The sequence below is a fragment of the Streptomyces sp. T39 genome, from assembly GCF_008042045.1.
Classification (GTDB): domain Bacteria; phylum Actinomycetota; class Actinomycetes; order Streptomycetales; family Streptomycetaceae; genus Streptomyces.
In genome coordinates, this window is record NZ_RDBP01000012.1 from 3,503,122 (window position 1) to 3,559,805 (window position 56,684).

A 56,684-nucleotide genomic window follows, 5' to 3' on the forward strand; every position below is an offset into this window, starting at 1 on the left:
GGCGCAGCACGAGGGACACGACGACCAGCGTGACGAGCCCGAAGGGCACGTTGAAGTAGAAGCACCAGCGCCAGGAGGCATGGTCGGTGAAGAAGCCGCCGAGCAGCGGTCCCGCGACGGAGGCGAGCCCGAACGCGGCGCCGATCAGGCCCATGAACCGGCCGCGTTCCCGGGCCGGGACGATGTCGGCGATGATCGCCTGCACGCCGATCATCAGTCCGCCCGCGCCGATGCCCTGGACGGCCCGGAAGGCGATCAGCTCGTTCATCCGCAAGACGATCAGTTACATGGTGCTCTCGCATCTGCTGACCACCAGCCCCGAGGCCGGCGCCGCGCTCGCCGCGCCCGCCGGCCCCGCTCAGCCCCCGCCGTGTACGGCTGGTCTTCCTCGGCCTGATGCTCGCGCTGCTGCTCGCCGCGCTGGAGCAGATGATCGTCGCCACCGCGCTGCCGGGCATCGTCGGCGACCTCCAGGGCCTCGACCGGATGTCCTGGGCGATCACCGCCTATCTGCTCACCGCCACCATCGGCCTGCCGGTCTACGGCAAACTCGGCGATCTCTTCGGCCGCAAGGGCGTGTTCCAGTTCGCCATCGTCGTCTTCGTCGTCGGCTCCGCCCTCGCGGGCTGGTCGCGCACGATGAACGAGCTGATCGCCTTCCGGGCCGTCCAGGGCATCGGCGCGGGCGGACTGATGATCGGCGTGCAGGCGATCATCGCCGACATCGTCCCGGCCCGGGAACGCGGCCGGTTCATGGGCCTGATCGGCGCCGCGTTCGGGCTCGCCTCCGTCGCGGGACCGCTGCTCGGCGGCTTCTTCACCGACCATGCCTCCTGGCGCTGGTGCTTCTACTTCAACGTGCCCTTCGGGCTCGTCACGCTGGTCGTCGTGTCCCTCGTGCTGCGCCTGCCGAAGCCCGCCGCACGCGGCCGGATCGACGTCCTCGGCACGGTCTTCCTCGCCGCCGCCTCCACCTGCCTCGTCCTGCTGACGAGCTGGGGCGGCACCGAGTACGCGTGGGGATCGCGCACGATCCTCGCGCTCGGCGCGGGAGCGCTGGTGAGCACCGTGCTCTTCCTCGTCGTCGAACGCCGCGCCCCCGAACCCCTCATCCCCCTGCGGCTGTTCCGCGACCCGGTCTTCACGGTCACCTCCCTGGTCGGCGCCGTCATCGGCATCGCCCTCTTCGGCGCGGCCAGTTACCTGCCGACCTACCTCCAGATGGTCGACGGGGCCAGCGCCACCGAGTCGGGTCTGCTGATGCTGCCGATGATGGGCGGCATCGTGGTGGCCTCCGTCGTCTCCGGCCAGCTCATCAGCCGCACCGGCCGCTACCGCCTCTACCCCGTGCTCGGCGGCGCGGTCTCGGCCGCCGGGATGTGGCTGCTCTCGCGCCTGGAGACGGACACACCGCGGCTGGAGTACAGCATCTGGCAGGCGGTGCTCGGCCTCGGCATCGGCCTGGTCATGCCCGTGCTCATCCTCGCCGTGCAGAACGCCGTGCCGCCCGCCGACCTCGGGACCGCCACCAGCGCGCACAACTACTTCCGCCAGATCGGCGGCAGTGTGGGCGCGGCCGTCTTCGGCACCCTCTTCGCCGACCGGCTCGCCGACGCGCTCGCCGCCCGGCTGCCCGCGGGCGCCGGCCTGCCCGACCCCGAGTCGATCACCCCGCAGGCCGTGCACGCCATGCCGCCCGCCCTGCGCGACGGTTACATCCAGGCGTACGCCGACGCGATGCCGCGCATCTTCCTCTTCCTCGTGCCGGTGCTCGTCCTCGGCCTGATCCTCGCCTTCTTCCTCAAGGAGAAACCGCTGGTGTCCCACCACACGCCCGCCGCCGAGCCCACCACCGTCCCGCACGCCCGCGCCGCCGCGGCGGGCGCCGTGCCGGAACCCGTGCCGGCCCCCGCGCCCCTCCCGGCCGGCGTCCCCGTCTGCGGCACCGTGCAGCATCACGACGGCACCAGCGTGCCCCGCGCCGCACTCACCCTGATCGACGTCCAGGGGCGCCAGATCGGACGCGGCGCGAGCGGCGAGGACGGGCGGTACGCCCTGAGCGTGCCCGGCCCCGGCCCCTACGTGATGATCGCCGCCGCCGGCGGCCACCAGCCGCAGGCCGTCACCGTGACCGTGGGCGAGCGCCCCGTCGACCTCGACGTCGTCCTCGGCGGCGCGGGCCGGCTGGCCGGATCCGTCCTCACCGCCGACGGCTCCCCGGTCCGCGACGCGGCCGTCACCCTCACCGACGTGCGCGGCGACGTGGTCGCCTCCACCCGCAGCGGCCGGGAGGGCGGATACGTCATCACCGACCTGGTCGCGGGGGAGTACACCCTGGCCGCCAGCGCTCCCGCGTTCCGGCCCGCCGCCCACCCCGTGAGCGTCCAGTCCTCGCGCGAGACCCGCCAGGACATCGAACTGGCCGGAGGAGCGGTGCTGCGCGGCACCGTGCGCGCCGGTGACGGGCGTCCGGTCGAGGACGCCCGGGTGACCCTGCTGGACGCGGCCGGCAACGTCGTCGACACGCTCACCACGCGGGCGGACGGCACCTTCCGCTTCGTCGACCTGTCGTCCGGCGAGTACACCGTCATCGCCGCCGGCTACCCGCCGGTCGCCACCGTCCTCCAGGTCGCCGGCGGCGGCCGCACCGAACGCGACCTCCAACTCGGCCACGCGGACTGAGCTTTCCGGGCCGGCCCGCCGGGGAAGGGGGGTGCGGGGCGCCCCTCCCCGCACCCCCCTTCCCGCAGACGCGCCCCCTGCCGCCGGAGGCGTGCTGGCCGTGCCGGGGGCGGGCGTGGTCCGATATGGGCGGCCGAGGGCCGCCCCCCACCGTCCGGAGGAAACCCCGACATGACCACCAGAACCGCCCCGTTCGACGAGCTCGACCGCAAGATCGTCGCCGCTCTCGTGGAGAACGCCCGGACGTCCTTCACCGAGATCGGCGCGGCCATCGGGCTGTCGGCGACGGCGGTCAAGCGCCGTGTGGACCGGCTGCGGGAGGAAGGGGTCATCACCGGCTTCACCACCACCGTGCGCCCCTCCGCCCTGGGCTGGCGCACGGAGGCGTACGTCGAGGTCTACTGCGACAGCGCCGCCCCGCCGCGGCGGCTGGCCGAGGTGGTGCGCGACTATCCGGAGATCATGGCGGCGATGACGGTCACCGGCGGCGCCGACGCGCTGCTGCACGTCCGGGCGCGCGACGTCGAGCACTTCGAGGAGGTGCTGGAGCGCATCAGGACCGAGCCGTTCATCCGCAAGACGATCAGTTACATGGTGCTCTCGCATCTGCTGACCACCAGCCCCGAGGCCGGCGCCGCGCTCGCCGCGCCCGCCGGCCCCGCACCGGCCCCGGGGCCCGCGGCGGCCCTCCCGGGGGAGCCGCTGCCCCCGCCCACCGGGGTGTTTCCCGACGCGTGAGGGAAACCGGCGCCGAAGGGCCCGACGACGCAGCATTCCTGCGCGTACACGCAGGGGACGCCTCTTGTCCCCGGCCCGTCCCGATTCCTACCGTTGGCTTGTCAGCGGACATGCGTCACCGGATATCGCGACACAACGGCAGGAGGACCCCTTCGGTGTCAGCACAGCGTGTGCCTCGCGCCAGGCGCTACCTGGTCTGTGAACCCCGCTTCTTCGACGTGAGTTACGCGATCAACCCCTGGATGAGCACGGACACCCCGGTCGACCGCGACCTGGCCCGCTCCCAGTGGCAGCACCTCGTCGACACCTATCTCGGACTCGGTCACACCGTGGACCACGTCGGCCCCGAACCGGGCCTGCCGGACATGGTGTTCGCCGCCAACTCGGCCCTCGTGCTCGGCGGCCGGGTCTTCGGCTCACGGTTCCACGCACTCGAACGCCGCGGCGAGGAGGCCGCCTACGAGACCTGGTTCAAGTCCGCCGGGTTCAGCGTCCAGCAGTCCGTCGCCGTCTGCGAGGGCGAGGGCGACCTGGTGCCCGTCGGCGGGTTCGTCCTCGCCGGCACGGGCTTCCGCACGACGACCGACGCCCACCGCGAGGTGCAGGAGTACTTCGGCACCCCGGTCGTCTCCCTGACGCTGGTCGATCCGTACTTCTACCACCTGGACACCGCGCTGTTCGTCCTCGACGACGGTGCGGACGGCGGCACGGCGAACGTCTGCTACTACCCGGAGGCGTTCTCCCCGGGCAGCCGCGAGGTCCTGGAGCGCATGTTCCCCGACGCCGTGACCGCGACCCGCGAGGACGCCGTCGCCTGGGGGCTCAACTCGGTCTCCGACGGCGTGCACGTGCTCGTCGCCCCGCAGGCCGACGCCCTCGCCGGCCGGCTCGCCGCCCACGGCTACGTCCCCGTCCCCGTCGACCTGTCGGAGTTCCACAAGGCCGGCGGCGGCATCAAGTGCTGCACCCAGGAGATCCGCGCATGACGCTCACGCCCGAACGCTCCGGCGCGACCGGAGCCACCGCCCGTCCCGAGACCGAGGGCACGCGCCCCGCGCGGTCGTCCGCCGAGCTGATCCGCGCCGAGCAGGACACCCTGGCGCACAACTACCACCCGCTGCCGGTGGTCGTGGCCCGCGCCGAGGGCGTCTGGGTCGAGGACGTCGAGGGCCGGCGCTACCTCGACCTGCTGGCCGGCTACTCCGCCCTCAACTTCGGCCACCGCCACCCCGGCCTGATCGCCGCCGCCCACCGCCAGCTCGACACGCTCACCCTCACCTCGCGCGCCTTCCACAACGACCGGCTGGCGGGCTTCGCCGAGGGCCTCGCCGCACTGACCGGCCTCGACATGACGCTGCCGATGAACACCGGCGCCGAGGCCGTCGAGAGCGCCGTCAAGATCGCCCGCAAATGGGCCTACGAGGTCAAGGGCGTCGCCCCCGGAGCGGCCACCGTCGTCGTCGCCGACGGCAACTTCCACGGCCGCACCACCACCATCGTCAGCTTCTCCACCGACGAGAGCGCCCGCGCCGGCTTCGGCCCCTTCACCCCCGGCTTCCGGATCGTCCCCTACAACGACCTCGCGGCGCTCGAAGCCGCCATCGACGACACCACGGCGGCCGTCCTGGTCGAGCCCATCCAGGGCGAGGCCGGCGTGGTCATCCCCGACGACGGCTACCTCGCCGGCGTACGCGAGGCGACCCGCCGGGCCGGCTGCCTCTTCGTCGCCGACGAGATCCAGTCCGGCCTCGGCCGCACCGGCACCACGCTCGCCGTCGACCACGAGTCCGTCCGCCCCGACCTGCTGCTCCTCGGCAAGGCGCTCGGCGGCGGCATCGTCCCCGTCTCGGCGGTCGTCGGCCGACGGGACGTCATGTCGGTGCTCCGCCCGGGCGAACACGGCTCCACCTTCGGCGGCAACCCGCTCGCCGCGGCCGTCGGCTCCGCGGTCGTGGACCTCCTCGCCACCGGCGAGTACCAGCGCCGGGCCACCGAGCTCGGCGAGGTGCTGCGCGAGGGCCTCACCGCGCTGCTCGGCAGGGGTGTCACCGGCTTCCGCGCCCGCGGGCTGTGGGCCGGTGTCGACATCGAGCCGTCCGTGGGCAGCGGCCGCGCGATCAGCGAACGGCTGATGGCCGAAGGGGTGCTCGTCAAGGACACGCACGGCTCCACGATCCGCATCGCACCGCCGCTGACCATCACGGCGGACGAACTGCGCGGCGCGCTCGGCGCGCTGGAGAAGGTCCTCGGCTGACCGCCGGCGGGGCGCCCGGCACSGTGCCGGGCGCCCCGCCGCACCCGGCCCCCGCACTCTCCCCGCACGAACCCCCCGCACCGTGCCCGCACACCCCGCACGAACGCCCCGCGCACCGGTCCGGCATGATCCAAAGGAAAGACCCTAGACTCGCGTCCTCGGACATGCGAACGGGGAGCGAGTCGTGAAAATCCTGATCAGCGCCGACATGGAGGGCGCCACCGGCGTGACCTGGCCGGCCGACGTGCTGCCGGGCACCCCCCAGTGGGAACGCTGCCGGTCCCTGTTCACGTCCGACGTCAACGCGGCCGTCCTCGGCTTCCTCGACGGCGGCGCCGACCGGGTCCTGATCAACGAGGCGCACTGGACCATGCGCAACCTCCTCATCGAACAGCTCGACGAGCGGGCCGAGATGCTCACCGGCCGCCACAAGTCGCTGTCCATGGTGGAGGGCGTCCAGCACGGCGACGTCGACGGCATCGCGTTCGTCGGCTACCACACCGGCGCCGGCACCGAAGGCGTCCTCGCCCACACCTACCTCGCCAACTCCATCACCGGCGTCTGGCTGAACGGTGTCCGCGCGAGCGAGGGCATGCTCAACGCGCAGGTCGTCGCCGAATACGGTGTGCCCGTCGTCCTCGTCACCGGCGACGACCTGACCTGCGAGGACGCCCTCGACTACGCGCCCGGCGCGCTGAAGGTCGCCGTCAAGGACCACGTCTCGCGCTACGCCGCCGTCTGCCGCACCCCCGCCCGCACCGCGGCCGACATCCGCGCCGCCGCGAAGGAGGCCGCCGCCCTCGCCGTCCGCCACGAGCCGGTGCGCGGCGGACCGTTCACCGTCGAGGTGGAGTTCGACGCCGAGCATCTGGCGGCTGCGGCCACCGTCGTCCCCGGCGTGGCGCGCGCCCGGGGCGAACGGCGCGTCGCCTACACCAGCGACACCATGTACGAAGGCATTCGCACGTTCAAGGCGGTCACCACGATCGTCTCCGCGGCCGTGGAGGAGCAGTATGGCTGAGATGACGACACCCCCGACCGCCGTGGACACCACCGCGCTGGACGAGGTGGTCGCGTTCACCTCGGACCTGATCCGCATCGACACCACGAACCGGGGCGGCGGCGACTGCAAGGAGCGCCCCGCCGCGGAGTACGTCGCCGAACGGCTCACGGACGCCGGGCTCGACCCCGTCCTGCTGGAACGCACCCCCGGCCGCGCCAACGTCGTCGCCCGCATCCCCGGCACCGATCCGTCCGCCGGAGGGCTGCTCGTCCACGGCCACCTCGACGTCGTCCCCGCCGAACCGTCGGACTGGAGCGTCCACCCCTTCTCCGGGGAGGTCCGCGACGGCGTCGTCTGGGGCCGGGGCGCGGTCGACATGAAGAACATGGACGCCATGGTCCTGTCCGTGGTCCGGGCGTGGGCCCGCCACGGGGTGCGCCCCCGGCGGGACATCGTGATCGCGTACACCGCCGACGAGGAGGACAGCGCGATCGACGGCTCCCGCTTCCTCGCGGACGGCCATCCCGAGCTCTTCGAGGGCTGCACCGAGGGCATCAGCGAGTCCGGGGCCTACACCCTGCACGCGAACGGCATGTCCCTCTACCCGATCGGTGCGGGCGAGCGGGGCACCGCCTGGCTGCGGCTCACCGCGGCCGGCCGCGCGGGCCACGGCTCCAAGGTCAACCGGGCCAACGCCGTCACCCGGATCGCCGCCGCCGTGCACCGCATCGGCGAGCACCGCTGGCCGGTCCGCCTCAGCCCCACCGTCCGCGCCGCACTCACCGAACTCGCCGCCCTGCACGGCCTCGACGCCGACCTGGACGACCCCGCCTTCGACGTGGACGCCCTCCTCGAACGCCTCGGCCCGGCCGCGCGGATCGTCGAGAACACCGTGCGCAACAGCTCCAACCCGACGATGCTGGGAGCCGGTTACAAGGTGAACGTCATCCCGGGGCACGCGAGCGCCCACGTGGACGGGCGGGTGGTCCCCGGCGGCGAGGACGAGTTCGTCGCCACCCTGGACGAGCTGACCGGCCCGGACGTCGACTGGGACTACTACCACCAGGAGATCCCCCTCCAGGCCCCCGTCGACGGCCCGACCTTCGCCCGCCTCCGCGCCGCCGTCGAGCACTTCGACCCCGACGCGCGCACCGTCCCGTTCTGCATGGGCGGCGGCACCGACGCCAAGGCGTTCTCCCGGCTCGGCATCGACGGCTACGGCTTCTCCCCGCTCAAGCTGCCGCCCGGCTTCGACTACAACGCCCTCTTCCACGGCGTGGACGAACGCGTCCCCGTCGACGCCCTCCACTTCGGCGTCCGCGTCCTCGACCACTTCCTGAAGTCCGCCTAGGAGGATCCGCGATGCTCCCCACGGGCCCGTACGGGACCTGGCCGTCGCCGATCGGCGCCGGCCTCGCCGCCACCCACGACGGCCGGCCCGACCACCTCGGCGCCGTCGGCGACGAGGTGTGGTGGACCGCGCCGCGCCCCGCCGAGGGCGGCCGCCGCACACTCGTCCGGCTGCGCGCCGACGGGCGCGAGGAGTCCGCGCTCCCCGCGCCGTGGAACGTCCGCAGCCGGGTCGTGGAATACGGCGGACTGCCCTGGGCCGGCACCGCCCGCCCCGACGGCGGGCCGCTGATCGTCTTCGTCCACTTCGACGACCAGCGGCTGTACGCCTACGAGCCGGACGTCCCCGGAGCCGTCCCCCGCCCCCTCACCCCGCTCTCCGCCACCGGCGGCGGCCTGCGCTGGGCCGATCCGCGGCTGCGGGCCGCCGCCGGCGAGGTGTGGTGCGTGCTGGAGGAGTTCACGGGCCCGGCGCCCACCGACGTGCGCCGGGTGATCGCCGCCGTCCCCCTGGACGGCTCCGCCGCGGGCGACCGCGGCGCCGTCCGCGAACTCTCCGACGGACGGCACCGGTTCGTCACGGGCCCGGAGGTCTCGCCGGACGGACGCAGCGCCGCCTGGATCGCCTGGGACCACCCGCGGATGCCCTGGGACGGCACCGAGGTGATCGTCGCCGGCATCGCCGACGACGGCGCCTTCACCTCCGCGCGCCCGGTCGCCGGCGGCGAGCAGGAGGCGGTCTGCCAGGTCGCCTGGGCCCCCGACGGAGCCCTGCTGTACTCCTCCGACGCCGGCGGCTGGTGGGAGGTGCTGCGCGCGGCGCCCGGCGGCGACGGCGGCTTCGGCCCGCCGACGCCGCTCTGCCCCGGCCGTGCCGAGGAGTTCGGCGGAGCCCTGTGGACGCTCGGCTCCCGGTGGTTCCGGCCGATGCCCGCCGGGCCCGTCGCCGTCGTCCACGGCACCGGCGGCACCGCTCTCGGGATACTCGACGCCGAGACCGGCGAGGTCGTCGACGCGCCCGGCCCCTGGACCGAACGGGCCCCCACCCTCGCGGTCTGCGAGGACCGTGTCTTCGGCGTCGCCGCCAGCCCGCGCAGCGGCTACGAGGTCGTCGAACTCGACACCCGTACCGGACGCGCCCGGGTCGTCGCGGGCGCCCACGACGACCCGGTGGACCCCGCCTACTACCCCGAGCCGCTGATCCGCACCTTCACCGGTCCCGGCGGCCGCGAGATCCACGCCCACGTCTACCCGCCGCACAGCCCGGACCGCACCGCCCCCGACGACGAACTGCCGCCCTACGTCATCCGGGCGCACGGCGGCCCCACCGGCCGGGTCCCGCTCGTCCTCGACCTCGAGATCGCCTACTTCACCTCCCGGGGCATCGGCGTCGCCGAGGTCGCCTACGGAGGCTCCACCGGCTACGGCCGCGCCTACCGCGAACGACTGCGCGAGCAGTGGGGCGTGGTCGACGTCGAGGACTGCGCGGCCGTCGCCGAGGCCCTCGCCGACGAGGGCACCGCCGACCCGGCACGCCTCGCCGTCCGCGGCGGCAGCGCCGGCGGCTGGACCGCGGCCGTCTCCCTGACGACCACCGACGTCTACGCCTGCGGCACGATCGTCTACCCCATCCTCGACCTCCACGCCTGGGCCACCGGAGAGACCCACGACTTCGAGTCCCGCTACCTGGAGTCGCTCGTCGGCCCGCTCGCCGACGTCCCCGGCCGCTACCGGGACCGCTCGCCCATCAACCACGTCGACCGGATCACCGCCCCGTTCCTGCTCCTCCAGGGCCTCGACGACGTGATCTGCCCGCCCGCGCAGTGCGAGCGCTTCCTGGAGAGGATCGCGGGGCGGGGCGTCCCGCACGCCTACATCGCCTTCCCCGGGGAGGGACACGGCTTCCGCAGGGCCGAGACCATGGAGCGCGCCCTGGAGGCCGAACTCGCCCTCTACACCCGCACCTTCGGCATCGACCGGCCCGACGTACCCGATCTGGAGCTCCGTACATGAGCGTGCCCCCGCTGACCCGCCCCCCGCGTCTGACCCCGGGCGCACGGGTCGCCGTCGTCGCCCCCAGCGGCCCGGTCGCCGGGGAACGCCTCGACGCCGGTCTCGACATCCTGCGCGGCTGGGGCCTCGACCCGCTCGTCATGCCCCATGTCCGCGAGACCCACCCGTCGCTGCCCTACCTCGCGGGCACCGACGAGGCACGTGCGCGCGACCTGACGGACGCCTGGTGCGACCCCACCGTCGCGGCCGTGCTCTGCGCCCGCGGCGGTTACGGGGTCCAGCGGGTGACCGACCTCGTCGACTGGGCGGCGATCCGTGCGGCCGCGCCGAAGGTCCTGGTCGGATACAGCGACATCACCGCTCTCCACGAGGCGTTCGCCGTACGGGCGGGCATCGCCACCCTCCACGGCCCGATGCCGGGAGCGGTGACGTTCCTCAAGGACGCCCGCACCCAGGAGCATCTGCGGGCCACCCTCTTCGACCCGGAGTCCGTGCGCGTCCTCGAAGCCCTGCCGGACGCCCGGACCATGGTCCCGGGCCGGGCCACCGGGGTCACCCTCGGCGGCTGCCTCGCCCTGCTCGCGGGCGACCTCGCCGTGCCGCACACCCGGCCGTCGGCGCGCGGCGGGATCCTGCTGCTGGAGGACGTGGGGGAGGAGGACTACCGCATCGACCGGATGCTCACCCAGCTCCTGCGCGCCGACTGGCTGACCGGCGTCGCCGGCGTGGTGCTCGGCTCCTGGGCGGAGTGCGGCGACTACGCGTCGGTCCGCGCGGTCCTGCTGGACCGGCTGGGCTCCCTGGGCGTCCCCGTCCTGGAGGAATTCGGCTTCGGCCACGGCGAGTCGGCGCTGACGATGCCGCTCGGCGTCCGCGCCACGCTCGACACGCAGGAGCGGACGCTGACGCTGCACGACCCGGCACTCGACGCCGCCGCGCGGTGACGGACCGGCCCCGCCACCCGCACCACGACCCCGAGGACCACGCGCATGTCCCACCCGCCGTCCGCGCCCGTCACCCCCGGCGGCGCCCCGTACACCGCCGTCGGCGACCGCACCACCCTGCGGCCCGTCACCCTCGGCGACGGGCCGGAGTTCACCGCGCAGGCCCGCCGGAGCACCGGGCTCCACCGCCCCTGGCTCTTCCCGCCGCTGACCGACGAGGCGTACACGGCCTGGGCGGGCCGTCTGATCGAGGACCCCGCCCGGGCCGGCTACCTCGTCCACGAACGCGCCACCGGAGCCCTCGCCGGCTTCCTCAACATCAACAACATCGTGGGCGGCGCCTTCCGGTGCGGCTCCCTCGGCTACGGCGCCTTCACCGGCGCCGCGGGACGCGGCCTGATGGGCGAGGCCCTCGGCCTCCTCGTCGCCCACGCCTTCGGACCGCTGCGCCTGCACCGCCTGGAGGCCAACATCCAGCCGGGCAACGCCGCATCCGTCGGCCTGGTCCGCGCGGCGGGCTTCCGGCTGGAAGGCTTCTCACCCGACTTCCTGTGCATCGACGGGGAGTGGCGCGACCACCAGCGCTGGGCGCTCACCAGCGAGATGACCGCCCCGCCGGCCGTCAGCGCCGGCGGCGGCCCCTGTCGTTGACCTTCATGGTGTCCATGTCCGTCGCCGAGCACCTCAGCTCACCGTGGCCGTGGCCGAGCGCGGCCAGCGCCGTCCGCGCCCGGTCCTCCGCGATCATCTCGGCCATCTCCTCGCCGTCGGCGGCGTCCGACACGACGACGAACCGGTACGAGAAACGCTTCAGCGCCCGGTCGTAGGAGAGAGACCCCTCCTCCGTGAAGCGGATCGCCCCCAGCCCGTCGTGCCGCTCGACCTCGGAGAGCAGCGCTGCGCGCCCCTCGTCCGTCAGCCCCTCCCACGCACCCCGGACGATCACCCGGTACGTGTGCTGCGTGCCCATCGTGACGCCGCCTTCTGTCGTGCCTCCGCCGTGCTTCCCCGTCGCCGCCGGACGCAGCGGGCCCCGTGGACCGTGCCCGTCCGGCCCGGCAAGCCTAGGACGGCGGCGGCGCCGCGCAACCGAAATATCGCGCCCGCCCCTGGCCGCGCCGCCCCGCCGGGATGTTCCATGGTCATCGGGAAGACCATGGGGACGGCCGGAGGAGGCGCACCCCGGACGAATGCGAGGTTGCCGTGCCCACCACCGTGCGCCGTGCCGAACTGACCCTGCCCGCCGCACCCCTCGGCCCACCGAACCCGCTTGCGGCCCTGCGCCCCGTCGAGCGGACGCACACGGTCGACGAGGACACCAGGCGCCGCCTGCCCCGCGACATGGCGCGTCAGATCGGCTACGAACCCCTGCGCACCGTCCTGCCCGTCCGCGTCCTCGACGGCTACGGCCGAGCGCGCACGCCCACCGCCCTCGACACCCTCGTCCTGGAGAACGAACGCCTGCGCGTCACCGTCCTCCCCGGCCTCGGCGGCCGCGTCCACTCCCTGCACCACAAGCCCACCGGCCGCGAACTGCTCCACCGCAACCCGGTCCTCCAGCCCGCCGCCTTCGGCCTGGCGGGGGCCTGGTTCTCCGGCGGCATCGAGTGGAACATCGGGGCCACCGGCCACACCGCCCTCGCTTGCGCCCCGCTGCACGCCGCCGTCGTCACCGCCCCCGACGGCGGGCCGATGCTGCGCCTGTGGGAGTGGGAACGCCTGCGCGATCTGCCCTTCCAGGTCGACCTGTGGCTCCCGGCCGAATCCGACTTCCTCCATGTCGGCGTGCGGGTGCGCAACCCGCACGAGCGCGCCGCCGCCCTCTCCTGGTGGTCCAACATCGCCGTCGACGAGGACGAGGGCACCCGGATCCTCGCCCCCGCCGACGAGGCCTGGCACTTCGGCTGCACCCGCAGCCTGCGCCGCGTCCCCGTCCCCGTCTCCGGCGACCGGGCCGCCGACCGCACCTACCCGCTGCGCAGCACCCGCTCCGCCGACTGGTTCTACGAGATCCCGGGCGACGCCCGCAGGTGGATCGCCGCACTCGACGCCGGCGGCAGCGGCCTGGTGCAGACGTCCACCGACACCCTGCGCGGACGCAAGCTGTTCGTCTGGGGTTCCGGTCGCGGCGGACGCCGCTGGCAGCGCTGGCTGACCGCACCGGGCACGGGCGGCTACGCCGAGATCCAGGCGGGGATCGCCCGCACCCAGCTGGAACACGTACGCCTCGAACCGGAGGCGGAGATCAGCTGGCTGGAGGCGTACGGCCCGCTCGACGCCGATCCGGCACTCGTGCACGGCGACGACTGGGCGGCTGCCCGCGCGGAGACGGAGGCGCGGCTGGCGGCCGCCCTGCCCCGCGCGGCCGTCGACGCCGCCTACCGGGCGTGGCTGACCTGCGCCGACGCCGAGCCGGGCGAGCGTCTCGCCATCGGCTCCGGGTGGGGCGCCCTCGAAGTGCTGCGGGCCGGCCACGAGCTGCCCGGCACCCCGTTCGACGCCGCGACGCTCGGCCCGGAACAGGCCCCCTGGCAGGCGCTTCTGGAGACCGGGGCGCTGCCCGCCCCGCGGGGCGCCGAGCCGCCCGGGCCGACGCTGGTGGCCCGCCACTGGCGGGACATGCTGGAGACCGCTCCGGCCGAGCCGCTGACCGAGTACCACCTCGGCGTCGCCCAGTGGCACGCCGGCGACCTCGCCCAGGCGGTGCGCAGCTGGGAACGCGGACTGCGGCTCGCCGCCCCGCGCTGGCCGCTGCTGCGTGCCCTGGCCGTCGCCGACCTCACCGGCGGACATCCCGAACGGGCCGCCGACCGGTACGCCGAATCCTTCGACGACCTGTGCGGGGGGCGCCACGACGACGGTGGGGCGGGGGCCGCCGCCCTGGCCGCCCTCGGCCGGGAGGCCGTCGAGGCGCTCCTCGCGGCGGGCCGCACCACCGGCGCCCGCGCGGTGTGGGACCGGCTGCCGCCGGACGTCCGCGCCCGCGGCCGATTCCGCCTCCTGCACGTCATGATCCTGGTGGCCGAGGACCGCCCGGAGGAGGCGCGCGCGGTGCTCGACGACGGCATCGAGGTCGCGGACCTGCGCGAAGGCGCGGCGGTCCTGGGGGAGCTGTGGGCCGAGATCACCGACGACCCCCTGCCGGAGATGTACGACTTCCGTATGCAGGGCGGCAGTTGACGGGACGCCGTCCCGCACGGGGCGTCCCGCGGCCGGGGTGTCAGCCGACGGCCGACCCGTGCCGGCCGTTCCGGGCGATGCCCGCCGACGGGCCGAACCGTGCCGGCCCGTTCCGGGCGATGCCCGCCGATCAGCGTGTCCGGCATGCCGTACGGAGGACGTCCGCACCCGGACGGGGGGCGACGACGGGACGCTTCGCCGACCCGGCTACTTCACCAACCGGAAGCCGGGCTGTGCCGCCCAGGCCCGCAGGAACACGGCGGAGCCCAGCGCGTCCGGCCATTCCTCGTCCGTGAGCCCCACCAGGCCGGGAAGGCCGACCAGCGGCACCTGCTCCGCGCGCAGTTCGGCCCAGGCCACACCGCCGATGACGTCCATGACGGCGGCCGTCAGCAGCGCCGTGGCGACATGGTCGACCGCGCGGTTGCAGGCCGCGCTGACGTTGACGGCGTGGGTAGGGGTGAAGCCGAGCACGGCGGGCACCTCCGGCGTGTCCGCGTGCTCGGCCTCGAAGACGTCCTCGTCGCCGACCCCGGGACCCATCAGGTAGACGTCGAAGGGCCGGTGCGGGTGGTCTCGCCGGGGGTCGAAACCGACGAGGGCCGCGAGACCGGGGTCGGGAAGACCGCCCAGGAGCGGGTCCGGAAGCAGCCGTTCGCCCTCCTCCTGCCCGCTCCCGATGCCCAGGCGCTCCACGGGCACCTGCACGTCGAAATGCCCCGGCCGCCTCTCCTCGCAGCGCGACGAGATCCCCTCCATCAGCGCGCGGAACCGCCGCATACCGGCGGGGGAGACGGGCTCCGCCAATTCGACGACCAGTGTCGGACCTGACATGGGGGGAGCTTAGGACGCCGTCGGCGACCGCGGCCACCACGTTCCGTGCGACGGCCGCCGTCCCGTCGGGGGCGCCGGGTATGTCCCGTGAAGGACGGATATCCTGGAACGGGGTGCGACGAGCGGGAGCAATGCGATGGACCTCTTGCCGGTCGAGATCAGGGTCGGTGTCGAGGGCGGCGCGGCGGCGCTGCCGGTCCTCACCGGGCCGGACGGTGTGACGACGACGCGCCGCATCTGGTTCGCCGAGGACGAAGGCGGCGTCGCCGCCGGCGAGGTGCCGCTGCTGGACGGCGGCGTGATCGTGCGGTTCAGGACCGGCGACGGCGGACCGGACGACCTCACCGTCACCCTGCGTCCCTGCACCCGGGAGCAGTTGGTCGGGCGTTTCGCGGCCCGCTTCGACGCCACGCCGTTCACGTACCGGATCGAGCAGGACTGGTCGGGGGAGGACAGGGTGCTGGCCGCGTCGCTGGTCCACGACCACCCGCCCGGCGCCCTGGTGGGCGCCGTGGAGCCCGGCGCCGATCCGGCCGCGCCCATCGACGCGGTGCAGGACCAGTTCCTGCACGCCTGCGCCCCCGCCGTCCCGCTCGACGGCCTGGTAGCGCTGGGCCCCGTCGTCTCGACCAGGGCCGACGGCGTGCGCCTCGACGGCGTGGAGGTCGACGTCGAGGCGTGGTCGGTCGCCGGAACGGAGCTCCTGGAGGCGTCGACCAGGGTCCGGCCCGAGGACGGGGAGGATGCCGACGCGCTCACGGTCCGGGCGGAGCACCGGCAGCGGCAGCTGGCACAGGCCGTGCGCGAACGAGGGGCGGAGCTCTCGAAGGACCCCGTGGACCGGACGCGCCGCATCCTCACCGCGCTCGCGGCGGGGCCGCGCCGATGACGTGGGGCGCGGCCCCGCCGCGAGCGATCGGGCCGTGTGCCCAGGGACGTGGGCCGTGCGCTCCGGCGGGGCGCGTCAACCGCGTCGACGCGGTCTCTCCCGACCCTGACTCAGTCACCCGGTCACCCTGACTCAGGCGTCCTCGAAGAGCAGGTCGTCGGACGGGTGCAGCATCGTCACCGTGTGGCCGTTCGCCATCTCCACCACGTGGTTCAGCCCGGCGCGCCGCTCCCCCGTGGACAGCACCGAGTAGCGGTCGGCGACACCGGCGAGGAACGCGGGGAAGCAGGCCAGCGGCATGTCGAGGCGCAGATGGTCCACGAGGCGGCGGAACAGCTTGGGGAGGATCACCACGTCGTCGGTGAGCGAGGCGAGGCCCGTGATCTTCGCTCCGGCCGTGGTCACGTCGCTCTCCCACAGCCCCCGGCCGGCCGTCCGCGCCTCGGCTGCCGTGGCGGCCATCTCCGCACGCAGGCCGGTGAAGAGGCTGCGGTAGAACGTCGGATAGGCGAGGCCCTGAGCGAGCAGGTGGTGGTTGACCGTCGTCCGCAGCACGGCGACGTCCACGTCGATCTCCAGACCACTGGTTCCGGGCGCGGTGCCGTGTCCGGCCAGGGCGATGCAGCGGCCGTGGACGTCGGAGCCGCGGGTGAGGACGAAGCCGGGGACGGTCTCCGGGGTGGTGGCGGTCACCGTCTCGTCCGGGCGGCGCCGGACGTCGGTGAAGCCGAGCCGGCTCAGCAGCTCGTCACGCGCCGCGTGGGCGAACCGCAGGGGCTGGTGGACCCGGCTGGGACCGTAGTGGGTCTCGAGAGCGTCGACCCCGTCCAGGCGCAGCTTCGCGCGGCCCGCCGCACTGTGCTCGACGGCCCGGCCGCCCCCGCCGCCGACGAGATCCCACTCGGCCGGGTCGTCGGCCGTGAAATGCACCGTGTCGCCGTCCGGTTGCGATCCCTTGATGTCGTAGAAGCCCTTGACGAGCAGCATAGGCATGGCGACTCCTCAGCGGTGGGACGGTGCGGGCGATGCCCCGGGGGCGGCGCGACGGCGCCGGCGACGATCTGTCGCACCCCGGCGGAATGTCCGCGCATGCATGAGGAGACCGCGCCCCCTGTACGACGCGCCCCCGACACGTCCCCCTCTCAAATGTGCGCCTGAATGCGCTGCTCCGCACCTCCGGCCGTAAACTCCGCACCCCCGGCCGGAGCTAACCGGCCTTGCGGTCCACGTACTCGAACACCGACCCGTCCGGGTGCACCGCGATCAGGTTGCGGCCGGCGGGTGTGGGCACGGGCCCCGCGATCACCTGGGCCCCGTTGCCGGTGAGCGTGGCGTACGCGGCCTCCACGTCCTCCACCGCGATCGTCGCCGACACCTTGCGCAGCACCTCCAGTTCCGCCTCCGGCCCGCTCATCAGCAGGAAGCAGCCGACCGCCGCGACGGACACCCCGCCGCGCTCGAAACGCAGCGGGGTCGCGCCGGTGAGGCGTTCGTAGAAGGCGGCCGAGGTCTCCAGGTCGTCGACACAGATGCGCAGGGTCGTTCCGAGGATCTCCATGCGGGCGAGGGTAGTTGGACCATCCGCCGAACGACACCGCACCTCTCCGGCACCGCCGCACCCGCCCCGCCCGCGCACGGACGGCCGTGCGCGCCCGCCCGTCGCGCGGGCCGGGGCGGAGCGGGAACTCACTCCACCCGGCACACGATCTCGGCGTGCGGCACCATGAACCACGCGTCCTCGTCGTCGCCCCACGCGCGCCACGCCTTCGCGGCGGAGTCGAGCTGCCCGGGGGTCGCGTGCCCGCCCTCGACCGCGAGGCGGGCGTACACGGACGCCGTGGTGCGGTCGGCCCACAGACCGCTCCACCAGGCGCGTTCGGCCGGGGTGGCGAAGCACCAGGTGGCCGCCGTGCAGGCGATGTCGGTGAAACCGGCGGCGCGGGCCCAGGACTTGAGGTGACGGCCGGCGTTCGGTTCGCCGCCGTTGGAGCGGGCGACGCGGTCGTACAGCCGCTGCCACTCCGTCAGGGCCGGGAGTCCGGGGTACCAGGTGAAGGCGCCGTAGTCGCTGTCGCGTGCGGCGACCACGCCCCCGGGGCGGCAGACCCGGCGCATCTCGCGCAGCGCCTGGACCGGGTCGCCCACGTGCTGGAGGACCTGGTGGGCGTGGACGACGTCGAACGAGTCGTCGGGGAAGTCCAGGTCGTGGACGTCGGCGGCCGCGAACCGGACGTTGTCCAGGCCGCGTCCGGCCGCGTGGGCGCGGGCCCGCTCCAGGACGTCCTCGGCGGCGTCGACCGCGGTCACCCGGCCGGGGGCGACCAGCTCCGCGAAGTCGGCGGTGATGGTGCCGGGTCCGCAGCCGACGTCCAGGACGTCGATACCGGGCCGCAGTTCACCGAGCAGGTAGGCGGCCGAGTTCTCCGCCGTGCGCCAGGTGTGCGAGCGCAGGACGGACTCGTGGTGGCCGTGGGTGTAGACGGCGGTCTCCTTCGGCATGGCGGTACCCCTTCTCCATGGGCGGGATGCTGCTGAGGCGAGGAGATCCACGGTACGCTTGCGTATCGCATGACGAGATACCCATGTCACATGCTGGACATGGCGAGCTGTCAGGACGGTGCCCGTGGGAGAGACCTGGGACGAGACCTCGACCGGCGTGCTGAAGCTGCCCTCCGGGCGGCTGATCCGTGGCCGCGCCCTCCGGCGCCCCCTGCCGGACGGACCGGCGCCGGACTTCGCCGTGTACCTGCTGGGCGGGCCGCCGCCGTCGACGGACTGGGAGGCGCGCCTGCTCCGCTGGCCCGACTTCCGGCTGCCGCGGGACCACGGCGAGGCACGGGAGCTGCTCGGTGAGGCATGGCGGCGCTGCGCGGCCGAGCGCGTCGAGGTCGCCTGTGGCGGGGGCAGGGGGCGCACCGGCACCGCGCTCGCGTGCATCGCCGTCCTCGACGGCGTCCCGCCGGCCGAGGCGGTGGCGTACGTCCGCGCCCACTACGACCGGCATGCGGTGGAGACGCCCTGGCAGCGCCGCTATGTGCGGCGCTTCGGGGTGGACGGGACCGTGTCCGGCACCTAGCGCCGTCCGCCCGCAGGCGGCCCCTCCCTCCGGGGCGTGCGCTCGCAGGCGGAGGGCCGGCCTCCTGCCGGGGGCATCCGGACGATCCCGGGAACGACGATCCCGGAAACGGCGATCCCGGGAACACGGCACGGGGGCGCCCCCGGCGCCGGCCGGCGGAGTGTCTGCCGGGCGTCGCGGGGCCCGTGTCCGGGACGTGCGCCGCACGCCCCGGACCGGCGCCCGAGGCCATGAGCCCGACGGGCTCGGGACGGACGGCCGGCCGGGACCGCCGGCCGGCCGGCACCCCCGTGGCCGGCCGCCCACGGCGGTACGGCCATGGTGCGCGAGGCACCGGGGGCGCGTCGATCCGTTTTCCGCCGAGCGTCCTCCCGACGCGCCGTCAGGTCCGTTGCCGTGCAGCGTCGTTCACCCGGCCGTCCGTCCCGCGACGGCACCCGCCGGCCGTCCCTTCAGTGGGCGCCGTCCGACGACGCGATGTGGGCCAGCACGGCGGCGGCGCCGTCCTCCGCCGCGATGCGGCGGGCGAGGCCGGCCGCGCGGCGGCGGTGGGCCGGGTCGTCCAGGGCGGCCCTGATGGCGTCGCCGAGGGCCTCCGCGGTGAGGTCCTGGAACGGCAGAGCCCGGGGCGCCACGCCCAGCTCGCACAGCCGGGACGCCCAGAACGGCTGGTCGGCCATGACGGGCACCGGCACGGCCGGCACCCCGGCCCGCAGCCCGGCGCCGGTGGTGCCCGCCCCGGCGTGGTGGACGACGGCGGCGGTGCGGGGGAACAGCCAGTCGTGCGGGACGTCGCCGACGGCCAGGATGTCGTCGCCGGCCCCGCTCAGCCCGGCCCATCCCGCCTGGACCACGGCCCGCACCCCGGCCCGCCGCACGGCCGCGGCCACCAGCCCGCCGAGCCGCTCGCCCTGCCCCGGCGCCATGCTGCCGAAGCCGATGAACACCGGGGGCGGGCCGGACCGGAGGAAGTCGGCCGGCCCGGCCGGAGGCCGCCAGCCGTCCGGCCGGCTGGGCCACCAGTAGCCCGTCACGCCGACCCGGGGCGGCCAGTCGTCGGGGCGCGGCACCACCAGCGGGCTGTACCCGTGGAAGACCGGCCGGACGTCCCCGGCCGCGGACGGCGTGTCCTCGGGCAGTCCGAAGCGGGCGCGCAGCCGCCTCACGGCACCGGCGAAGACCCCTTCCGCCCGCCCGAGCACCGCCCGCCCCGCGGCGAGGTGGTCGTCCGGGCCCCTGCCGTCGGAACTCCGCGCGCCGGGCAGCGCGAACCGGGAGGTGGCGAACACCGGGGTGAGGTAGGTGCCGACCACCGGGACGCCGAACGCCGCGGCCGCCGTCCTGCTGAGCGGTGCCGGGCCGAAGGCCGTGAGCACCAGGTCGGTGCCGGCCGCGACGGCGTCCGCCACCCCGTCGGCCAGCCCGTCCGCGTACGCCCTCGTCAGCGCCCGGGTCTCGTCCCGCGACGCCGCCCCGGACCAGGCGCGCAGCAGCTGCCGCGGATCTCCCGGCACGGGCCGGTGGACGAGGCCGCACCCGCCGACGAGCGCGGCGAACGACGGGTGGGCGGCCAGGGCGACCTCATGGCCCGCGTCCCGCAGACGCCGGCCCAGGCCGGTGAAGGGGGCGACATCGCCCCGGGAACCGGCGGTGACGATCAGGATCCGCATGCCGCGATTCTGCCCGGACGGCGCCGGCCGCCGGGACGCCCCTCAGAGCAGGCGCTGGGGCCGGTACACCGTCAGCGCGTCGACCACCTTGTCCACCACCAGATCCTCCGGGGCCTCGGCCACTTCGCCGTCGTACGCCAGCAGCGTGCCGGGGGCGAGGCCCCCGATCCGCATGCGGTGCAGGCGGCGGGCGGCGTGCACGGGGGAGCGGTTCAGCTTGCCGGCGAGCGCCGCGCCCAGCAGGCGCAGACCGGGCAGCCGCCCGCCGTGCACCACGCGGATGTCGAGCAGCCCGTCGGCGAGGTTGTGCCGGTGACCGGGTGTGGGTCCGACGCCCTTGTAGACGCCGTTCCCCGCGAAGAGCAGCCACAGCGGCCGGCGCCGGCCGTCGACCTCGGCCTCCAGCGGGTGTTCGCCGCGCAGGACGCGCCCCGCCGCCAGGATGCCCGCAGGCCAGGAGCCGATCCGCGGCGACCAGCGTTCGCGGATCCGCACCAGCTCCGGATAGACGCCCAGGCTGAACGTGTTGAGGAAGTAGCCCGGCTCGGGCCGGCCGCCCGGGCCGGGGCGGAAGCGCCCGAGGTCCACCCCGACCGCCTCGCCGGCCTCGACCGCCCGGCAGGTGTCGACGATGGCCTCTATGCCCAGGTCGTAGGCGAAGTGGTTGAGCGTGCCGCCGGGGAAGACGGCCAGGGGCAGCCGGTGCGTCGCGGCGATCGAGGCGGCCAGGTTGACCGTCCCGTCACCGCCGACGACGCCGAGGGCCCGCGCGCTGCCCGCCGCCTTCGCCAGCTCCACCGGCAGCTCGTCCGGCGCGCACTCGACGACCTCCGCCAGCGGCAGTGCCGTCCGGACGGCGGGGGCGCAGTCCGCCGAGCCCGACTCCCGGTTCACCACCACGACCAGGCCGTCGCCCCCGGGCAGCGCCGGAGCGTGCTCGCGGGGCCTGCCCGGCGCGGGCATCTGCGAACGGGTCGGCACGGCACCCCGTACGGCGAGCGCGGCGCCCACCCCGAGCGCCGTGCCCACGAGGACGTCACTCGGATAGTGCACACCCGTGTACACCCGTGAGAACGCGACCGAGAACGCGACCGGCGCGACCACCGCGCCCCACCCCTTCGACTCCAGCGCGACACCGGTCGCGAACGCGGCCGCCGACGCTGCGTGCCCGGAGGGGAAGGACGTGGTGAAGGGCTGGCGCTTCAGCTGCCGCATCACCGGCACCGCGTCGAGCAGCGGGCGAGCACGGCGCACGGACCGCTTGCCCACCGTGTTGATCAGCGCCGACGCCACGGCCAGGGACGCCACGCCCCGCACGGCCGCACGCCGGGACCGGGCGTCGCGGCCGAGCGCGGCGATGCCCGCCGCCGCGCCGAACCACAGCAGCCCGTGGTTGGCGCTCCGGCTCAGCCTGGGCAGCACGGGCTCGGCGCCGGGCCACTCGCGCGAGGCCACGGCGGTGAAGACACGCCTGTCCCAGGAGCTCAGCAGGGCGCGCACGCCCGTGCTCTCGGGGGATCCCGTGGACTGTCCGTGGAGGTCTGCCATGCCGGGCGCATACCCCTTGACGCGCCGAGTACGCGGTACGAGGGCCTCATGGGTGACCGGACTCACCCCGCGCGGCCCACGCCGAACCTTCGTATAAAGGGCTCGTGGGACGGGCACGCGCTCCGGTGCGCGCAGGGTGGTCCGCCCCGCGGCGAGACGTGCGGCACCGGCCCGTGGGCGGCCGCGACGAGAAGGGTGGCGGCATGGTGGGGACGGCGGCCGAGGGGCGCGGGCCCGTGCGGTACGGGCCGTACGCGCCGGAGACGGGACTGCCGGTCCTCGACGAGTCGGCCGCGGTTCTCGCCGGGGCCTCCGGCACCGCCACCGGGGAGCCGTCCGGCGGCGGCCCCGGTCTGCGGGAGGCGGCCTGCGGCTACTGGGCGCGCCGAGGACTGCACAGCGCCCCCACGGAGGTCGTCGCCGCCTCCGGGGCGCAGCCGCTGCTGTTCGCGCTGCTCGGGGCCTACGACGGCGACGTCCTCATGCCGCGTCCGTGCCCCGCCTGGTGGGCCCCGCAGGCCCGGCTGCTCGGCCGGCCCGCCTACCACGTGCCCACGCCCGCCGAGTGCGGCGGCGTACCGGACCCGGTCGCGCTGCTGGAGACCGTACGGCGGGTGCGCACCGAGGGCGGCAGGCCGCGTCTGCTGCTGCTGTCGGTCGCCGACGACCCGACCGGCACCGTCGCCCCGCCCGAGACGGTGCGCGAGGCGTGCGAGGCGGCGGTCGGCGAGGGGCTGCACATCATCAGCGACGAGACCTGGCGCGACACCGTCCACGAACCACGGGACACCGTGCTGTTCAGCCCCGCCGAGATGTGCCCGGGGGACGTGACCGTGATCAGCGACCTCGTCGGGGCGCTGACCCCCGCCTCCTGGCCCCTCGCCGTCGCCCGCTTCCCGGCGGGCCCCGAGGGCGCCGCCCGGCGTGCCCGCACCCTCGACTTCCTCACCGCCCTCGGCGCGGTCGTCCCCGCCCCGGTGGCCGCCGCGGCCGCCCATGTCCTCGGTGAGCCCGCAGCCGTCTCCACCCGGGCCCGGCAGGCGAACGCGCTGCACGCGCGGCTGGGCGAGGCGGTGCACCGGACGGTGCTCGCCGCGGGGGCGCTGGCCCGGCCGCCGCAGGCCGGCCGCCATCTGTACGCCGACCTCGGACCGCTGCGCGCACGCCTCGCCGAGCGGGGCGTGCGCGACTCCATGGAACTGGAGGAGTACCTGAGCGACCGCCTCGGCACCTCCGTCCCCGGCGGCCACCGCTTCGGCGACGAACTCGGCGCCCTGCGGGTACGGCTGTCCACCGGCCCGCTCCTCGGATCGGCGGCGGAGGGGCAGCTGGCCGCCCTGCGCTCCGACCGCCCTCTCGGACTTCCCCATGTGGAGGCGGAGTTGAGGCTCCTCGAGCGGGCCTTCCAGGAACTGCGCTGATCGGCGGACGCGCGGTCGGGACGGCCCCCGGGCCCACCGCCGCAGGGACACGGCGCGAGGCGGACCGCCGCCGCACCGCGCGACACGGACACGGACACGGATACGGACACACGGACACGGACACACGGGAGATCCGGATGACCGAACAGACCGCACGGTCGGGGCCCGGCGAGCGTCAGGACCGCACCGCACCCATGCCGCCGGCCCCTCGCCCGCTCGGCGAGGTCCGCACCTGGCCCAGGTCGTTCGCCCGCCGGCTGACCGCTCCGCTGCCCGGCGTACGGGCGATGGCCAGGCTCGCCCGGGAGGGCGCGGTGCGGCCCGGGCGCGACGGGCTGCACGACATCCCGAGGCTGCCCTTCGCGCCGGGTCCGCTGCCCGACGCGGACGCGACCACCGTCGCCGTCACCTGGGCCGGCCACGCCAGCTGGGTGCTGCGCATCGGCGGCCTCACCGTGCTCACCGACCCCGTCTGGTCCCGCCGCATCCTCGGCACGCCCGCGCGGATCACCCCCGTCGGCGTCCGCTGGGAGGACCTGCCGCCGGTCGACGCGGTCGTCATCAGCCACAACCACTTCGACCACCTCGACTGGCCCACGGTCCGGCGCCTGCCGCGCCGCACCCCGGTGTTCGTGCCCGCCGGGCTCGGGCGCTGGTTCCGGCGCCGGCGCTTCACCCGGGTGACGGAGCTCGACTGGTGGGAGGGCGCGGAACTGGGCGGCGTCCGCTTCGACTTCGTGCCCGCGCACCACTGGTCCCGGCGGACGCTGCTGGACACCTGCCGGTCGCTGTGGGGCGGCTGGGTGATCGGTGACGCGGCGCCTGCCGGTGGGAGGCTCCCGCGTCCTGGCGACGTGATCGGACCCGGGCGCGGGGCCCCCCGGGGCCCGGCGCTCCCTCACCCCGCGTGCCGCGGGTGCCGCACCTTCCGCCACAGGGCCGGAGCGCCGCTGAGCACCACGGTGAGGGCGATCGCGGCCACCACCCCCTGCCACGGCTCCGCGAAGAGGGAGCCGCCGACGATGCCGATCACGCCGTAGGTGGCCGCCCACGCCAGACACGCAGGCACGTCGCCGCGGACGAAGTCGCCCATCCGCATGCCGGCCATCAGGCACGCCAGCATCACGGGGATCCGCCCGGCGGGGACCAGACGTGACAGCACCAGCACCGTGACCCCGTGCTCGGTCAGCTTCTGCCCCGCCTGCTCGACCCGCTCGGGCGCCGCCCGGTCCCGCAGAGCGGCCAGCCAGCGGGAGCCGTTCTTCGAGCGGACGCCCCGCCGGCCCAGCCAGTACAGCGACACATCGCCGACGAAGGCGGCGACGGAGGCCGTCAGGAAGACGAACAGCAGCGACAGCGGGCTGGCCTGGTGGAAGGCCACCACCGCGGCCGTGCTCACGACCGCCCCGGTGGGCACCACCGGCACCAGCGCGCCCAGGGCCACCAGCAGGAACAACGACGGGAGCCCGACGGCCTGCTGGGTCGACTCCGGCGGCAACTGCCGCACCGCGTCGCCCATTTTCCCGACCATGTCGGAGAGGTCGAGGATCACCGGCCGTCCTCCGGTCTGACCCGCTCCCCGTGCGCCAGCCGGTGCACGGCCACCTTCGGGGCGATCAGGGCCGCCTTGCGGACGAACTCGTCGCCCGGCGAGTAGAACTCGTGCGGCCGCACGGCGTCCATGCCGATCGGCCAGTAGGTGCCGTAGTGCACGGGCACCGCGGCACGCGGCGACAGCGCCGCGAGCGCCTGTGCGGCGCGCCCGGCGTCCAGGTGTCCGTGGCCGAGGTACGGGCCCCAGCCGCCCACGGGCAGCAGCGCCACGTCGACGGGACCCACCTCGTCGGCCATCGAGTCGAACAGGCCGGTGTCACCGGCGAAATAGGTGTCGGCCTCGCCGCTCACCACATAGCCCAGCGCGGGGCACACGTGCGGGCCGAACGGCATCCGGCGGCCGTCGTGCGCGGCCGGCACCACCCGGACCCTCAGCTCACCGATCCGCAGGACGTCCCCCGGCGCCACCTCCGTGACCGTCAGGCCCGCGGCCGCGGCCACCCGGCGCAGCCCGCGGACCGAGCCGGCCGCGCCCCGGGGCACCACGAGGCGGGTGCCGGGCGCCATCCGGGCCAGCGACGGCAGGTGCAGATGGTCGGAGTGCAGATGCGAGACGAGCACGGCGTCGGCGCGCGTGGCCTCGGGCGGCGGCAGGGCGCCGCGGCGCCTGCGCAGATGCGCGAGTCTGCGCGTCAGCAGCGGGTCCGTCAGCACCCGGATCCCGGAGTCCTCGATCGTGCAGGTGGCATGACCCCACCACGTGACCTCCACCGGCACCCGACGCCTCCTCACCCAAGTCCCCGTCCGTACGAGCGTAGTACCGCCCGGCCGCGGCGCGGCGGGGCGGGTGGAAGGGCGCCGGGGAGCGCCGGGCGACGGGCCGCTCCGGCGTTGTGCCAGGCTGGAGACCCTGAACGAGGGGTGAGGTGACGACACGTGGGTCGAGGACGATGGCGCTCGGCGGGCGGGACGGTCGTCCGGGTGGTCGTCGTATGGGCCGTGTCCACGCTGACCATGCTGGCGCTGGCCGGGCTGCTGCCCGACTTCCGCCTGCAGTCCGCGGACGGTGACACGATCACCCGCACCGCGGTCACCGCCGCCTGGGGCGCGGGCGCGTTCGGCCTGCTGGGCGCGCTGGTGTGGCCCGTGGTGGTGCGGGCGCTGCTGCTGGTGCCCGCCCTGCTGCTCGGCCTGCTCGTGTTCTTCCTCAACGGGTCGCTGCTGCTCATCGCCCTGTGGCTGATCCCCGACGGCCGGGGTGCCGCCGACCCGGAGACCGCCGTGGTGGTCGCCGCCGTGATGTCGGCCGTCGCGTCCGCCACCTCCACCGCGCTCGCCGTGCGGGACGACGACGCCTACCGGCGCCGGCTCTCCCGGCTGGCCGACCGCCGCCGGGGGAGGAGCCGTGAGGCCCGCGCGGACGGCCCCGGGACACCCGGCACGGTCTTCGTCCAGCTCGACGGCGTCGGCCACGGGGTGCTGCTGCGCGCCGCGGAGAGCGGCGTCATGCCGACCGTGGCCGCCTTGCTGGGCGCGACCCACCGTCTCACCCCCTGGCGCACCGACTGGTCGAGCCAGACCGGCGCCAGTCAGCTCGGCATCCTCCACGGCACCAACCACGACGTGCCCGCCTTCCGCTGGTACGAGAAGGACACCCGCCGGATCGTCGTCAGCAACCGGCCCGCGAGCGCGGCCGAACTCCAGCGCCGGGCCGTCGAGCGCACCGCCGACGGCGGACTGCTGACGGTCGACGGGGCGAGCCGCGGCAACCTGTTCAGCGGAGGGGCCGACCAGCTCGCGCTCGTCCTGTCGGTCGCCGCCCGCCGGGGCCGGGCCAACCGCTCGCGGGCGGGCTACTTCGCGTACTTCTCCGATCCGGCCAACGCCGTGCGCACCGCCGTCTCCTTCCTCGCCGAGGTGTGCCGCGAGATCGGCCAGTCCGTGCGCGCCCGCATCCGCGGGGACGAGCCGCGCGTCGCGCGGGGCGGCCTGTATCCGTTCATCAGGGCGTTCGCGACCGTCGTGGAGCGGGACGTGGTGGTCGCCGCGGTCATCGGGGACATGCTCGCGGGCCGTACCGCGGTCTACGCCGACCTGGTCGCCTACGACGAGGTGGCCCACCACTCCGGGCCGCACAGCCGTGACGCGCAGGACGTGCTGGAGCGCCTCGACCGCTCGATCGCGCTGCTCGCCAAGGCGGCCGCGCACGCGCCCCGCCCCTACCGGATCGTGCTCCTGTCGGACCACGGGCAGAGCCCGGGCAGCACCTTCGAGGGCGCGTACGGGCTGAGCCTGCGCGATCTGGTGCGCGCCGGCTGCGGGCTGCCCGTCTCCCGCCGCGCCGTGCGGACCCGCAGCGGCGCCGAGGCGCGGGACGCCGCACGCGACGCACTGCGCACCGCGCTGCACCGCCCGCCCGCCGCGGACGGCGACGAGGACGAGCCGCCCGCGGGACCGGACCCCATCGTGCTGGCGTCGGGGAACCTCGCCCTGGTCTCGTTCCCGGACGTGCCGCACCGCATGAGCCGTGAGGAGATCGACCGGCGGCATCCGGCGCTGCTGCCGACGCTCGCCGACCACCCCGGGATCGGCTTCCTCCTGGTGCGCAGCGAGGAACACGGTTCCCTGGTGCTCGCCGCGGGCGGGGTCGCGGAACCCGTCGCCGGGCTGAAGGACGACGACGGCGGGCCGCTGGCCGTCTTCGGCCCGGGGGCCGCGGACGCGGTGCGCCGCACGGACGCCTTCCCGCACGTCGCGGACATCATGGTCAACTCGATGTTCGACCCCCGGACCGGGGTGGTGCACGCCTTCGAGGAGCAGATCGGGTCGCACGGCGGGCTCGGCGGCGAGCAGTCGCGGCCGTTCCTGATGTCGCCCCTGGAGCTCTCCCCGCCGGTGCGGCCGGGCGAGACGCTGGCCGGTGCCGAGCAGGTGCACCGGGTGCTCCGGCGCTGGCTGAGGGAGGGTCAGGGACCGCAGGTCCCCCTCGAACCGTCGGAGCACGCCCGCCCGGCCGGCGGGCGTCGGGCCGACTGAGACATGCCCGTCCGCTCCGGACGGGCACGGGCGGTGCCGATCGGCAACGGAACGGCGTGGAGGAGTGAGCACGTGCGAGCGGTGGTGTACGAGGAGTTCGGAAGGGCCCCGGAGATACGTGAGGTCCCCGACCCGGTGCCGGCGCGGGACGGCGTTGTCGTCCGCGTCGAGGCGACCGGGCTGTGCCGCAGCGACTGGCACGGCTGGGCGGGCCACGACCCCGGGATCGCGCTGCCGCACGTGCCCGGGCACGAACTGTCCGGTGTGGTCGTGGCCGTCGGCGACGACGTGCGCGGCAGCCGCGCCGGGGACCGGGTCACCGTGCCGTTCACCTGCGCGTGCGGCCGGTGCGACGCCTGTGCGCGCGGCGCCCAGCAGGTCTGCGAGCGCCAGGAGCAGCCCGGCTTCACCCACTGGGGGTCGTTCGCCGAGTACGTGTCCGTGCGCCACGCGGACACCAATCTGGTCGCCGTGCCCGAGGGGATGTCCTTCTCGACGGCGGCGGGCCTCGGCTGCCGGTTCGCCACCGCCTTCCGGGCCGTCGTCGGTCGGGGCGGGGTGCGGCCGGGGCAGTGGGTGGCGGTGCACGGCTGCGGCGGCGTCGGCCTGTCGGCCGTGATGGTCGCCGCCGCGTCCGGCGCGCGTGTCGTCGCCGTGGACGTGTCGCCCGGAGCGCTGGAGCTGGCCCGGACGTTCGGCGCCGAGGTCTGCGTGGACGCCTCCGCGCTGCCGCCGGGGGCGGTGCCCGAAGCCGTCCACCGCGCGTCCGGCGGCGGCGCCCACGTCTCCCTCGACGCCCTCGGCTCCGCCGTGACCTGCGCGAACTCCGTGCGCAGCCTGCGCCGCCAGGGCCGCCACATCCAGGTGGGCCTCCTCCCGGACGAGGTCCTCGTCCCCATGGCCCCGGTGGTGGCGCTGGAACTGGAGATCCTCGGCAGCCACGGCATGGCCGCCCACGACTACCCCGCGATGCTGGCCATGGTGGCCTCCGGCGCGCTGCGCCCGGACCTGCTGGTGACCCGGGAGATCGGCCTCGACGACGTCCCGGCCGCCCTCACCGCCCTCGGCACGGCCCCGGGGGCGGGCGTCACCGTGATCAGACCCCACGGCCTCTCCTGACCGGAGGGGCCGTGGGCGGCGGTCATTACCCCCGGCGTAATCGACCCCGCCCCCCGCCCCCGGCAGGCTGTGGGCACCGGGTACCGGGCGGCGCACTCCGTCCGGTGCCCGGGGTCCCGCACCCCCTGTCGATGGAGGCTGATCCGTCATGTCCCAGGCCCTGCTGTCCGGTCTCGCCCGCACCACCGCGCCGCACGCGATGCTGCGCCGTTTCCTCGCCCTCGACGCCGTCGTCACCGGTGCGAACGGGCTCGCGTACGCGGCGGCCTCCGGGCCGCTCGGACGGCTGCTGGGGGTCGACGGCACGCTGCTGCTGGGGCTCGGACTGTTCCTGACCGCCTACGGCGCGGCGGTCGGTCTGCTCGCCTCCCGGCCGGTGCCGCCCGCCACGGCGGTGAAGGCCGTGGTGGACGCCAACCTGCTGTGGGCGGCGCTGGGTGTCGCGGCCCTCGCGCTGTGGCTGGAGCCGACCGCCACGGGCGCGGTGTGGACCGTGCTCCAGGCGCTGGCCGTCGCCGGCTTCGCGGTGCTCCAGTGGTCGGCGCTGAAGGCGGCCGAGGGCGTCAGCCGCTGAGCGACCGCAGGTGCTCCACGGTCTCCGCGTCGGCCGGCAGGAAGGTCTCGATGGCCAGCTCGGCGACCGTGACGTCCAGCGGGGTGTTGAACGTGGAGATGGACGAGACGAACGACAGCACCCGGCCCCGGTGCTCGATCCGCAGCGGAAGCGCGAAGTACGGGTGGGGAGCCGTGGCGGCGTCGCCGGGGCCGGGTCCGTCCGGGTCGCCGTCCGCCCGCTCCGGCAGCGGGTAGGCGGCGACCTCGTCGTACAGCCGGCGGAGCGCAGGGGAGCGGGCGAGCGCGATCTGCCGCTCCATCTGCTCCAGCAGGTGCCCGCGCCACTCGGGCAGATTGCGGATGCGCGGCGCGAGGCCCTCGGGGTGGAGGGTGAGCCGCATGGCGTTCAGCGGCGGGGCGAGCAGATGCGCGGGCACGTCGTCGAGCAGCATGGTGATGCCGCTGTTGGCGGCGACGACGGTGTACGAGCCGTCGACGACGAGCGCCGGGTAGGGCTCGTACCCCTTGAGCAGCTGCTCGATGCCCTCGCGCAGCGCGCCGAGGGCGGGATCGTCGACGGGGGTCTCGGCGTACCGCGGCGCGTATCCGGCGGCGAGGAGCAGCGCGTTGCGCTCGCGCACCGGCACGTCGAGGTGTTCGGCGAGCCGGAGGACCATCTCCTCGCTGGGCCGCGAGCGTCCCGTCTCGACGAAGCTGATGTGGCGGGCGGAGGAATCGGCGCGCAGGGCGAGCTCCAGCTGGCTGACCCGCCGGCGCTCGCGCCAGCCGCGCAGCAGTGGCCCTACTCCCGTACCGAGCGCGACAGTTGTCATACGGGAGACCGTAGTACGGGCCGGGCCGGCGTACACGGCGGCCCCCGGAGACGGTGCGGCGCCGGGCGGGATCCGGACCGGAGGAGCCCGGCGGGATCCGGCCGCGGGAGCCTTACCCCCCGGTCCCGCCGAGGAGGACGGCGAGGGCGCGGTCGATGTCCAGGGCGGCGCTCTCCCGGCCCGCCGGGACGGCCTCGTACGCGTCGGCGAGGAAGCCGCGCAGGTTCGCCGTGGGGAACTGGAGCAGCGCGACGCCGTCGGGGGAGCGGAGTTCGACCATGGTCTGGACGCGGCCGCACGGCCAGATGTGCACATCACCGTCGCCGGCCGGGGCGCGCAGCCCCGAGTCGAGCAGGCTGCGGGCGAACGCCCAGGTCACGGCGGTGTCGCCGAGGCACGCCTCGGGCGGGAAGACCATACGGACGGCGAACGGGTCGGCGGGACGGTAGCGCATGATCACCGGCACGCCCGGCGAGGGGGCCGCGTCGCTGATCAGACGGGCCGTGACGGACTGCTCGACGGATTGCTCGATGGAAGATGACATCGCTCGCTCCTCCTGCTGCTGTGCTGTGCTCCGTGCACGGGACGACGTCATGGCAGGGCTCGCGGGTGTACGAGCGGCACCAGTGGCGCGTGTGACCTGCATCACCCACCTTCGAACTCCGGAGCCCGGATGGCCAGCCCTTTGCACCGCCGTATATCGGGAGAAAGGGGATGCTTGCCGGAGGGCGTGGGCGAGGAGCGGCTCCGCGGCCCCTCCGAGCGGGTCACGGGATGGATCCGGTGGCCGAAAAACATATGCCCGAGGGGGGCGTCGGCCCCACACTCGCCGCTATGAGCGAGGCTATGAGCGACCGGATCACCCGTGTCAGCCCCAAGCGGCTGCACGCGACCCCCGGCTACCACCACATCACCGTCGTCGAGGCCGGCCGCACCGCGTATCTGGCCGGTCAGCGTCCGCTGGACCGGGACGGGGGACTCGTCGGGGGCGCCGACCCGGAGCGACAGGCCGACCAGGTCGCGGCCAACGCGCTCATCGCCCTGGCGGCGGTGGGGGCGGGCCCGGAGGACGTGGTGCGCTCGGTGATCTACGTCCGCACGGACGACGCCGAGGTGCTGGCGGCCGTGTGGCGGCGGCTGTGCGACTCGGTGGTGGGGTCGGCGTTCACGACCGCGAGCACGCTGCTGGGGGTGAGCCGGCTCGGCCTGTGCGGCCAGCTGGTGGAGGTCGACCTCACGGCCGCGCTCCCCGGCTGAGGGGAGCGGGCGAAAGGGGAGCCCCGGCCGAACGGGGGTTTCCGGCCGGGGCGGTCAGGGGGTGGGCGTGCATGGCGGTCGCCTCTCGGCGAGTCGCTCCGCAGGGCTTCAGCCGAACGATCGTCCCTGCGGGCGGGAGGTGAGGCCCGGGGACACGGTCCCATCCACACCCACGCTTGGATGAACGGTAAACCACTGGTGGGTGTTCCCGGGCGCCTCCCGGCCCCGATGTGATGTGTATTACTTCACGTCATGCTTTACCCAAGGCTTATGCGCCTGTTTCCGGAGTTGTCCGGCGTGCTCACGCCCCGCCCCGCGGCAGCACCGTCGCGAGCACCGACGGCAGCGGATGCCAGTCGGCGGAGACCACGCTCGCGTGCCGGCCCGCCAGCAGGGCGACGCGGTCCCGGGCCTGGGCCTCGGTCGGGCGGGTGCCGTCGATGGCCGGGGCGACGTTGTGCGCGTCCGTCATCACCACCAGGTAGTGGTTCCGGTCGTACCAGGACGTGTCCACGGAGCCGCTCGCGTACGCCGCCGCGTCCCCGTCGAACACGACGAACCACGGCCTGATCGACGCGTCCGCGTAGCGGGTGCGCGGATCACCGGCGGCGGCCTTGTGCACGGCGGGGAAGGCGCCCGCCTCCCCGAGCCGTCCCGCCGCCTTCAGATCGCGCAGATGCTGCGCGTACTCCCGGTCGGTCCACAGGGAGTCGAACGGATTGCCCTGCTCCACCGTCCCGGGGATCAGCTCGACGACGAACGTCCCGCTCATCGCCGCGCGGAGGGGCCAGCCGTCCGCCCGCACCGCGGTGTCCAGGTCGGGGTGCGCGCCGGTGACACGCGCCGGCCCGAACAGGGCGTCCCCCAGACGCGACCGCAGCAGCGCGTCGAGCTCGTCCGGCCCGCGGCCCGCGGTGTCCTGGAAGCCGTCCTTGAGCTCGATCTTGACCAGAACCGGCCGGTGGCCCGGGTTCGCGTCGTGCCACGCGCGCATGTCGGCGAGGCAGCCGCCGAGGTCCCGGTTCCTCGTCCCGGTGCGCAGCTGGGCCGCGGTGGTCGCGCCGGCGCAGTTGTTGGCGTTGCCGAGCGGATTCTCGTGCGAGACGCGCCAGGACCGGCCGAACGCGTTCGTCCACACGTCGAGCTCCAGCATCCCGGCCCCGGAGTCGAGCGCGTCGGCGAAGTACGGGTACGCCGACTGCTCGTAGGCGTTGTGCACCCCCACCGACGTGGTGGACGACCAGGGCAGCTGTCCCGGGTCCGCCGCCGTGGTGGCGGCCTCGGCCGGTACGAGCGCGGCGGCGAGCAGCGCGGCCGTGGCGAAGGCGGTCGATGCCGCGCGCAGGAGCTTCCCCATGGATCCGTCCCTCGGAAGTCGACGTGGTCAGGTCAAGTCGGGGGAACGTTAGGGGAGTTGGATGAACCGTGGGGAGACCGTACCCGGCCAGACGGAGTTCGGCCGGTGGCCGCGGGGCCCGCACACGGGCGGCCGCCCGCCCGGCTCCCCGCGGCGGGGGTTCCTGCCGCGCCGCGTGCCGTCCGGTGTGGGACGGCCGGTCCGGGGCACCATGGCGGCATGCTGCTCGCACGGCTCGCCGACGTGTCCCGCGAGGTCGCCGCCACCTCCGCCCGCTCCCGCAAGACCGCCGCCCTCGCGGACCTGTTCGCCGAGGCCCGGCCGGAGGACGTCGCCCTGGTCATCGCCTACCTCTCCGGCCGCGTGCCGCAGGGGCGGATCGGCGTCGGCCGGAGTCTGCTCACCGAGGAGGTGCCGCCCGCCGGGGAACCCTCCCTCACCGTCACCGAGACCGACGCGGCCCTGACGGCCTTCGCGGCGATCGCCGGCAGCGGGGCGCAGAGCCGGCGCCGCGCGGCTCTCCACGCGCTGCTGGGCGCCGCCACCGCGGAGGAACAGCGCTTCCTGATCCGTCTGCTGACCGGCGACGTGCGCCAGGGCGCGCTGGACGCCGTCGCACTGGACGCCGTCGCCCGGGCCGCCGGGGCACCGGCGGCCGACGTACGGCGCGCGGTCATGCTGGAGGGCTCGCTGCCCCGTGTCGCCGAAGCCCTGCTCGCCGACGGCCCCGAGGCCCTGGAACGCTTCCGCCTGCGGGTCGGCAGCCCCGTGCAGCCGATGCTCGCCCACACCGCCGCCTCGGTGACCGAGGCGGTCGCGGCCCTCGGCACCGCCTGCGTCGTCGAGGAGAAACTCGACGGCATCCGGGTGCAGGTCCACCGGCTCGGCGACGAGGTCCGCGTCTACACCCGCTCGCTCGACGACATCACCGCACGCCTGCCCGAAGTGGCCGACGGCGCCCGGGAACTGGCCGGGGACCGCTTCATCCTGGACGGCGAGGTCATCGCACTCGGCCCCGACGGCAGGCCGGCCGCCTTCCAGGACATCGCCTCCCGGGTGGGTTCCCGTCTCGACGTCGCCGCGGCACGCGCCACCCTGCCGGTGTCACCCGTCTACTTCGACGTCCTGGCCGCCGACGGCGAGGAAATCCTCGACCTGCCCGGCCGCGAGCGCCACGAGCGCCTCGCCCGCCTCGTCCCCGAGCCGCTGCGGGTCCGGCGGCAGGTCGTCGAGGACCCCGAGGACGCCGCACAGGTCGCGGCCGCCGAGGAGTTCTTCGCGGCGACCCTGCGGATCGGCCACGAGGGCGCCCTGGTCAAGGCGCTCGACGCGCCGTACGTCGCCGGACGCAGGGGCAGGTCCTGGCTGAAGGTCAAGCCCGTCCACACACTCGATCTCGTCGTGGTCGCCGTCGAACGCGGCAGCGGGCGGCGCACCGGGCTGCTGTCCAACCTGCACCTCGCCGCCCGGGGCGAGGACGGCGGCTTCGTCATGCTGGGCAAGACCTTCAAGGGCCTCACCGACGAGATGCTGCGCTGGCAGACCCGGCGCCTGGGCGAACTCACGGTCGACGACGACGGCTGGACGGTCACCGTGCGCCCGGAACTGGTCGTCGAGATCGCCTACGACGGGCTCCAGCGATCCTCGCGCTACCCCGCCGGGGTCGCCCTGCGCTTCGCCCGGGTACTGCGCCACCGCCCCGACAAGAGCGCCGCCGAGGCGGACACCATCGGGCAGGTCCTGGAGGCCGCCCGCCGGTGACGGCGGGCCGGGGCGAGGCGCCCCGGGACGGCTCAGCGCAGGCCGAGGACCTTGTCCGCGAAGGCCGACAGGTTGTCCGTGGTGCGCCGCACCTGCTCCTCGACCGTGAGGCTCTCCTCGTACCGGCCGTGCCGCAGCTTCGGCTGCTTCCTGCCGCGCACGTACAACGAGCAGGCGAGGTCGGCGCAGAGATAGATGCCGACCGTGTTCCCCTCGCGGCCGGCGGCGCCCGCGAGCGGCGCCGCGAACAGCGTCACGCCCGACGAGGCGTGCGCGGTCATGCAGGCCTGACACATGCTCGACTTCAGCGCGCTCGTCCGGCCGGCCGACGGGATGCGCAGGGCCATGCCCACGAGGCCGCCGTCCCGCGGCAGCACCAGGTGCGCCTTCAGCGGGGCGCCCGGGTCCACCCAGCCCAGGAAGTCGAGGTCCTCCCAGGGGAGCCCGGCGAAGTCCAGGGGGAGCCGCATCCGGCCGGCGTCGCCCTTGGTGCAGTTCACGAAGGACGCGCGGATCTGTTTGTCGGTCAGTGGTTCCACTCGGTCGAACGTACACAGCGCGTCCGGGTGCGGGCATCCGATTTACCGGGCATCGGATCTATGGTGTCCCCGTCCGCCGCCCCCTCCCGGAAGGATCACACCCATGCCCACCGAGCCCTTGTCGCAGAAGGAGATCGAGGACCGCCTGCGGGAGCTCCCCGGCTGGTCCCAGGAGGGCGACCGGATCGCCCGCACCTACCGCCTCGGGTCGCACTTCGCCGCGACGGCCATGGTGGTGCACATCGCGCAGATCCAGGAGGAGCTGAACCACCACTCCGACCTGAGCCTCGGCTACGACACGGTGTCCCTGACCGTGCTCTCCCACGACGTGAACGCCCTCACCGACCGGGACTTCTCCCTCGCCCGCCGCGTCGCCGACATCGCCCCCGGGCACGGGGCGCAGTAGCCGCGCGGCAAGCGACCACGATCGCGAGGCCGGCCGCCGCGAGGCCCCGCGGGGCGGGCGCCCCGGGCCCCGGGGTTCCGGGGGCCCGGGGCGGCGGAATCCCGGGGCCCGGGGTCAGGCGTGCCCCCCGAACGTCTCCTTCGCGAAGTCGGCGAAGTCCTTGGGTTCCCGGCCCAGCACCTCGCGCACCCCGTCCGTCGTCGACGAGTTGTGCCCGTCCAGCAGCGTCGCGAACAGCTCCGCGAGCCACTGCGCCTCGGGGGCGGGGACGCCGAACCCGGTCAGCAGGCGGGCGTACTCGGGGGCCGGCACGTCGGTGTAGGCGACCGGGGCGCCGGTGGCGCCGGCGATCTCGGCGGCGGCCTCGGCGAAGGTCAGCAGCCGGGGGCCGGTGACCTCGCGCACCGAGGGCGCCGGCCCGTCGTCCGTGAGCACGGCGACCATCACGTCCGCCAGGTCGTCGGCGTCGATGAACGGCTCGGCCGTGGTACCCGCGGGGAAGACCAGATCCCCCTCGGCGACGCCGCCCGCCAGCGCGCCCTCCGAGAAGTTCTGGGCGAAGAAACTCGCCCGCACCACCCGCAGCTCCGGTCCGCACGCGCGCAGTGCGTCCTCCGCGACCACCGCCTGCGGCTCGCCGCGTCCCGAGAGCAGCACCAGCCGGCGCACCCCGGCCCGGTCCGCGACCGCCCCGAAGGCCCGCATGTCCTCCGGCGCGCCGGGTGCCGCGAGGTCCGGGTAGTAGTTCACGTACGCCGCGTCCGCGCCGCGCAGCGCGGGCTCCCAGGTCGAGCGGTCCGCCCAGTCGAAGGGCACGGTCCCGCAGCGCGACCCCCGGCGCACGTCGATCCCCAGCTCCGTCAGCCGGTCCGCGACCCGGCGGCCCGTCTTGCCCGTGGCCGCGGTCACCAGCACCGTTCCCGAACCCGTGTTCCCCTGCGGCGTCATCCCGCTCACCTCTGTCCTCGTCGTCGGTGTCCTGCGATGCCTCCAGCCTCGCGTCCGGCGGCCCCGCTTCCCATGCGCCAGAGGCTCGACTCCCTGCGTGTGCGTCTACGCTGGCGGCCATGGACGCTCTCGCCGGACTTCTGGACGGGCCGCGGGCCAGGGGGGCGTTCCTGCTGCGCATGGTGATGGAGCCGCCGTGGTCCGTGCACATCGACGACGGTGCGCCGCTGTGCCTGATGTGCGTCACCGACGGGGAGGCATGGATCGAGCCCGCCGGCGGCGCGCCGGTGCGGCTGCGGCCCGGCGACCTCGCGATCGCCCGCGGCCCGGAGCCGTACACCGTCGCGCACCGGCCCGGCGCCCCGCCGCAGGCGCGGATCGGCCCCGGGGGCACCTGCCACACGCTGACGGGGGAGCCGCTGGCGCAGTCGATGCACCTGGGCGTCCGTACCTGGGGCAACGCGCGCGACGGCTCGGCCACGATGCTCATCGGCACCTACCGGATGCGCGGGGAGGTCAGCGGGCGGCTGCTCGACGCGCTCCCCGGCCTGCTGCACCTGCCGGCCGACGCGTGGCAGTGCCCGGTGATGGACGTGCTCGCCGGGGAGATCGCCCGGGACGACCCGGGACAGAGCGTGGTCCTGGACCGGGTGCTCGACCTCCTGCTGATCGCCGCGCTGCGCCAGTGGTTCGCCGGCCCGGACGCCCGGCCGCCCGCCTGGTACCGGGCGATGGGCGACCCGGTCGTGGGCAGGGCGCTGCGCCTGCTCCAGAACGAGCCGGCCCACCCGTGGACGGTCGCCTCGCTGGCGTCGGCGTGCGGGGTCTCCCGGGCGGCTCTCGCACGCCGCTTCACCGGCCTGGTGGGCGAGCCGCCGATGAGCTATCTCACCGGCTGGCGGCTCGCCCTCGCGGCCGACCTGCTGCGGGACGGGGACGCCACCGTGGAGGCCATCGCCCGGAAGGTCGGCTACGGCGGTTCGTTCGCGTTCAGCGCCGCGTTCAAACGGGTGCGCGGGACGAGCCCGCAGGACTACCGCGCCGGGCGTACGGGCTCCAGCCTCCAGGCCTGATGGGGCCCGTCGGTGTCCTCCCACTGCCGGACGTCGGCGCCCTCGTCGGTGCTGCCGTCGGCGACCTCCAGCAGCAGTCCGCTGACGAAGCTGACCAGCGCCACGGTGCCCGGGGCGTCGAGGTGCTCCTCGATCGTCCACTCCTGGGCGCCGAAGTTGTTCGCCCGCCACTGCTGGACGCGGGCGCCGTTCTCCGTGGACGCGCCCGCCACGTCCAGACGCTTGCCGCTCGCCTCGTTCACCAGATGATGCAGGCCGCCGCCGTTGGGCACCGGGGTGATGTGCCAGTGCTGGCCCGGCTCCCCGGTCTCCTCGGCCTGCTGCACCCGGGCGCCCCCGCCGCGGGCACCGCCGGCGACCTCCAGCACCAGCCCGCTGCCGGCATTGCGCACCAGATAGAGCCCCGGCTCCAGTGGGCCGCTCACCGTCATTGCCTCCCCTGCGACAACCCCGCGCCGCCCGCCACGGCGTGACGGCGCCCCGCGGCGCCCGTCGCGCCACGACGCGGACCATCGTCGCACCGGGCACCGACATCGCACCGGCACGGCGTCCGGACACGGGACGGCGCGGCCCCCCACAGGGGGAGCCGCGCCGGCACGGAAGGGGTCCGGGCGGGGATCAGGCGACGTCGAACTCCGCCGGGTCGGGGCCGAGCCGCTTGCCCTCGTCCAGGGCCGCGAAGGCCGCGAGGTCGTCCGCGTCCAGCTCGAAGCCGAACACGTCGAAGTTCTCCGCGATCCGCGACGGGGTCGCGGACTTGGGGATCACCACGTTGCCCATCTGGAGGTGCCAGCGCAGCACCACCTGGGCCGGGGTGCGGTCGTGCTTGCGGGCCACGGCCAGGACCGTGGGCACCTCCAGCAGGCCCTTGCCCTGGCCCAGCGGGGACCACGCCTCGGTCGCGATGCCGTGCGCGGCGTGCGCGGTGCGGGCGGCCTGCTGCTGGAGGCGGGGGTGGAGCTCGATCTGGTTCACCGCCGGGACGACCGAGGTCTCGCCGATCAGCCGATCCAGGTGCTCCGGGAGGAAGTTGGAGACCCCGATGGCCTTGGCGCGGCCGTCGGCGAGGATCTTCTCCAGGGCCCGGTAGGTGTCGACGTAGGTGTCACGGGAGGGCAGCGGCCAGTGGATCAGGTAGAGGTCCACGTAGTCGAGGCCGAGCCGCTCCAGCGAGGCGTCGAAGGCGCGCAGCGTGGTGTCGTGGCCCTGGTCGCTGTTCCACAGCTTGGTGGTGACGAACAGCTCCTCGCGCGGGATGCCGGAGCCGGTGACCGCCCGGCCCGTGCCCGTCTCGTTCTTGTAGACGGCGGCGGTGTCGATGCTGCGGTACCCGGCCTCCAGGGCCGTGGTGACCACCTGCTCCGCCTCGTCGTCCGGCACCTGCCAGACTCCGAAGCCGAGCTGCGGCATGGCGACACCGTTGTTGAGGGTGATGGAGGGGACCTGGCTCACGAGCGGTCGATCCTAACGTCGTCGATGGATACGGCAGGGTCAACGATCACATACCCGCACACATTCCCGCAGGCCCGCACAGCCGGACGCGCGCATCACCTTCCCCGCATCTCCCTGCCCGGTGCGCCACCTGTGCCGCGCGTCACCCGTACAGCGCGTCCACCTCGACCGCGTACGCCTTCTCGATCGCCCTGCGCTTCAGCTTCAGCGACGGGGTCAGCAGCCCGTGCTCCTCGCTGAAGGGATGGGCGAGGATGCGGAAGGTCCGGATCGACTCGGCCTGCGACACGAGGGTGTTGGCGGCGACGACCGCGCGCCGGATCTCCATCTCCAGATCCGGGTCGCGCACCAGGTCCGCGGGGGCGAGCGGTGGTCTGCCCTGGATCGCCAGCCAGTGGTCGACGCCCTCCTGGTCGACGGTGACGAGCGCGGCGATGTACGGGCGGTCGTTGCCGACGACGATGCACTGCGCCACCAGCGGGTGGGCGCGCACCCGCTCCTCCAGGCCCGCCGGTGAGACGCTCTTGCCGCCGGAGGTCACCAGGATCTCCTTCTTGCGGCCGGTGATCGTCAGATAGCCGTCCTCGTCGAGGGAGCCCAGGTCACCGGTGGCCAGCCAGTCGTCGTGCAGCACCGCCCGGGTGGCCTCCGGGTCGTTCAGGTAGCCGGAGAACACGTTGGGGCCGTGCAGCCAGATCTCGCCGTCCTCCGCGATGTGCACCGTGGTGCCGGGGATCGGCTGGCCGACCGTGCCGTAGCGCACGCGCTCCGGCGGGTTCGCGGTGGCGGCGGCCGTCGTCTCGGTCAGCCCGTACCCCTCGTAGACGGTGACGCCCGCGCCCTCGAAGAAGAGCCCGAGCCGGCGGTCCATGCCGGAGCCCCCCGACATGGCGTGGCGCACCCGGCCGCCCATCGCGTCGCGGACCTTGGAGTACACCAGCTTCTCGAAGAGCTGGTGCTGCATCCGCAGGCCCGCCGACGGGCCGGGCCCGAGGCCGAACGCCCGGTGCTCCATGGCCTCCGCGTACTTCACCGCCACCTCGGCCGCCTTGTCGAAGGGGCCCGCCCGGCCCTCCCGCTCCGCCTTGCGGCGGGCCGCGTTGAAGATCTTCTCGAAGATGTAGGGCACCGCGAGGACGAACGTGGGCCGGAAGCTGACCAGGTCCGGCAGCAGGGCGGCGGCCTGGAGCACCGGCTGGTGCCCGAGCTTGACCCGCCCGCGGATCGCGGCGACGCCCACCATCCTGCCGAAGACGTGCGACAGCGGGAGGAACAGCAGCGTCGCGGCCTCGTCCCCGGGACGCGAGTGGAACACCGGCTCCCAGCGGCCGATCATCGTGTCGGCCTCGAACATGAAGTGGGAGTGGGTGATCACACAGCCCTTGGGGCGTCCCGTGGTGCCGGAGGTGTAGATGATGGTGGCCACCGAGTCCGGGGTGACGGCCCGCCGGTGCCGGTGCACGACCTCCTCCTCGATCTGCCCGCCCGCCGCGTACAGCTCCTCCACGGCGCCCGCGTCCAGCTGCCACAGCCGTTTCAGATGGGGGAGACGGTCGATCACGGAGCCGATCGTCATGGCGTGGTCCTCGTGCTCCACCATGCACGCCGACACCTCGGCGTCGTGCAGCATCCAGTAGACCTGGTCGGCCGACGACGTCGGGTACACCGGCACGGACTGGGCGCCCACGGTCCACAGGGCGAAGTCGAACAGCGTCCACTCGTAGCGGGTGCGGCACATCAGCGCGACCCGGTCGCCGAACCGCACGCCCTGCGCCAGCAGCCCCTTGGCCAGCGCCAGCACCTCGTCGCGGAACCCGCCCGACGTCACGTCCTGCCAGCGCCCCTCGCCGTCCTTGCGGGCGAGCGCCACCCGGTCGGGGTCGTCGAGGGCGTGATCGAAGACGGAATCGGCCAGACCGCCGACCTGAGGCGCCGTGGCCAGGGGTGGGACAGTGAACTCGCGCAATGGCCTGCTCCTTGTGGCGCTCCGCACAGCGCCGTGACCGTACCCCACGACAGCGGCCTGCGGGAGGGGCCGCGTCCGTACCCGCCGATCGGCATCAGCACAGGTCAGCGACGGGAACGGAGGACCGCCGCAGGGGTGTCGAGGCCAATTCTGACCGGCGGGTAAGGAGTCCCGGCCCGGATCTCCACCGAATCTGTACGCGCCGATCACCGCCGCGCCACCGGGTGCACGGGCCTCGCGCCCTGGTCAGGCGGGGCGGCCGGGGCCTGCCGGCCGGGCGGAGGGGCCCGGTCGGCCGCCGGGCCGGCGGCCCGGCACCGGACCGTGGAGGCGGTCGCCCGCCGCGAGCAGCGCACGGGCCAGCGCCGACGCCGCCTCCTGCGCGGCGGGCCTGCGGCCGCTGCGCAGCAGGACGAAGTCCACGGGCCCCAGATCGGGCAGCCCGGCCCGTTCGGGCACCGGCACCAGCCCCGGCGGGATCAGGCCCCGGGTGTGCGCCATCACCCCCAGGCCGGCGCGGGCGGCGGCGACCAGCCCACTGAGGCTGCCGCTGGTGCACGCCATCCGCCACGCGCGGCCCTCGCGTTCCAGCACCTCCAGCGCCCGGGCGCGGGTGACGGCGGGACGCGGGAAGAGGATCAGCGGGACGGGCCGCTCGGGGTCGATCCGGACGCCCTCGGCGGCGATCCACACCATCCGGTCCCGCCACACCACGTCGCCCTGGCCGGCGCCGGGTGCGCTCTTGGCGAGCACCAGGTCCAGCCGGCCCGCCTCCAGCCGCCGGTGCAGCGTCCCGGAGAGCTCGACCGACAGCTCCAGGTCCACCTCGGGGTGCTCGCGGCGGAACGACTCCAGGATCTCCGGCAGACGCGTCAGCACGAAGTCCTCCGAGACGCCGAACCGCAGCCGCCCGCGCAGCCGGGTCCCGCCGAAGTACGCCTCCGCCCGCTCGTGCGCCAGCAGGATCGACCGCGCGAAACCGAGCATGGCCTCGCCGTCCTCCGTCACCTCCACGCCGTGGGTGTCCCGGGTGAACAGCGGCCGGCCCGTGGCTGCCTCCAGCCGGCGCACCTGCTGGCTCACGGTGGACTGCCGCAGTCCGAGCCGCCGGGCGGCCTCGGTGAAGCTGAGCGTCTGCGCCACGGCCAGGAAGGTCCGCAGCTGCGTCGGGTCGTACACGCGCCTCAGGCTACGCGGTCATCGCGGAACGTGATGACAGTGAGAGCGGAATACGGCGTTCCCGATCAGCGTGCCGGGGAGGAGCATGGGGGTCCCCCGGACCGAGAGCAAGTGGAGCCCATGAGTCCCCGCATCCCGCGCCTGCCGTCCCGGCTGCCGGTCGACCCGTACGTCCTGGCGCTGCTGGGCACCGTGGTCCTCGCCGCGCTGCTGCCCGCCTCCGGCGCGGCCGCGGCCGCGGCGGGCGGCGCGTCGACGGGCGCCGTGGCGCTGCTGTTCTTCCTCTACGGGGCGCGGCTGTCCACCCGCGAGGCGCTCGACGGGCTGCGCCACTGGCGGCTCCATCTCACCGTGCTCGGCGCCACCTTCGTGGTCTTCCCGCTGCTCGGCCTGGCGGGCCGCCTGCTGGAACCGGCGGTGCTGACGCCCGAACTCGCGGGCGGGCTGCTGTTCCTGTGCCTGGTGCCCTCGACCGTCCAGTCGTCGATCGCCTTCACCGCCATGGCACGGGGCAACGTGCCGGCCGCCGTCTGCGCCGGCTCCTTCTCCAGCCTCGCGGGGATCGTCCTCACCCCGCTGCTCGCGGCCCTGCTGCTCGGCGGGACGGGCGGCTTCTCTGCCGGTTCGCTGCTGCGGATCGTCCTCCAGCTGCTCGTCCCCTTCCTCGCCGGGCAACTGCTGCGCCGCTGGGTGGCCGGCTTCCTGGCGCGCCACCGGAAGCTGCTCGGACTCGTCGACCGCGGCTCGATCCTGCTCGTCGTCTACACGGCCTTCAGCGAGGGCATGGTCTCCGGCGTCTGGCAGCGGGTGACCCCCGCCCGGCTCGGCGCGCTGCTCGCCGTCGAGGCGGTGCTGCTCGCGGCGATGCTGGCGATCACCTGGTACGGGGCGAAGCGCCTCGGCTTCGGCCGCGCCGACCGGATCGCGATCCAGTTCGCCGGGTCGAAGAAGAGCCTGGCGGCCGGGCTGCCCATGGCCACCGTGCTGTTCGGCCCGCAGGCGAGCCTCGCCGTGCTGCCGCTGATGCTCTTCCACCAGATGCAGCTGATGGTCTGCGCGGCGATCGCGGGACGCCGCGCCCGCGCCCCGGAGCCCGCCCCGCAGGCGTCCGGCGGACACGGCGCCCGCCCGGCCCGCGGGGTGAGACCGGCCCCGGCGCGGGGCGGGGCGCTCCCGCCCCGCGCCGGGGGGAGGGCGGCCAGGGCCGCTGTTCGTCCGAGGATCATGGGCACAGTCTCGCGCGGCGGGCGGGGCACGTCACGAGCCGCCGTACTCAGACACCGGGCGGGAGGGCCCCGCCCGGCGGGAACCGCTCCCCGCACACCCCGGCGCCGGGCGGGGCCCTCCCGCCCGGTGTCTGAGTACGGCGGCTCGTGACGTGCCCCGCCCGCCGCGCGAGACTGTGCCCATGATCCTCGGACGAACAGCGGCCCTGGCCGCCCTCCTCGTGGTCACCGTCACCGCGTGCGGCACGGAACGGGCCGACGAGACGACAACGGCGTCCCCTCCGGCCGCTCCGCGCGCCTCCGTCGAGGCGCGGCCGACGTGTGCCGAGCCGGACGGGCCCGTCACCGTGCCGGACGGGACGCCGTCGCCCCCGCCCGCCCGGGACGGGGCGGGCGGAGCCGTCGGGGACGGGGCGCCCCACTACGCGGAGAACCACGCCTACCGCATGGAGGGCCGGATGACTCCCGAGAACCGGGCGAGAACGGAGGCGTCCGCCCGGCTCGTCCGGCAGGAGCTGGAGAAGCTCCGCGCGGAGGGCGGCTCGGGGGAGTACGGCGTCTTCCCCGACGCGCGGGTCGTCGCGGCGCTCGGGCGCCTGGGCTGCGGGGAGGAGCACGGGGTCCACGTCGGGAACGGGTGGTACAGCGTCCACACCGGCACCGGGTGCGTGAGCGGGCGGGTGACGAAGGACGAGCTGACCGGCTCGGTGCACGGCGCCTACGCCGAGCCGCAGCCCGGTGCCGGCCCGTGTGTGGAGAACCGGGGCGGCCACTGACCCCCGCCGCGTGGCGGGCGGCGGCCGCTGACCGCCCGCCCCGCCCGGGCCGGCCCGCCGCATGGCCCCGCCCCCTCGGGCGGGCCCGTCAGCGCAGGTCGCCGAGGTCGATGCGCTCGTCACCCGCGTACACGTTCATGCTGCCGCCGCGCAGGAAACCGACCAGGGTCAGGCCGGTATCGGCGGCGAGGTCCACCGCCAGCGAGGAGGGCGCGGAGACGGCGGCGAGCACCGGTATGCCGGCCATCACCGCCTTCTGCGCCAGTTCGAACGAGGCTCGCCCGGAGACCAGCAGGATCGACCGGGACAGCGGCAGCCGGTCGTCCTGGAGCGCCCTGCCGACCAGCTTGTCGACCGCGTTGTGGCGGCCGACGTCCTCGCGGACGTCCACCAGCTCGCCCTCGGGCGAGAACAGCGCCGCGGCGTGCAGGCCCCCCGTCCGGTCGAAGACCTGCTGGGCGGCGCGCAGCCGGTCCGGGAGGGCGGAGAGCAGCGCGGGCGTGACGCGCACCGGGGGAGTGTCGGCGATCGGGTGGCGGGCCGTCGTGCGCACCGCGTCCAGGCTGGCCTTGCCGCACAGACCGCAGGACGAGGTCGTGTAGACGTTGCGCTCCAGCGTGATGTCGGGGACGGGGACTCCGGGGGCCAGCCGCACGTCGACCACGTTGTAGGTGTTCGAGCCGTCGGCCTGCGCGCCCGCGCAGTAGACGATCGACCGCAGGTCGGCGGCCGTCGCCAGGACCCCCTCGCTCACCAGGAAACCCGCGGCCAGCGCGAAGTCGTCCCCCGGGGTGCGCATGGTGATCGCGAGGGGTCTGCCGCCCAGGCGGATCTCCAGCGGCTCCTCCGCCACCAGGGTGTCGGGACGGGTCGAGACCGCCCCGTCCCTGATGCGGAGGGTGCGGCGGCGTTCGGTGACCCGTCCCATGTGTGCGGTTTCCCGGTTCTGTACGTGTCGGCCGCCGAGCGGCCCCGGATCGCCGGGCTCGCTGCCCGGCGGTCCCATTGTCCTGCACGTGGGGGAGGAGCCCTCCGGCCCCGTGGGTCCGGGGCTTCCGGCAGGTGGGGGCCGAGGCGGCCGTGCCCGTGCCGGGAGCGCCCGTACCGGCGTCGCCCGGGGCCGGCCGCGGCGCCGGATGCGGCGGGTCGGTGGGGAAGGCTCCAAAGACCGGGCCGTGAAGCTGTGGGATCACCTGTCCCCGTACCGGGTGGTAGCAGCCTTGACTGGATGGTTCCTGGCATCGTCACCGAGGGGGAACCCAGCATGACCGGCTCACGCGTCGTCGCCGTCGGGCACTATCAGCCCGGCAGGGTGGTCACCAACGACGACCTCGCGGCCATGGTCGACACCAGCGACGAGTGGATCCGCAGCCGGGTCGGCATCGTGACGCGGCACATCGCGGGCCCCGCCGAGTCCGTCGACGAGCTCGCCGCCCACGCGGGCGCCAAGGCGCTGGCCGCCGCAGGTGTCTCCCCGGCCGACGTCGACCTGGTGCTGGTCGCCACCTCCACGGCCGAGAACCGTTCGCCGAACATGGCCGCCCGGGTGGCCGCGCGGCTCGGCATGGGCTCTCCCGCGGTGATGGACCTGAACGTCGTGTGCGCGGGCTTCACCCATGCCCTGGCCACGGCCGACCACACCCTGCGTGCCGGCGCCGCAACCCGGGCCCTGGTCATCGGGGCCGACAAGATGGGCGACATCGCGGACTGGAGCGACCGCAGCACCTGCGTGCTGGTGGGCGACGGCGCGGGCGCCGCGGTGGTGGAGCCGGTGCGGCCGGGGCAGGAGGCCGGTATCGGGCCCGTCGTGTGGGGTTCGGTGCCCGAGCTGGGCCACGCGGTGCGCATCGAGGGCACCCCGGCGCGCTTCGCCCAGGAGGGGCAGTCCGTCTACCGCTGGGCGACCACCCAGCTGCCGCCCATCGCCCGCAGCGTCTGCGAACGGGCCGGTCTCGCCCCCGAGGACCTGGCCGCGGTCGTGCTGCACCAGGCCAACCTGCGGATCATCGAGCCCCTGGCCCAGAAGATCGGGGCCGTCAACGCGGTCGTCGCCCGCGATGTCGTCGAATCGGGCAACACCTCGGCGGCCTCCGTCCCCATGGCGCTCTCCAAGCTGGTGGAGCGCGGCGAGATCTCCTCGGGGGACCCGGTCCTGCTCTTCGGCTTCGGCGGGAACCTCAGCTACGCGGGTCAGGTGATCCGCTGCCCGTGACCCCGGGCGCGGCGGGCCCCCGGTGCCGTCGGCGGGGGCGGGCCGGGGCGGCAGACTGGGCGGCATGACGACGAAGCGAAGCGCCGGACTGCTCCTCTTCCGGCGGCGTGACACCGGCACCGAGGTGCTGATCGGGCACATGGGCGGGCCGTTCTGGGAGGGGCGCGACGAGGCGGCCTGGTCGATCCCGAAGGGCGAGTACGGGCCCGACGAGGAGCCGATGGCCGCCGCACGGCGGGAGTTCGAGGAGGAACTCGGGCTCCAGCCGCCCACCGGCGAGTGGCTGCCGCTCGGCGAGATGCGGCAGACCGGCGGGAAGCTGGTCGTCGTCTGGGCGATGGAGGGCGACCTCGACACCGCGCTCGTGGTGCCCGGCACGTTCACCATGGAGTGGCCGCGGGGGTCCGGCGTGCTCCGGGAGTTCCCGGAGATCGACCGGGCCGGGTGGTTCGCCCTCGACGCGGCACGGCCGCTGCTCGTGGCGGGTCAGCGGGTCTTCCTGGAGCGGCTCGAACCGCTGTTGTGACCCGAGCGCCCCGTTCGGGTCGCGGGTCCGGCGGCCCCGCTCCCTGCCTTCCGCGGCCCCCCACTCCCGGGCTTTGTCCCGAGTGTGGAGAAAGTTGGGCAGGAACTGTGCGCAAGTTCTTCCCCGTTGGGCAAAGCGCTGCTACGTTCCCCCTCGAAAGCAGACGGACGAGGCCGAGGTTCCCCGTGCCGAGGGCTGAGGTGAGAGGGCTTCCGTCCGGACCGCGCCGTGGTGAGGAACCAGGCCGGGCCGGCGGACCGGCCCCAGGGGAGGGGAGGGGTACGTGAGACGCATGACGGCTCGACCCGCGAACGCGCATCAGGCGCGGCTGCTCAGGCTGCTGCGCGACGGCGGACCCAACTCCCGCGCACAGCTGGGCGATCAGGTCGACCTCTCGCGCTCCAAGCTGGCCGTGGAGGTGGACCGGCTCCTGGAGACGGGCCTGGTGGTCGCCGACGGTCTCGCCGCCTCGCGCGGCGGACGCCGCTCCCACAACATCCGGCTCGCCCCGGCCCTGCGCTTCCTGGGCGTCGACATCGGCGCCACCTCCATCGACGTGGCGGTGACCAACGCCGAACTGGAGGTGCTGGGACACCTCAACCACCCGATGGACGTCCGGGAGGGCCCGGTCGCGGTCTTCGAGCAGGTCCTGTCGATGGCGGGCAAGCTCCGGGCCTCCGGTCTCGCGGAGGGGTTCGACGGCGCCGGCATCGGCGTGCCGGGCCCCGTCCGCTTCCCCGAAGGCGTACCGGTGGCACCGCCGATCATGCCCGGCTGGGACGGCTTCCCCGTGCGGGAGGCGCTCAGCCAGGACCTGGGCTGCCCGGTCATGGTCGACAACGACGTGAACCTCATGGCCATGGGGGAGCAGCACGCGGGCGTCGCACGGTCGGTGGGCGACTTCCTCTGCGTCAAGATCGGCACCGGCATCGGCTGCGGCATCGTCGTCGGCGGGGAGGTCCACCGCGGTACGACGGGCAGCGCCGGAGACATCGGGCACATCCAGGTCGACCCGGACGGGCGGGCGTGCGCCTGCGGCAACCGGGGCTGCCTGGAGGCCCACTTCAGCGGCGCCGCGCTCGCCCGGGACGCCGAGGACGCCGCGCGCAGCGGCCGCTCGCCCGAGCTGGCCGCCCGGCTGGAGGCGGCCGGCGCCCTGACCGCGGCGGACGTCTCCGCGGCGGCCGCCGCGGGCGACGCCGCCTCGCTCGACCTGATCCGCGACGGCGGCGACCGGGTCGGCCAGGTCATCGCCGGCCTGGTGAGCTTCTTCAACCCCGGGCTGGTCGTCATCGGAGGCGGGGTGACCGGCCTCGGCCACACGCTGCTCGCGAGCGTGCGCACACAGGTCTACCGCCGCTCGCTGCCGCTGGCGACCGGCAACCTGCCCATCGTCCTGGGCGAGCTCGGCCCCACCGCCGGAGTGATCGGCGCGGCCCGGCTCATCAGCGACCACCTGTTCTCGCCGGCCTGATCCCGGGCCGGCCGGCACCCTCCGGGGCGCCAGGCGCCACCCGCTCCACCCGTACGCGCACGTCCCTCCCGCACGAGGGACGCACGGCACCACCGCACTGGTCGACGCGCGGCGAGCCCCGGTTCGCCGCGCCGTCCCGCAACGCTCCCGCCGCACCGCGGTGAGCGTGTCCCGGCACACCCCCGTACCCGTGGCCTCCGTTCCCCGCTTCCCCGTTCCCCGTTCCCCTTCCTGTTCCGTTTCCGCCCCGCACCCGCACCCGGTCCGGCGTCCGCGGACCGTCCGCCCTGCCCGCTCACCGGCCGCACCCGCCGAGGGGATTCGTCATGGCACCAGAACCACCCCTGCTCACCATGTCCGGCATCACCAAGTCGTTCCCGGGCGTCCGCGCCCTCGACGGCGTGGACCTGGAGGTCCAGGCCGGAGAAGTCCACTGCCTCCTCGGCCAGAACGGCGCCGGCAAGTCCACCCTGATCAAAGTCCTGGCCGGTGCCCACCAGCCGGACGGCGGAGAGATCACCTGGCACGGCGAGCCCGTGTCGCTGGGCTCCCCGATCGCCGCGATGCGGCTGGGCATCGCCACCATCTACCAGGAACTCGACCTGGTCGAAGGGCTGTCCGTCGCCGAGAACGTCTTCCTCGGCCACGAGCCCACCTCCGCGGGCTTCGTGGTCCGCCAGGGAACCGCCCGCACCGCCGCCGCCCAGCTGCTGAAGCGTCTCGGCCACCCCGAGATCGACCCCGCGCGCCATGTGGGCGACCTCTCCGCCGCCCAGCAGCAGATCGTCTCGATGGCCCGCGCGCTCTCCCACGAGGTGCGCCTGATCGTGATGGACGAGCCGTCCGCCGCGCTCGACCCGGACGAGGTCGACAACCTCTTCCGGATCGTCGGCGACCTGACCGCCGACGGCGTCGCCGTCGTCTACATCTCCCACCGCCTGGAGGAGATCCGCCGCATCGGCGACCGGGTCACCGTCCTCAAGGACGGCAGGGCGGTCGCCGGCAATCTGCCCGCGAAGTCCACGCCGACCTCCGACGTGGTCGCCCTGATGACCGGCCGCAACGTCGAGTACGTCTTCCCCGAGCGCCCCGACCCGGCCGCCAGGGCCGCGGCCGAACCGGTGCTGCGGGTCGAAGGACTCGCCAGGAAGGGGGAGTTCGCACCCGTCGACCTGGAACTGCGGCCCGGCGAGATCGTCGGTCTCGCCGGTCTCGTCGGCTCCGGGCGCAGCGAGATCCTGGAGACGGTCTACGGGGCCCGCCGCCCCACCGCCGGACGGGTCGTCGTCGACGGCGTCCCGCTGCGGCCCGGCAGCGTGCGCGCCGCCGTCCGCGCCGGGATCGGCCTCGCGCCCGAGGAGCGCAAGGCGCAGGGCCTGCTGATGCTGGAGTCGGTCACCCGCAACGTCACCGTCTCCACCCTCTCCCGCTTCTCCCGCGGCGGCTGGCTCGACCACGGCAAGGAGCGCGAGGCCGCCCGGCAGGCCACCCGCGAACTGTCCCTGCGGCCCGACAACCCCGACGCCAGGATCCGCACCCTCTCCGGCGGCAACCAGCAGAAGGCCGTGCTCGCCCGCTGGCTGCTGCGCGGCTGCAAGGTGCTGCTCCTCGACGAGCCGACCCGCGGCGTCGACGTCGGCGCCCGCGCCGAGCTGTACGCCGTGATCCGGCGGCTGGCCGACGACGGCCTCGCGGTCCTCCTCGTCTCCAGCGAGGTGCCCGAGGTCCTGGGGCTCGCCGACCGCGTGCTGGTGCTGCGCGAAGGCAGCGTCGTGCACACCGCGGACGCCCGTGAACTCGACGAACACCGCGTACTCGACCTTGTGATGGAAGGAAGCCCGACGGCATGACGCAGCCAGCCACCCCGGCGCAGCAGGACGCGCCGGCCGCACCCGCGAAGTCCGCACCGGACCGGAGCGCGGCCCACCGGCCGCTGGGCTTCCGCCTGGACGTGCGCAACCTCTCCCTGCTCGGCGTCCTCGCCGTGCTCATCGCCGTCGGCGGCTTCACCAAGCCCGACGAGTTCCTCGCGACGAGCAACCTCCAGCTCGTCCTGACCCAGGCGTCCGTGATCGGCGTCGTGACCGTCGGCATGACGTTCGTCATCACCAGCGGCGGCATCGACCTGTCGGTCGGCGCGATCGTCGCCCTGGCCTCGGTCTGGGCCACCACGCTGGCGACCCAGGAGTTCGGCTTCGCCGGCATCCTCTTCACGGCCGTGGTCGTGGGCCTCGGCTGCGGCCTGGTGAACGGCCTGCTGATCGCCTACGGCGGGATGGTGCCGTTCATCGCCACGCTCGCGATGCTGGCGTCGGCCCGCGGCCTCGCGCTGCAGATCACCGACGGCAAGACCCAGATGGTCACCGTGGACTCGGTCCTCGACCTCGGCATCCGGGACGCCTACATCCTCGGCATCCCGCCCCTGGTCCTGGTCTTCGCGGCGGTCACCCTGGTGGGCTGGCTGCTCCTGAACCGCACCACCTTCGGCCGCCGCACGGTGGCCGTCGGCGGCAACGCGGAGGCGGCGCGCCTCGCCGGCATCGACGTACGGCGCCAGCGCCTCTACCTCTACCTGCTGTCCGGCCTGTGCTGCGGCATCGCCGCGTTCATGCTGATCGTGCTGGCCGGCTCCGGCCAGAACACCAACGGCAACCTCTACGAACTCGACGCCATCGCCGCCGCCATCATCGGCGGGACGCTGCTCAGCGGCGGACGCGGCACCATCGTCGGCTCCGTCCTCGGTGTCCTGGTCTTCACGACCATCACCAACATCTTCGCCCTGAACAACCTGGAGAGCGCCGTCCAGCAGATCGCCAAGGGCGCGATCATCGTCGCCGCCGTCCTGGTCCAGCACCGCACCCTGCGCGGCGCCGACTGACCGGCCCGGACCCCGGTCCCCCCCAGTCCGCCCAGTCCCTCACTCCGCCCACTCCCGACAGGGGTTGATCACGCCATGCCACAGATCCCCGCACCCAGCCGCAGAGGCCTGCTCTTCGGAACCGCAGCCGTCTCCGCCGGAGCCCTGCTGACGGCCTGCACCAGCAACGAGCCGAAGAAGAGCGACGACCCGGCGCCCGAGAACGTCCCCGTCGCCGACGACAAGCCGGGCAAGGCCGTCACCATCGGCTTCGCCGGGCCCCAGGCCGACCACGGCTGGCTGAACGCCATCAACCAGAACGCCAAGTCGCGGGCCGGGAAGTACTCCGACGTCACCCTGGAGATCACCGAGGGCTCCAACGACACCGCGGCCCAGATCGGCCAGGTGCAGACCCTCATCAACAAGAAGGTCGACGTCCTGGTGATCCTGCCCGCCGACGGCAAGGCGCTCACCCAGGTCGGACTCCAGGCCATGAAGGCGGGCATCCCCGTCGTCAACCTCGACCGCATCTTCGCCAGCCCGCAGGCGTACCGCTGCTGGATCGGCGGCGACAACTACGGCATGGGCCTCAACGCCGGCAACTACATCGGCGAGCAGCTCAAGGACAAGCCGAACGCCAAGGTCATCGAGCTCGCCGGGCTGGACAACCTGGAGCTGACCAAGCAGCGCACCCAGGGCTTCGACGACGCGCTGAAGAACTTCCCCAACATCCGCAAGGTCGCCCGCCAGGCCGCGGACTTCACCGTCGAGTCCGGCCAGGCCAAGATGGCCCAGCTGCTCCAGGCGCAGTCCCAGTTCGACGCGCTGTGGAACCACGACGACGACCAGGGCGTCGGCGCGCTCCGCGCCATCGCCCAGGCCGGCCGCGACGACTTCCTGATGGTCGGCGGCGCGGGCGCCAAGTCGGCGATGGACGCGATCAAGGCGGACGACAGCGTCCTCAAGGCCACCGTCCTCTACCCGCCGACCATGGCCGCGTCCGCCATCGACCTGGCCCGCGCGCTCGGCCAGGGCAAGGGCGTCAGCGGCATGGCGGAGCTGGAGATCCCGGCCTCCCTGACCCTGTACTCCGCCGTCGTCACCAAGGACAACGTCGACGAGTACCTGCCCACCGGCTTCAACTGACGGGCGCGAGGGCCCGCCGTCCGGGCAGGACCCCGCGGCCGCCGGCCGCGGGGCCCGCCCCGGATCGGGCCCGGCCCCCACCGTGCACACCGACGAGGAGGAACCCGTATGGAACAGACGGACAGCGACGCAGCGCCCCCGACGCTGGGCGTGGGCATGATCGGCTACGCGTTCATGGGCGCCGCGCATTCACAGGGATGGCGCACCGCGGCCCGTGTGTTCGACCTGCCGCTGCGGCCGGTCCTCGCCGCCGTGGCCGGCCGGGACGCCGTGGCCGTGCGCGCGGCCGCGGACCGGCACGGCTGGGCGGCCGCGGAGACCGACTGGCGCGCCCTGGTGGCCCGCGACGATGTGCAGCTCGTCGACATCTGCACACCGGGCGACAGCCACGCGGAGATCGCGATCGCGGCACTCGAGGCGGGCAAGCACGTGCTGTGCGAGAAGCCGCTCGCCAACTCGGTCGCCGAGGCCGAGGCCATGGCGGCAGCGGCCGAGCGTGCCAGGGACCGCGGACAGCTGGCCATGGTCGGCTTCAACTACCGTCGTGTCCCGGCCATCGCGTACGCCCGCCGGCTGATCGCCGAGGGCCGCATCGGCGCGCTGCGCCATGTGCGGGTGACCTACCTCCAGGACTGGCTCGTCGACCCCGACTTCCCGCTGACCTGGCGGCTGGAGCGGGAGCACGCGGGCTCCGGCGCGCTGGGCGACCTCGGCGCCCACATCGTGGACCTCGCGCAGTTTCTGGCGGGGGAGCCGCTGGTCGGGGTCTCGGCGCAGCTGGAGACGTTCGTCCGGGAGCGGCCGCTGCTCGCGGGGGCGTCGGCGGGGCTGAGCGCCTCCGGCGGCACCGGCCGCGGGTCCGTCACCGTCGACGACGCCGCCGTCTTCACCGGCCGGCTCGCCTCCGGCGCGCTCGCCACCTTCGAGGCCAGCCGGATGGCGCCCGGCCGCAAGAACGCGCTGCGGCTGGAGATCAACGGCGAGCGGGGCTCGGTCGCCTTCGACCTGGAGCGCCTGAACGAGCTGCTGTTCCACGACCACGCCGAGCCGGCGGTCACCGCCGGATTCCGCCGGATCCTGGTCACCGAAGCCGACCACCCGTACCTGGAGGCATGGTGGCCGCCGGGTCACGCCCTCGGCTACGAGCACACCTTCGCCCACCAGGCGCGCGACCTGGTGGTGGCCATCGCCGCCGGGGTCCAGCCCGTGCCGTCGTTCGCGGACGGACTCCAGGTCCAGCGGGTGCTGGCCGCGGTGGAGGAGAGCGCGGGGAAGAACGCCGTCTACACGCCCGTACCGGTGCTCGAACCGGTGCCGGCCCGGGCACAGGTCTGAGGAGGAGGTCCGATGCCACGTCCGTTCACGCTGTTCACCGGCCAGTGGGCCGATCTGCCGCTGGAGGAGGTCTGCGCGCTGGCCCGCGACTTCGGCTACGACGGGCTCGAACTCGCCTGCTGGGGCGACCACTTCGAGGTGGACAAGGCGCTGTCCGACCCGTCCTACCTGGACGGCAGGCACGCGCTGCTGGAGAAGTACGGCCTGAAGTGCTGGGCCGTCTCCAACCATCTGGTCGGCCAGGCGGTGTGCGACAACCCCATCGACGAGCGGCACCAGGGCATCCTGCCCGCCCGGATCTGGGGCGACGGGGAGCCGGAGGGGGTGCGCCGGCGGGCGGCGGCCGAGCTGCAGGACACCGCGCGGGCGGCGGCGGCCTTCGGTGTCGACACCGTCATCGGCTTCACCGGCTCCTCCATCTGGCACCTGGTGGCCATGTTCCCGCCCGTGCCCGAGCGGATGATCGAGCGAGGCTACGAGGACTTCGCCGAGCGGTGGAACCCGATCCTCGACGTCTTCGACGCCGAGGGGGTGCGCTTCGCGCACGAGGTGCACCCCAGTGAGATCGCCTACGACTACTGGACGACGAAACGCGCCCTGGAGGCCGTCGGGAACCGGCCCGCCTTCGGACTCAATTTCGACCCCAGCCACTTCGTCTGGCAGGACCTCGACCCGGTGGGCTTCCTCTACGACTTCCGGGACCGGATCTACCACGTCGACTGCAAGGAGGCGCGCAAGCGCCTCGACGGGCGCAACGGTCGGCTCGGCTCCCATCTGCCCTGGGGCGACCCGCGGCGCGGCTGGGACTTCGTCTCCGCCGGGCACGGCGACGTGCCCTGGGAGGACGTGTTCCGGATGCTGAACTCCATCGGCTACGAGGGGCCCGTGTCGGTGGAGTGGGAGGACGCCGGCATGGACCGGCTGGCGGGCGCTCCGCAAGCGCTTGCCCATCTGAAGCGGTTCGACTTCGACCCGCCCAGCGCCTCCTTCGACGCCGCCTTCTCGGGCGGCGAACAGTAGAACACGCAGGCCCGGGCCCGGTGGCGGACGACGCCGCCGGGCCGGTCCGGCCTGCCCGGACGCGGCTTTGTCCTGCTGCGGGTAAAAGTTCAACTTCCCTGCTGCACAAGGCCTTTCCGAGCTGGAAGAACCCGGCTACCGTCCCATCTCGCGTACACGAAACAGGTGGTCCTGGAGTGACGGCGCACTCCGGTTCCACGGCACCGAGCCCGGAACGGGCGCCCCACGGAGCAGCAGGACCGCGAGCCGCGGCGCACCCCGCGGCGAGCGCGGCACACGGGGATCGGCACGCCTCCCCGGCGCTCCACGGCACCCCCGTTCGACCGGCCCAACCGGAGGACATTCGTGCACAGAACAAGGCCAGGAGTCCGCAAGGCTCTCGCTCTCCTCACCGGAAGTCTCCTCGCGGCGACATCGCTCGCCCTCACGGCGCCGACCGCGGCATCCGCCGCCGACCCCGAAGCGGCCCCCGCGGCCGCCGAGTTCCAGCAGGTGACCCTCGCCAAGGGCGGGGAGGAGACCGGCGAGCCGATGTCGCTCGCCGTCCTGCCGGACCGCAGCGTCCTGCACACCTCCCGCAGCGGCGAGCTCCGGATGACGGACGCCGCCGGCAACACCCGTGTCGTCGGCACCGTTCCCGTCTACTCGCACGACGAGGAAGGTCTCCAGGGCATCGCCCTGGACCCCGGCTTCAGCGAGAACCGGGCGATCTACCTCTACTACGCGCCTCCGCTGGACACCCCCGCGGGCGACGCGCCCAACGAGGGCACACCGGAGGAGTTCGCGAAGTTCGACGGCGTCAACCGGCTGTCGCGCTTCCTCCTCCGTGAGGACGGCACCCTGGACAACGCCAGCGAGAAGAAGGTCATCGACATCCCCGCGACCCGTGGCATCTGCTGCCACGTCGGCGGCGACATCGACTTCGACGCGGACGGCAACCTCTACCTGTCGACCGGGGACGACTCCAACCCGTTCGCCTCCGACGGCTTCACGCCGATCGACGACCGGCCGGGCCGCAACCCCGCGTACGATGCCCGCCGCACCTCGGGCAACACCAACGACCTGCGCGGCAAGATCCTGCGCATCAAGGTGGCCGAGGACGGCTCGTACACCGTCCCCGAGGGGAACCTCTTCGCCCCCGGCACCGAGAAGACCCGCCCCGAGATCTACGCCATGGGCTTCCGGAACCCGTTCCGCTTCAGCGTCGACAAGAAGACCGGCATCCTCTACGTCGGCGACTACGGTCCCGACGCGGGCGCCGCCGACCCGAAGCGCGGACCCGCCGGACAGGTCGAGTTCGCCCGGGTCACCGGCCCCGGCAACTTCGGCTGGCCGTTCTGCACGGGTGACAACGACCCCTACGTGGACTACGACTTCGCCACCAAGACCTCCGGTGCCGCCTTCGACTGCGCGAACCTGAGGAACGACTCGCCGCACAACACCGGTCTGACGGAGCTGCCGCCCGCGCAGGCGGC

General features: G+C 74.4%; 48 protein-coding genes and 4 pseudogenes (1 of these 52 running past the window's edge). 32 read left to right on the forward strand and 20 right to left on the reverse strand.

Features of this window, described 5'->3' with window-relative positions; all coding sequences use genetic code 11:
* Positions 1–268 (reverse strand): annotated as a pseudogene (locus EAO77_RS16900) (MFS transporter); the annotation flags it as partial.
* A 77-nt stretch (positions 269–345) separates the two neighbouring features.
* Between EAO77_RS16900 and EAO77_RS16905 the strand changes: the two are divergent.
* The 9 genes and pseudogenes from EAO77_RS16905 to EAO77_RS16945 form a co-directional block, all read left to right on the forward strand.
* A pseudogene (locus tag EAO77_RS16905) lies at positions 346–2,682 on the forward strand (MFS transporter); the annotation flags it as partial.
* Positions 2,683–2,853: 171 nt separating this feature from the next.
* Positions 2,854–3,420: an Lrp/AsnC family transcriptional regulator gene (locus EAO77_RS16910; RefSeq protein ID WP_261993940.1), complete on the forward strand. Its 567-nt coding sequence runs from the start codon at positions 2,854–2,856 to the stop codon at positions 3,418–3,420.
* A 155-nt stretch (positions 3,421–3,575) separates the two neighbouring features.
* Positions 3,576–4,406, forward strand: a complete 831-nt coding sequence (ddaH, locus tag EAO77_RS16915) for a dimethylargininase (RefSeq protein ID WP_147988781.1) — start codon at positions 3,576–3,578, stop codon at positions 4,404–4,406.
* Positions 4,403–5,674 (forward strand): ornithine--oxo-acid transaminase, encoded by a 1,272-nt coding sequence (gene rocD, locus EAO77_RS16920; RefSeq protein WP_261993941.1) that lies wholly within the window; start codon positions 4,403–4,405, stop codon positions 5,672–5,674. The genes ddaH and rocD overlap by 4 nt, the downstream gene beginning before the upstream one ends.
* Positions 5,675–5,858: 184 nt before the next feature.
* A complete protein-coding gene (locus EAO77_RS16925; RefSeq protein ID WP_147988782.1) occupies positions 5,859–6,695 on the forward strand; it encodes a M55 family metallopeptidase in 837 nt (278 codons plus the stop codon).
* A complete protein-coding gene (locus tag EAO77_RS16930; protein ID WP_147988783.1) occupies positions 6,688–8,028 on the forward strand; it encodes a M20/M25/M40 family metallo-hydrolase in 1,341 nt (446 codons plus the stop codon). The genes EAO77_RS16925 and EAO77_RS16930 overlap by 8 nt, the downstream gene beginning before the upstream one ends.
* An 11-nt stretch (positions 8,029–8,039) precedes the next feature.
* Positions 8,040–10,040: a S9 family peptidase gene (locus EAO77_RS16935; RefSeq protein ID WP_147988784.1), complete on the forward strand. Its 2,001-nt coding sequence runs from the start codon at positions 8,040–8,042 to the stop codon at positions 10,038–10,040.
* Complete coding sequence (locus tag EAO77_RS16940) at positions 10,037–10,984, forward strand: LD-carboxypeptidase (RefSeq protein ID WP_147988785.1); 948 nt, start codon at positions 10,037–10,039, stop codon at positions 10,982–10,984. The genes EAO77_RS16935 and EAO77_RS16940 overlap by 4 nt, the downstream gene beginning before the upstream one ends.
* A gap of 45 nt (positions 10,985–11,029) precedes the next feature.
* The gene (locus EAO77_RS16945) at positions 11,030–11,635 is read left to right on the forward strand and encodes a GNAT family N-acetyltransferase (RefSeq protein ID WP_147988786.1); all 606 of its coding nucleotides are present in this window, start codon (positions 11,030–11,032) and stop codon (positions 11,633–11,635) included.
* On the opposite strand, the gene EAO77_RS16950 is transcribed toward EAO77_RS16945, so the two are convergent.
* Positions 11,607–11,954: a DUF6204 family protein gene (locus tag EAO77_RS16950; RefSeq protein ID WP_147988787.1), complete on the reverse strand. Its 348-nt coding sequence runs from the start codon at positions 11,952–11,954 to the stop codon at positions 11,607–11,609. The two genes, EAO77_RS16945 and EAO77_RS16950, sit on opposite strands and share 29 nt — an antisense overlap.
* A gap of 233 nt (positions 11,955–12,187) precedes the next feature.
* Here EAO77_RS16950 and EAO77_RS16955 point away from each other — a divergent pair, with 233 nt between their 5' ends.
* Positions 12,188–14,164, forward strand: coding sequence for a DUF5107 domain-containing protein (locus EAO77_RS16955; protein ID WP_147988788.1), 1,977 nt, complete (start codon positions 12,188–12,190; stop codon positions 14,162–14,164).
* Between the two features lie 207 nt (positions 14,165–14,371).
* Here the strand turns inward: EAO77_RS16955 and EAO77_RS16960 are convergent, their stop codons facing one another.
* Complete coding sequence (locus EAO77_RS16960; RefSeq protein ID WP_147988789.1) at positions 14,372–14,998, reverse strand: DUF6368 family protein; 627 nt, start codon at positions 14,996–14,998, stop codon at positions 14,372–14,374.
* Positions 14,999–15,134: 136 nt separating this feature from the next.
* Between EAO77_RS16960 and EAO77_RS16965 the strand changes: the two genes are divergently transcribed.
* A complete protein-coding gene (locus tag EAO77_RS16965; RefSeq protein ID WP_147988790.1) occupies positions 15,135–15,887 on the forward strand; it encodes a hypothetical protein in 753 nt (250 codons plus the stop codon).
* A gap of 132 nt (positions 15,888–16,019) precedes the next feature.
* On the opposite strand, the gene EAO77_RS16970 is transcribed toward EAO77_RS16965, so the two are convergent.
* The 3 genes from EAO77_RS16970 to EAO77_RS16980 form a co-directional block, all read right to left on the reverse strand.
* Positions 16,020–16,880: a thermonuclease family protein gene (locus EAO77_RS16970; protein WP_147988791.1), complete on the reverse strand. Its 861-nt coding sequence runs from the start codon at positions 16,878–16,880 to the stop codon at positions 16,020–16,022.
* Positions 16,881–17,094: 214 nt separating this feature from the next.
* Positions 17,095–17,445, reverse strand: a complete 351-nt coding sequence (locus EAO77_RS16975; protein ID WP_147988792.1) for a VOC family protein — start codon at positions 17,443–17,445, stop codon at positions 17,095–17,097.
* Positions 17,446–17,573: 128 nt separating this feature from the next.
* A complete protein-coding gene (locus EAO77_RS16980) occupies positions 17,574–18,386 on the reverse strand; it encodes a methyltransferase domain-containing protein (protein WP_147988793.1) in 813 nt (270 codons plus the stop codon).
* Between the two features lie 124 nt (positions 18,387–18,510).
* Between EAO77_RS16980 and EAO77_RS16985 the strand changes: the two genes are divergently transcribed.
* Entirely contained in the window at positions 18,511–18,963 is a 453-nt protein-coding gene (locus tag EAO77_RS16985) for a protein phosphatase (RefSeq protein ID WP_147988794.1), read from the forward strand.
* 452 nt (positions 18,964–19,415) lie between these two features.
* Here EAO77_RS16985 and EAO77_RS16990 read toward each other — a convergent pair whose 3' ends face one another.
* Positions 19,416–20,633, reverse strand: coding sequence for a glycosyltransferase (locus EAO77_RS16990; protein ID WP_147988795.1), 1,218 nt, complete (start codon positions 20,631–20,633; stop codon positions 19,416–19,418).
* 42 nt (positions 20,634–20,675) lie between these two features.
* Positions 20,676–22,181, reverse strand: a complete 1,506-nt coding sequence (locus EAO77_RS16995; RefSeq protein ID WP_147988796.1) for a bifunctional phosphatase PAP2/diacylglycerol kinase family protein — start codon at positions 22,179–22,181, stop codon at positions 20,676–20,678.
* Between the two features lie 203 nt (positions 22,182–22,384).
* Between EAO77_RS16995 and EAO77_RS17000 the strand changes: the two genes are divergently transcribed.
* Both EAO77_RS17000 and EAO77_RS17005 read left to right on the forward strand, forming a co-directional pair.
* On the forward strand, positions 22,385–23,602 hold the full coding sequence (locus EAO77_RS17000; protein WP_147988797.1) for an aminotransferase class I/II-fold pyridoxal phosphate-dependent enzyme: 1,218 nt from the start codon (positions 22,385–22,387) through the stop codon (positions 23,600–23,602).
* Positions 23,603–23,739: 137 nt separating this feature from the next.
* Positions 23,740–24,456: pseudogene (locus EAO77_RS17005) on the forward strand (MBL fold metallo-hydrolase); the annotation flags it as partial.
* Positions 24,457–24,500: 44 nt separating this feature from the next.
* On the opposite strand, the gene EAO77_RS17010 reads toward EAO77_RS17005, so the two are convergent.
* Positions 24,501–25,121: a DedA family protein gene (locus EAO77_RS17010; protein WP_147989185.1), complete on the reverse strand. Its 621-nt coding sequence runs from the start codon at positions 25,119–25,121 to the stop codon at positions 24,501–24,503.
* 29 nt (positions 25,122–25,150) lie between these two features.
* On the reverse strand, positions 25,151–25,933 hold the full coding sequence (locus EAO77_RS17015) for an MBL fold metallo-hydrolase (protein WP_147988798.1): 783 nt from the start codon (positions 25,931–25,933) through the stop codon (positions 25,151–25,153).
* 159 nt (positions 25,934–26,092) lie between these two features.
* Here EAO77_RS17015 and EAO77_RS17020 point away from each other — a divergent pair, with 159 nt between their 5' ends.
* The 3 genes from EAO77_RS17020 to EAO77_RS17030 all read left to right on the forward strand — a co-directional run bounded on the left by EAO77_RS17020 (position 26,093) and on the right by EAO77_RS17030 (position 29,885).
* Positions 26,093–28,192, forward strand: a complete 2,100-nt coding sequence (locus tag EAO77_RS17020; protein ID WP_147988799.1) for a phage holin family protein — start codon at positions 26,093–26,095, stop codon at positions 28,190–28,192.
* A 72-nt stretch (positions 28,193–28,264) separates the two neighbouring features.
* Positions 28,265–29,311, forward strand: coding sequence for a zinc-dependent alcohol dehydrogenase family protein (locus EAO77_RS17025; RefSeq protein ID WP_147988800.1), 1,047 nt, complete (start codon positions 28,265–28,267; stop codon positions 29,309–29,311).
* Between the two features lie 148 nt (positions 29,312–29,459).
* Complete coding sequence (locus tag EAO77_RS17030; RefSeq protein WP_147988801.1) at positions 29,460–29,885, forward strand: hypothetical protein; 426 nt, start codon at positions 29,460–29,462, stop codon at positions 29,883–29,885.
* Here the strand turns inward: EAO77_RS17030 and EAO77_RS17035 are convergent.
* On the reverse strand, positions 29,875–30,699 hold the full coding sequence (locus tag EAO77_RS17035; RefSeq protein ID WP_147988802.1) for a helix-turn-helix domain-containing protein: 825 nt from the start codon (positions 30,697–30,699) through the stop codon (positions 29,875–29,877). The two genes, EAO77_RS17030 and EAO77_RS17035, sit on opposite strands and share 11 nt — an antisense overlap.
* A gap of 112 nt (positions 30,700–30,811) precedes the next feature.
* Entirely contained in the window at positions 30,812–31,243 is a 432-nt protein-coding gene (locus EAO77_RS17040; RefSeq protein ID WP_147988803.1) for an SsgA family sporulation/cell division regulator, read from the reverse strand.
* Between the two features lie 302 nt (positions 31,244–31,545).
* Here EAO77_RS17040 and EAO77_RS17045 point away from each other — a divergent pair, with 302 nt between their 5' ends.
* Positions 31,546–31,956: a RidA family protein gene (locus EAO77_RS17045; protein WP_147989186.1), complete on the forward strand. Its 411-nt coding sequence runs from the start codon at positions 31,546–31,548 to the stop codon at positions 31,954–31,956.
* A gap of 301 nt (positions 31,957–32,257) precedes the next feature.
* Here the strand turns inward: EAO77_RS17045 and EAO77_RS17050 are convergent, their stop codons facing one another.
* A complete protein-coding gene (locus tag EAO77_RS17050) occupies positions 32,258–33,313 on the reverse strand; it encodes a phosphatidylinositol-specific phospholipase C domain-containing protein (protein WP_147988804.1) in 1,056 nt (351 codons plus the stop codon).
* A 219-nt stretch (positions 33,314–33,532) separates the two neighbouring features.
* Here EAO77_RS17050 and EAO77_RS17055 point away from each other — a divergent pair, with 219 nt between their 5' ends.
* The gene (locus tag EAO77_RS17055; protein WP_147988805.1) at positions 33,533–35,074 is read left to right on the forward strand and encodes an ATP-dependent DNA ligase; all 1,542 of its coding nucleotides are present in this window, start codon (positions 33,533–33,535) and stop codon (positions 35,072–35,074) included.
* Positions 35,075–35,106: 32 nt separating this feature from the next.
* Here the strand turns inward: EAO77_RS17055 and EAO77_RS17060 are convergent, their stop codons facing one another.
* Positions 35,107–35,613 (reverse strand): FBP domain-containing protein, encoded by a 507-nt coding sequence (locus EAO77_RS17060; RefSeq protein WP_147988806.1) that lies wholly within the window; start codon positions 35,611–35,613, stop codon positions 35,107–35,109.
* A gap of 103 nt (positions 35,614–35,716) precedes the next feature.
* Between EAO77_RS17060 and EAO77_RS17065 the strand changes: the two genes are divergently transcribed.
* The gene (locus EAO77_RS17065) at positions 35,717–36,019 is read left to right on the forward strand and encodes a 4a-hydroxytetrahydrobiopterin dehydratase (RefSeq protein ID WP_147988807.1); all 303 of its coding nucleotides are present in this window, start codon (positions 35,717–35,719) and stop codon (positions 36,017–36,019) included.
* Positions 36,020–36,133: 114 nt separating this feature from the next.
* On the opposite strand, the gene EAO77_RS17070 is transcribed toward EAO77_RS17065, so the two are convergent.
* Entirely contained in the window at positions 36,134–36,967 is an 834-nt protein-coding gene (locus tag EAO77_RS17070) for an NmrA family transcriptional regulator (protein WP_147988808.1), read from the reverse strand.
* A 119-nt stretch (positions 36,968–37,086) separates the two neighbouring features.
* Here EAO77_RS17070 and EAO77_RS17075 point away from each other — a divergent pair, with 119 nt between their 5' ends.
* Positions 37,087–38,040, forward strand: coding sequence for an AraC family transcriptional regulator (locus EAO77_RS17075; RefSeq protein WP_147988809.1), 954 nt, complete (start codon positions 37,087–37,089; stop codon positions 38,038–38,040).
* On the opposite strand, the gene EAO77_RS17080 is transcribed toward EAO77_RS17075, so the two are convergent.
* From EAO77_RS17080 to EAO77_RS17095, 4 genes are all read right to left on the reverse strand, one after another.
* Positions 38,001–38,471 (reverse strand): RICIN domain-containing protein, encoded by a 471-nt coding sequence (locus EAO77_RS17080; protein ID WP_187283234.1) that lies wholly within the window; start codon positions 38,469–38,471, stop codon positions 38,001–38,003. The genes EAO77_RS17075 and EAO77_RS17080 overlap by 40 nt on opposite strands.
* Positions 38,472–38,658: 187 nt before the next feature.
* Complete coding sequence (locus EAO77_RS17085) at positions 38,659–39,492, reverse strand: aldo/keto reductase (RefSeq protein ID WP_147988811.1); 834 nt, start codon at positions 39,490–39,492, stop codon at positions 38,659–38,661.
* Between the two features lie 142 nt (positions 39,493–39,634).
* Positions 39,635–41,434, reverse strand: coding sequence for an AMP-dependent synthetase/ligase (locus tag EAO77_RS17090; protein WP_147989187.1), 1,800 nt, complete (start codon positions 41,432–41,434; stop codon positions 39,635–39,637).
* Positions 41,435–41,704: 270 nt separating this feature from the next.
* Complete coding sequence (locus EAO77_RS17095) at positions 41,705–42,637, reverse strand: LysR substrate-binding domain-containing protein (protein ID WP_147988812.1); 933 nt, start codon at positions 42,635–42,637, stop codon at positions 41,705–41,707.
* A gap of 120 nt (positions 42,638–42,757) precedes the next feature.
* Between EAO77_RS17095 and EAO77_RS17100 the strand changes: the two are divergent.
* Positions 42,758–43,762: pseudogene (locus tag EAO77_RS17100) on the forward strand (bile acid:sodium symporter family protein); the annotation flags it as partial.
* 283 nt (positions 43,763–44,045) lie between these two features.
* Entirely contained in the window at positions 44,046–44,639 is a 594-nt protein-coding gene (locus EAO77_RS40065; RefSeq protein ID WP_261993942.1) for a hypothetical protein, read from the forward strand.
* A gap of 88 nt (positions 44,640–44,727) precedes the next feature.
* On the opposite strand, the gene fdhD is transcribed toward EAO77_RS40065, so the two are convergent.
* Entirely contained in the window at positions 44,728–45,567 is an 840-nt protein-coding gene (gene fdhD / locus EAO77_RS17110) for a formate dehydrogenase accessory sulfurtransferase FdhD (protein WP_147988813.1), read from the reverse strand.
* A gap of 336 nt (positions 45,568–45,903) precedes the next feature.
* Here fdhD and EAO77_RS17115 point away from each other — a divergent pair, with 336 nt between their 5' ends.
* The 9 genes from EAO77_RS17115 to EAO77_RS17155 all read left to right on the forward strand — a co-directional run.
* On the forward strand, positions 45,904–46,851 hold the full coding sequence (locus EAO77_RS17115; protein WP_147988814.1) for a beta-ketoacyl-ACP synthase III: 948 nt from the start codon (positions 45,904–45,906) through the stop codon (positions 46,849–46,851).
* A 64-nt stretch (positions 46,852–46,915) separates the two neighbouring features.
* Positions 46,916–47,377 carry an NUDIX domain-containing protein gene (locus EAO77_RS17120; RefSeq protein ID WP_147988815.1) on the forward strand — a complete coding sequence of 154 codons (462 nt, stop codon included), beginning with the start codon at positions 46,916–46,918 and terminating at the stop codon, positions 47,375–47,377.
* A 292-nt stretch (positions 47,378–47,669) separates the two neighbouring features.
* Positions 47,670–48,851 (forward strand): ROK family transcriptional regulator, encoded by a 1,182-nt coding sequence (locus EAO77_RS17125; RefSeq protein WP_147988816.1) that lies wholly within the window; start codon positions 47,670–47,672, stop codon positions 48,849–48,851.
* A 326-nt stretch (positions 48,852–49,177) separates the two neighbouring features.
* On the forward strand, positions 49,178–50,701 hold the full coding sequence (locus EAO77_RS17130; RefSeq protein WP_147988817.1) for a sugar ABC transporter ATP-binding protein: 1,524 nt from the start codon (positions 49,178–49,180) through the stop codon (positions 50,699–50,701).
* The gene (locus EAO77_RS17135; protein ID WP_147988818.1) at positions 50,698–51,729 is read left to right on the forward strand and encodes an ABC transporter permease; all 1,032 of its coding nucleotides are present in this window, start codon (positions 50,698–50,700) and stop codon (positions 51,727–51,729) included. Before EAO77_RS17130 ends, EAO77_RS17135 begins: the two co-directional genes overlap by 4 nt.
* A gap of 75 nt (positions 51,730–51,804) precedes the next feature.
* Positions 51,805–52,854, forward strand: coding sequence for a substrate-binding domain-containing protein (locus EAO77_RS17140; RefSeq protein ID WP_147988819.1), 1,050 nt, complete (start codon positions 51,805–51,807; stop codon positions 52,852–52,854).
* A 108-nt stretch (positions 52,855–52,962) separates the two neighbouring features.
* Positions 52,963–54,189, forward strand: coding sequence for a Gfo/Idh/MocA family protein (locus EAO77_RS17145; RefSeq protein ID WP_147988820.1), 1,227 nt, complete (start codon positions 52,963–52,965; stop codon positions 54,187–54,189).
* 12 nt (positions 54,190–54,201) lie between these two features.
* Positions 54,202–55,209, forward strand: coding sequence for a sugar phosphate isomerase/epimerase family protein (locus EAO77_RS17150; RefSeq protein WP_147988821.1), 1,008 nt, complete (start codon positions 54,202–54,204; stop codon positions 55,207–55,209).
* A 345-nt stretch (positions 55,210–55,554) separates the two neighbouring features.
* Positions 55,555–56,684 carry the 5' portion of a ThuA domain-containing protein gene (locus EAO77_RS17155; RefSeq protein ID WP_147988822.1) on the forward strand. Its footprint extends 2,560 nt past the window's final position, so 1,130 of the gene's 3,690 nt are visible here — the first part of the coding sequence; it begins with the start codon at positions 55,555–55,557; its stop codon lies beyond the right edge, outside the window.

Coding starts and splice junctions, on each gene's coding strand:
- EAO77_RS16940 (WP_147988785.1), top strand. CDS start 10,037: ATGAGCGTGCCCCCGCTGACCCGCCCCCCGCGTCTGACCCCGGGCGCA.
- EAO77_RS17055 (WP_147988805.1), top strand. CDS start 33,533: ATGCTGCTCGCACGGCTCGCCGACGTGTCCCGCGAGGTCGCCGCCACC.
- EAO77_RS17130 (WP_147988817.1), top strand. CDS start 49,178: ATGGCACCAGAACCACCCCTGCTCACCATGTCCGGCATCACCAAGTCG.
- EAO77_RS17000 (WP_147988797.1), top strand. CDS start 22,385: ATGGTGGGGACGGCGGCCGAGGGGCGCGGGCCCGTGCGGTACGGGCCG.
- EAO77_RS17140 (WP_147988819.1), top strand. CDS start 51,805: ATGCCACAGATCCCCGCACCCAGCCGCAGAGGCCTGCTCTTCGGAACC.
- EAO77_RS16930 (WP_147988783.1), top strand. CDS start 6,688: ATGGCTGAGATGACGACACCCCCGACCGCCGTGGACACCACCGCGCTG.
- EAO77_RS16910 (WP_261993940.1), top strand. CDS start 2,854: ATGACCACCAGAACCGCCCCGTTCGACGAGCTCGACCGCAAGATCGTC.
- EAO77_RS17150 (WP_147988821.1), top strand. CDS start 54,202: ATGCCACGTCCGTTCACGCTGTTCACCGGCCAGTGGGCCGATCTGCCG.
- EAO77_RS40065 (WP_261993942.1), top strand. CDS start 44,046: ATGATCCTCGGACGAACAGCGGCCCTGGCCGCCCTCCTCGTGGTCACC.
- EAO77_RS17115 (WP_147988814.1), top strand. CDS start 45,904: ATGACCGGCTCACGCGTCGTCGCCGTCGGGCACTATCAGCCCGGCAGG.
- EAO77_RS17050 (WP_147988804.1), bottom strand. CDS start 33,313: ATGGGGAAGCTCCTGCGCGCGGCATCGACCGCCTTCGCCACGGCCGCG.
- EAO77_RS17070 (WP_147988808.1), bottom strand. CDS start 36,967: ATGACGCCGCAGGGGAACACGGGTTCGGGAACGGTGCTGGTGACCGCG.
- EAO77_RS16980 (WP_147988793.1), bottom strand. CDS start 18,386: ATGCCGAAGGAGACCGCCGTCTACACCCACGGCCACCACGAGTCCGTC.
- EAO77_RS17040 (WP_147988803.1), bottom strand. CDS start 31,243: ATGTCATCTTCCATCGAGCAATCCGTCGAGCAGTCCGTCACGGCCCGT.
- EAO77_RS17120 (WP_147988815.1), top strand. CDS start 46,916: ATGACGACGAAGCGAAGCGCCGGACTGCTCCTCTTCCGGCGGCGTGAC.
- EAO77_RS17065 (WP_147988807.1), top strand. CDS start 35,717: ATGCCCACCGAGCCCTTGTCGCAGAAGGAGATCGAGGACCGCCTGCGG.
- EAO77_RS16945 (WP_147988786.1), top strand. CDS start 11,030: ATGTCCCACCCGCCGTCCGCGCCCGTCACCCCCGGCGGCGCCCCGTAC.
- EAO77_RS17135 (WP_147988818.1), top strand. CDS start 50,698: ATGACGCAGCCAGCCACCCCGGCGCAGCAGGACGCGCCGGCCGCACCC.
- EAO77_RS16960 (WP_147988789.1), bottom strand. CDS start 14,998: ATGTCAGGTCCGACACTGGTCGTCGAATTGGCGGAGCCCGTCTCCCCC.
- EAO77_RS17145 (WP_147988820.1), top strand. CDS start 52,963: ATGGAACAGACGGACAGCGACGCAGCGCCCCCGACGCTGGGCGTGGGC.
- fdhD (WP_147988813.1), bottom strand. CDS start 45,567: ATGGGACGGGTCACCGAACGCCGCCGCACCCTCCGCATCAGGGACGGG.
- EAO77_RS16995 (WP_147988796.1), bottom strand. CDS start 22,181: ATGGCAGACCTCCACGGACAGTCCACGGGATCCCCCGAGAGCACGGGC.
- EAO77_RS16970 (WP_147988791.1), bottom strand. CDS start 16,880: ATGCCTATGCTGCTCGTCAAGGGCTTCTACGACATCAAGGGATCGCAA.
- EAO77_RS16975 (WP_147988792.1), bottom strand. CDS start 17,445: ATGGAGATCCTCGGAACGACCCTGCGCATCTGTGTCGACGACCTGGAG.
- EAO77_RS17030 (WP_147988801.1), top strand. CDS start 29,460: ATGTCCCAGGCCCTGCTGTCCGGTCTCGCCCGCACCACCGCGCCGCAC.
- EAO77_RS17080 (WP_187283234.1), bottom strand. CDS start 38,471: ATGACGGTGAGCGGCCCACTGGAGCCGGGGCTCTATCTGGTGCGCAAT.
- EAO77_RS17035 (WP_147988802.1), bottom strand. CDS start 30,699: ATGACAACTGTCGCGCTCGGTACGGGAGTAGGGCCACTGCTGCGCGGC.
- EAO77_RS16990 (WP_147988795.1), bottom strand. CDS start 20,633: ATGCGGATCCTGATCGTCACCGCCGGTTCCCGGGGCGATGTCGCCCCC.
- EAO77_RS17045 (WP_147989186.1), top strand. CDS start 31,546: ATGAGCGACCGGATCACCCGTGTCAGCCCCAAGCGGCTGCACGCGACC.
- rocD (WP_261993941.1), top strand. CDS start 4,403: ATGACGCTCACGCCCGAACGCTCCGGCGCGACCGGAGCCACCGCCCGT.
- EAO77_RS16935 (WP_147988784.1), top strand. CDS start 8,040: ATGCTCCCCACGGGCCCGTACGGGACCTGGCCGTCGCCGATCGGCGCC.
- EAO77_RS16965 (WP_147988790.1), top strand. CDS start 15,135: ATGGACCTCTTGCCGGTCGAGATCAGGGTCGGTGTCGAGGGCGGCGCG.
- EAO77_RS17075 (WP_147988809.1), top strand. CDS start 37,087: ATGGACGCTCTCGCCGGACTTCTGGACGGGCCGCGGGCCAGGGGGGCG.
- EAO77_RS17010 (WP_147989185.1), bottom strand. CDS start 25,121: ATGGGCGACGCGGTGCGGCAGTTGCCGCCGGAGTCGACCCAGCAGGCC.
- EAO77_RS16950 (WP_147988787.1), bottom strand. CDS start 11,954: ATGGGCACGCAGCACACGTACCGGGTGATCGTCCGGGGTGCGTGGGAG.
- EAO77_RS17125 (WP_147988816.1), top strand. CDS start 47,670: ATGACGGCTCGACCCGCGAACGCGCATCAGGCGCGGCTGCTCAGGCTG.